Annotated in this window: 54 protein-coding genes (2 of these 54 running past the window's edge); 12 read left to right on the top strand and 42 right to left on the bottom strand. The window is 66.1% G+C overall.

The window, feature by feature from the left end; all coding sequences use genetic code 11:
* The 12 genes from EJ903_RS10035 to EJ903_RS10090 all read right to left on the bottom strand — a co-directional run.
* Positions 1–132, bottom strand: partial view of a methyl-accepting chemotaxis protein gene (locus EJ903_RS10035; RefSeq protein ID WP_126614685.1) — the start only. 1,902 nt of this gene lie to the left of the window's left edge; only the first 132 of its 2,034 coding nucleotides appear in the window; the start codon lies at positions 130–132; its stop codon lies off the left edge, out of view.
* Positions 133–289: 157 nt separating this feature from the next.
* Positions 290–1,228, bottom strand: a complete 939-nt coding sequence (locus EJ903_RS10040) for a TRAP transporter substrate-binding protein (RefSeq protein ID WP_246015418.1) — start codon at positions 1,226–1,228, stop codon at positions 290–292.
* Between the two features lie 428 nt (positions 1,229–1,656).
* Entirely contained in the window at positions 1,657–1,956 is a 300-nt protein-coding gene (locus tag EJ903_RS27335) for a DDE-type integrase/transposase/recombinase (protein ID WP_210211414.1), read from the bottom strand.
* Positions 1,957–2,054: 98 nt separating this feature from the next.
* Positions 2,055–2,774, bottom strand: coding sequence for an SDR family NAD(P)-dependent oxidoreductase (locus EJ903_RS10050; protein WP_126614689.1), 720 nt, complete (start codon positions 2,772–2,774; stop codon positions 2,055–2,057).
* Positions 2,767–3,852, bottom strand: a complete 1,086-nt coding sequence (locus tag EJ903_RS10055; protein WP_126614691.1) for an ABC transporter substrate-binding protein — start codon at positions 3,850–3,852, stop codon at positions 2,767–2,769. Before EJ903_RS10055 ends, EJ903_RS10050 begins: the two co-directional genes overlap by 8 nt.
* A gap of 71 nt (positions 3,853–3,923) precedes the next feature.
* Entirely contained in the window at positions 3,924–4,796 is an 873-nt protein-coding gene (locus tag EJ903_RS10060; RefSeq protein WP_126614693.1) for an ABC transporter permease, read from the bottom strand.
* On the bottom strand, positions 4,793–5,614 hold the full coding sequence (locus tag EJ903_RS10065) for an ABC transporter ATP-binding protein (protein ID WP_246015420.1): 822 nt from the start codon (positions 5,612–5,614) through the stop codon (positions 4,793–4,795). The genes EJ903_RS10060 and EJ903_RS10065 overlap by 4 nt, the downstream gene beginning before the upstream one ends.
* A 14-nt stretch (positions 5,615–5,628) precedes the next feature.
* Entirely contained in the window at positions 5,629–6,885 is a 1,257-nt protein-coding gene (locus EJ903_RS10070; RefSeq protein ID WP_126614695.1) for a sialidase family protein, read from the bottom strand.
* A 5-nt stretch (positions 6,886–6,890) separates the two neighbouring features.
* Positions 6,891–7,799, bottom strand: coding sequence for a dihydrodipicolinate synthase family protein (locus EJ903_RS10075; RefSeq protein ID WP_126614697.1), 909 nt, complete (start codon positions 7,797–7,799; stop codon positions 6,891–6,893).
* A 62-nt stretch (positions 7,800–7,861) separates the two neighbouring features.
* A complete protein-coding gene (locus tag EJ903_RS10080) occupies positions 7,862–8,998 on the bottom strand; it encodes an iron-containing alcohol dehydrogenase (protein WP_126614699.1) in 1,137 nt (378 codons plus the stop codon).
* Between the two features lie 39 nt (positions 8,999–9,037).
* Positions 9,038–10,069 (bottom strand): 4-hydroxythreonine-4-phosphate dehydrogenase PdxA, encoded by a 1,032-nt coding sequence (gene pdxA, locus EJ903_RS10085; RefSeq protein WP_126614701.1) that lies wholly within the window; start codon positions 10,067–10,069, stop codon positions 9,038–9,040.
* A gap of 85 nt (positions 10,070–10,154) precedes the next feature.
* On the bottom strand, positions 10,155–11,279 hold the full coding sequence (locus EJ903_RS10090; protein ID WP_126614703.1) for a four-carbon acid sugar kinase family protein: 1,125 nt from the start codon (positions 11,277–11,279) through the stop codon (positions 10,155–10,157).
* A gap of 159 nt (positions 11,280–11,438) precedes the next feature.
* Between EJ903_RS10090 and EJ903_RS10095 the strand changes: the two genes are divergently transcribed.
* Positions 11,439–12,224 (top strand): FadR/GntR family transcriptional regulator, encoded by a 786-nt coding sequence (locus tag EJ903_RS10095; protein WP_126614705.1) that lies wholly within the window; start codon positions 11,439–11,441, stop codon positions 12,222–12,224.
* Between the two features lie 21 nt (positions 12,225–12,245).
* Here the strand turns inward: EJ903_RS10095 and EJ903_RS10100 are convergent, their stop codons facing one another.
* Positions 12,246–13,133, bottom strand: coding sequence for a LysR substrate-binding domain-containing protein (locus EJ903_RS10100; RefSeq protein ID WP_126614707.1), 888 nt, complete (start codon positions 13,131–13,133; stop codon positions 12,246–12,248).
* A 160-nt stretch (positions 13,134–13,293) separates the two neighbouring features.
* Between EJ903_RS10100 and EJ903_RS10105 the strand changes: the two genes are divergently transcribed.
* Both EJ903_RS10105 and EJ903_RS10110 read left to right on the top strand, forming a co-directional pair.
* Positions 13,294–14,046 carry a TSUP family transporter gene (locus tag EJ903_RS10105; RefSeq protein WP_126614709.1) on the top strand — a complete coding sequence of 251 codons (753 nt, stop codon included), beginning with the start codon at positions 13,294–13,296 and terminating at the stop codon, positions 14,044–14,046.
* Positions 14,047–14,748: 702 nt separating this feature from the next.
* Complete coding sequence (locus EJ903_RS10110) at positions 14,749–16,125, top strand: replication initiation protein (RefSeq protein ID WP_126614711.1); 1,377 nt, start codon at positions 14,749–14,751, stop codon at positions 16,123–16,125.
* A gap of 158 nt (positions 16,126–16,283) precedes the next feature.
* Here EJ903_RS10110 and EJ903_RS10115 read toward each other — a convergent pair whose 3' ends face one another.
* The 5 genes from EJ903_RS10115 to EJ903_RS10135 form a co-directional block, all read right to left on the bottom strand.
* Positions 16,284–16,805 carry a hypothetical protein gene (locus tag EJ903_RS10115; protein WP_210211415.1) on the bottom strand — a complete coding sequence of 174 codons (522 nt, stop codon included), beginning with the start codon at positions 16,803–16,805 and terminating at the stop codon, positions 16,284–16,286.
* Positions 16,806–17,139: 334 nt separating this feature from the next.
* Entirely contained in the window at positions 17,140–17,907 is a 768-nt protein-coding gene (locus tag EJ903_RS10120) for a hypothetical protein (RefSeq protein WP_126614715.1), read from the bottom strand.
* 187 nt (positions 17,908–18,094) lie between these two features.
* Positions 18,095–18,520, bottom strand: a complete 426-nt coding sequence (locus EJ903_RS10125) for a DUF350 domain-containing protein (RefSeq protein WP_126614717.1) — start codon at positions 18,518–18,520, stop codon at positions 18,095–18,097.
* Positions 18,521–18,587: 67 nt separating this feature from the next.
* Complete coding sequence (locus tag EJ903_RS10130) at positions 18,588–20,363, bottom strand: DUF2491 family protein (RefSeq protein ID WP_246015422.1); 1,776 nt, start codon at positions 20,361–20,363, stop codon at positions 18,588–18,590.
* Positions 20,364–20,576: 213 nt separating this feature from the next.
* Positions 20,577–22,685: an NAD(+) synthase gene (locus tag EJ903_RS10135; RefSeq protein ID WP_417281848.1), complete on the bottom strand. Its 2,109-nt coding sequence runs from the start codon at positions 22,683–22,685 to the stop codon at positions 20,577–20,579.
* Positions 22,686–23,050: 365 nt separating this feature from the next.
* On the opposite strand from EJ903_RS10135, the gene EJ903_RS10140 reads away from it, so the two are divergent.
* The 3 genes from EJ903_RS10140 to EJ903_RS10150 are packed head-to-tail and all read left to right on the top strand — an operon-like array spanning position 23,051 to position 25,781.
* A complete protein-coding gene (locus EJ903_RS10140) occupies positions 23,051–23,716 on the top strand; it encodes a putative antibiotic biosynthesis monooxygenase (protein WP_126614719.1) in 666 nt (221 codons plus the stop codon).
* A 43-nt stretch (positions 23,717–23,759) separates the two neighbouring features.
* Positions 23,760–24,362 (top strand): LysE family translocator, encoded by a 603-nt coding sequence (locus tag EJ903_RS10145; protein WP_126614721.1) that lies wholly within the window; start codon positions 23,760–23,762, stop codon positions 24,360–24,362.
* A 54-nt stretch (positions 24,363–24,416) separates the two neighbouring features.
* Positions 24,417–25,781, top strand: coding sequence for a TrpB-like pyridoxal phosphate-dependent enzyme (locus EJ903_RS10150; protein WP_126614723.1), 1,365 nt, complete (start codon positions 24,417–24,419; stop codon positions 25,779–25,781).
* Between the two features lie 92 nt (positions 25,782–25,873).
* Here EJ903_RS10150 and EJ903_RS10155 read toward each other — a convergent pair whose 3' ends face one another.
* The 22 genes from EJ903_RS10155 to EJ903_RS10260 all read right to left on the bottom strand — a co-directional run bounded on the left by EJ903_RS10155 (position 25,874) and on the right by EJ903_RS10260 (position 48,526).
* Positions 25,874–26,569, bottom strand: a complete 696-nt coding sequence (locus tag EJ903_RS10155) for a transglutaminase-like domain-containing protein (protein WP_126614725.1) — start codon at positions 26,567–26,569, stop codon at positions 25,874–25,876.
* Between the two features lie 13 nt (positions 26,570–26,582).
* A complete protein-coding gene (locus EJ903_RS10160) occupies positions 26,583–27,863 on the bottom strand; it encodes a HAMP domain-containing sensor histidine kinase (protein WP_158627911.1) in 1,281 nt (426 codons plus the stop codon).
* 26 nt (positions 27,864–27,889) lie between these two features.
* A complete protein-coding gene (locus EJ903_RS10165; protein ID WP_126614729.1) occupies positions 27,890–28,654 on the bottom strand; it encodes a response regulator transcription factor in 765 nt (254 codons plus the stop codon).
* An 81-nt stretch (positions 28,655–28,735) separates the two neighbouring features.
* A complete protein-coding gene (locus EJ903_RS10170) occupies positions 28,736–30,271 on the bottom strand; it encodes a hypothetical protein (RefSeq protein WP_126614731.1) in 1,536 nt (511 codons plus the stop codon).
* Position 30,272: 1 nt separating this feature from the next.
* Complete coding sequence (locus EJ903_RS10175; protein ID WP_126614733.1) at positions 30,273–31,085, bottom strand: outer membrane lipoprotein-sorting protein; 813 nt, start codon at positions 31,083–31,085, stop codon at positions 30,273–30,275.
* Between the two features lie 13 nt (positions 31,086–31,098).
* Positions 31,099–32,475, bottom strand: a complete 1,377-nt coding sequence (locus tag EJ903_RS10180) for an ABC transporter permease (protein ID WP_126614735.1) — start codon at positions 32,473–32,475, stop codon at positions 31,099–31,101.
* The gene (locus EJ903_RS10185; RefSeq protein ID WP_210211416.1) at positions 32,472–33,182 is read right to left on the bottom strand and encodes an ABC transporter ATP-binding protein; all 711 of its coding nucleotides are present in this window, start codon (positions 33,180–33,182) and stop codon (positions 32,472–32,474) included. The genes EJ903_RS10180 and EJ903_RS10185 overlap by 4 nt, the downstream gene beginning before the upstream one ends.
* A 235-nt stretch (positions 33,183–33,417) precedes the next feature.
* Positions 33,418–34,557, bottom strand: a complete 1,140-nt coding sequence (locus tag EJ903_RS10190) for an acyl-CoA dehydrogenase family protein (protein WP_126614737.1) — start codon at positions 34,555–34,557, stop codon at positions 33,418–33,420.
* A gap of 123 nt (positions 34,558–34,680) precedes the next feature.
* Positions 34,681–35,055 carry an ectoine synthase gene (locus EJ903_RS10195; RefSeq protein WP_126614739.1) on the bottom strand — a complete coding sequence of 125 codons (375 nt, stop codon included), beginning with the start codon at positions 35,053–35,055 and terminating at the stop codon, positions 34,681–34,683.
* A 21-nt stretch (positions 35,056–35,076) separates the two neighbouring features.
* The gene (locus EJ903_RS10200) at positions 35,077–35,919 is read right to left on the bottom strand and encodes an AfsA-related hotdog domain-containing protein (RefSeq protein ID WP_126614741.1); all 843 of its coding nucleotides are present in this window, start codon (positions 35,917–35,919) and stop codon (positions 35,077–35,079) included.
* Entirely contained in the window at positions 35,916–36,734 is an 819-nt protein-coding gene (trpA, locus tag EJ903_RS10205) for a tryptophan synthase subunit alpha (RefSeq protein ID WP_126614743.1), read from the bottom strand. Before trpA ends, EJ903_RS10200 begins: the two co-directional genes overlap by 4 nt.
* On the bottom strand, positions 36,731–38,101 hold the full coding sequence (locus EJ903_RS10210) for an FAD-dependent oxidoreductase (protein ID WP_158627912.1): 1,371 nt from the start codon (positions 38,099–38,101) through the stop codon (positions 36,731–36,733). Before EJ903_RS10210 ends, trpA begins: the two co-directional genes overlap by 4 nt.
* Complete coding sequence (locus EJ903_RS10215; RefSeq protein WP_126614746.1) at positions 38,094–39,173, bottom strand: anthranilate phosphoribosyltransferase; 1,080 nt, start codon at positions 39,171–39,173, stop codon at positions 38,094–38,096. Before EJ903_RS10215 ends, EJ903_RS10210 begins: the two co-directional genes overlap by 8 nt.
* A gap of 3 nt (positions 39,174–39,176) precedes the next feature.
* Positions 39,177–39,437, bottom strand: a complete 261-nt coding sequence (locus EJ903_RS10220) for an acyl carrier protein (protein ID WP_210211417.1) — start codon at positions 39,435–39,437, stop codon at positions 39,177–39,179.
* The gene (locus tag EJ903_RS10225; protein ID WP_126614747.1) at positions 39,412–40,980 is read right to left on the bottom strand and encodes a class I adenylate-forming enzyme family protein; all 1,569 of its coding nucleotides are present in this window, start codon (positions 40,978–40,980) and stop codon (positions 39,412–39,414) included. Before EJ903_RS10225 ends, EJ903_RS10220 begins: the two co-directional genes overlap by 26 nt.
* A 13-nt stretch (positions 40,981–40,993) precedes the next feature.
* Positions 40,994–41,248 carry an acyl carrier protein gene (locus EJ903_RS10230; protein ID WP_126614748.1) on the bottom strand — a complete coding sequence of 85 codons (255 nt, stop codon included), beginning with the start codon at positions 41,246–41,248 and terminating at the stop codon, positions 40,994–40,996.
* Between the two features lie 5 nt (positions 41,249–41,253).
* A complete protein-coding gene (locus tag EJ903_RS10235; RefSeq protein WP_158627913.1) occupies positions 41,254–42,393 on the bottom strand; it encodes a beta-ketoacyl synthase N-terminal-like domain-containing protein in 1,140 nt (379 codons plus the stop codon).
* The gene (locus EJ903_RS10240; protein ID WP_126614750.1) at positions 42,390–43,298 is read right to left on the bottom strand and encodes a beta-ketoacyl-[acyl-carrier-protein] synthase family protein; all 909 of its coding nucleotides are present in this window, start codon (positions 43,296–43,298) and stop codon (positions 42,390–42,392) included. Before EJ903_RS10240 ends, EJ903_RS10235 begins: the two co-directional genes overlap by 4 nt.
* A 4-nt stretch (positions 43,299–43,302) precedes the next feature.
* Complete coding sequence (locus EJ903_RS10245; RefSeq protein WP_126614751.1) at positions 43,303–44,778, bottom strand: UbiD family decarboxylase; 1,476 nt, start codon at positions 44,776–44,778, stop codon at positions 43,303–43,305.
* Positions 44,775–45,494 (bottom strand): beta/alpha barrel domain-containing protein, encoded by a 720-nt coding sequence (locus EJ903_RS10250; protein WP_126614752.1) that lies wholly within the window; start codon positions 45,492–45,494, stop codon positions 44,775–44,777. The genes EJ903_RS10245 and EJ903_RS10250 overlap by 4 nt, the downstream gene beginning before the upstream one ends.
* On the bottom strand, positions 45,475–46,236 hold the full coding sequence (locus tag EJ903_RS10255; protein WP_126614754.1) for a phosphoribosylanthranilate isomerase: 762 nt from the start codon (positions 46,234–46,236) through the stop codon (positions 45,475–45,477). The genes EJ903_RS10250 and EJ903_RS10255 overlap by 20 nt, the downstream gene beginning before the upstream one ends.
* The gene (locus EJ903_RS10260; RefSeq protein ID WP_158627914.1) at positions 46,226–48,526 is read right to left on the bottom strand and encodes an efflux RND transporter permease subunit; all 2,301 of its coding nucleotides are present in this window, start codon (positions 48,524–48,526) and stop codon (positions 46,226–46,228) included. The genes EJ903_RS10255 and EJ903_RS10260 overlap by 11 nt, the downstream gene beginning before the upstream one ends.
* Between EJ903_RS10260 and EJ903_RS26960 the strand changes: the two genes are divergently transcribed.
* Positions 48,521–48,736: a hypothetical protein gene (locus tag EJ903_RS26960; protein ID WP_158627915.1), complete on the top strand. Its 216-nt coding sequence runs from the start codon at positions 48,521–48,523 to the stop codon at positions 48,734–48,736. The two genes, EJ903_RS10260 and EJ903_RS26960, sit on opposite strands and share 6 nt — an antisense overlap.
* A 111-nt stretch (positions 48,737–48,847) precedes the next feature.
* On the opposite strand, the gene EJ903_RS10265 is transcribed toward EJ903_RS26960, so the two are convergent.
* Positions 48,848–49,717, bottom strand: a complete 870-nt coding sequence (locus EJ903_RS10265; RefSeq protein WP_126614758.1) for an outer membrane lipoprotein-sorting protein — start codon at positions 49,715–49,717, stop codon at positions 48,848–48,850.
* A gap of 729 nt (positions 49,718–50,446) precedes the next feature.
* Here EJ903_RS10265 and EJ903_RS10270 point away from each other — a divergent pair.
* The 5 genes from EJ903_RS10270 to EJ903_RS10290 all read left to right on the top strand — a co-directional run bounded on the left by EJ903_RS10270 (position 50,447) and on the right by EJ903_RS10290 (position 56,101).
* Positions 50,447–51,946: a CoA-acylating methylmalonate-semialdehyde dehydrogenase gene (locus EJ903_RS10270; RefSeq protein WP_126614760.1), complete on the top strand. Its 1,500-nt coding sequence runs from the start codon at positions 50,447–50,449 to the stop codon at positions 51,944–51,946.
* 83 nt (positions 51,947–52,029) lie between these two features.
* Positions 52,030–53,175, top strand: coding sequence for an acyl-CoA dehydrogenase family protein (locus EJ903_RS10275; protein WP_126614762.1), 1,146 nt, complete (start codon positions 52,030–52,032; stop codon positions 53,173–53,175).
* Between the two features lie 57 nt (positions 53,176–53,232).
* Positions 53,233–54,123, top strand: coding sequence for a 3-hydroxyisobutyrate dehydrogenase (gene mmsB, locus EJ903_RS10280; RefSeq protein ID WP_126614764.1), 891 nt, complete (start codon positions 53,233–53,235; stop codon positions 54,121–54,123).
* Between the two features lie 105 nt (positions 54,124–54,228).
* Entirely contained in the window at positions 54,229–55,254 is a 1,026-nt protein-coding gene (locus EJ903_RS10285; RefSeq protein ID WP_158627916.1) for an AAA family ATPase, read from the top strand.
* Positions 55,244–56,101 carry a ParB/RepB/Spo0J family partition protein gene (locus tag EJ903_RS10290; RefSeq protein ID WP_126614768.1) on the top strand — a complete coding sequence of 286 codons (858 nt, stop codon included), beginning with the start codon at positions 55,244–55,246 and terminating at the stop codon, positions 56,099–56,101. Before EJ903_RS10285 ends, EJ903_RS10290 begins: the two co-directional genes overlap by 11 nt.
* Before the next feature lie 106 nt (positions 56,102–56,207).
* Here EJ903_RS10290 and EJ903_RS10295 read toward each other — a convergent pair whose 3' ends face one another.
* Positions 56,208–56,765, bottom strand: the 3' portion of a protein-coding gene (locus EJ903_RS10295) for a LysR family transcriptional regulator (protein WP_126614770.1). Its footprint extends 369 nt past the window's final position; only the last 558 of its 927 coding nucleotides appear in the window; its start codon lies off the right edge, out of view; it ends in the stop codon at positions 56,208–56,210.

The raw sequence follows: 56,765 nt of genomic DNA on the forward strand, positions 1-56,765 counted from the left end.
CTTGCGGACGCTGCTGACATACTGCACGCCCAGAAACACGATCAGGCAGATCATGGCCAGGAAGCCGATGAATATCCTGTGCGAAATCTTGAGGCGCGACGCCAGTCTGCTTTTCCCGCCAGGGCTGTTCATGGTCAGTGTCCTGTGTCTTGCACGCCGTGCGGACGCGTGGATTCAAGAAAGTGTCAAAACAAAAAGGGAGAGGTCTTTCGTCTGGAGCCACCCGTTCGAAATCACCCCTCCCTCCCGTCATACGGTCCTGTTGGGCGGCCCACACCGGGCCGTCGGGTCACTTGGCGTTTTTGATGGCGTTGATCTGGTCCATCGGAAACACCTTCGACGATTCAGCGTAGAAGGGGGCCAACGCCTTTTCGAAACCGGCGCGGTCGAACTCCGCCGTCGGGGTGATGGTGATCCCTGACGCCTTCAACGCCTCCAGCCCCTTGGCGTCGCGCTCGCGCACGAACTTGCGCGAAGCCTTGCCGCCCAGCTTCGCCGCCTCTTGCAGCGCCTTCTGATCGTCCGGCGACATGTCGCCCATCGCGTCGGCGTTGATGAGGATCACCGCCGGGGCGTAGGTGTGGTAGCTGAGGGTGATGTGGCTCTGCACCTCGTTCAGCTTGGCCCCGACAATGGTGGTGATCGGGTTTTCCTGGCCTTCGGCCTGGCCGTTCTTCAGCGCCGGATAAACCTGCGCGAAGGGCAGCGTGAAGGGTTTGGCCCCCAGGCTTTCGAACGCCTTCTTGTAGATCTCGCTCTCGGCGATGCGGATCTTCATGCCGGAGATGTCCGCCGGGGTCTTGATCGGCCGCACGGAATTGGTGAGCTGGCGGAAACCGTTCTCGCCCCAGGCCAGACCAACCACGCCCAGCGGCTTGAAGCTCTCCAGCAGCTTGTCGCCGATCGGCCCGTCCAGCACCAGATCGACGTGCGCCTCGTCCCGGAACAGCAGCATCAGGTCGAGGATGCCCATGGTGGTGTTGAACTGCGCCAGCGCCCCGCCGGAGGAGGACATGACCATGTCGATGGTCCCCAGCTTGACGCCGTCGAGCATCGCCTTGCCGTCGCCGAGCGCGCTGGCGGGGAATTCCTCAATGCTGTAGCGACCGGCGGTCCGGCGCTCCAGCTCCTCGTTCATCACACGAACGGCTTCGCTGAATTGGGAGCCTTTCGCCAGAACATGGCCGATCTTGAACTTCTGCCCAGCATCAGCACCGGTCGCAGCCATCGCGAGACCCAGGCCAACGGCCACGCCCAAAATCGCTTTCACATGCGCCCCCATTGATTATAGAGAGTATCCAAAAGGCAGAGTAGTACCTCTTTTAGCAGAAAAACCCTTGGCCGCGCAACAAGCTGAGTTCCAATCATCCGCGATGATGCACGCGTTCGAGACAGCAGACGCAGCCTTTTAAGAGTCATCGAGACAAAGGTGAGTGAATTTTTGTTGAAAAACACAAAAATTCATATTCCCAACGATTGTTATCGTGGCTTCCCAAGGTCCTTATGGCGCGCGTGAAGAGGCATGGCGGCAAAGGCGGAGGACGGTGATTGGGAAAGATTGACCGTCAAGGAGGCAAAAATGGTGCTGCTCCCGGCACCGTCAACTTGCTGGCACTGGCGGTTAGCGATGGCGCGGTTTGCCCCTGGGCTGGTTGATCAGGCGGCCAACGGCGCGCCGACGACCTCGGCCCAGGTGGCGAAAGCCTGGGCGCGGTAGTCGGAGGCGGAGCGGCTGTCTCGGCGCAGATGGAAAAGGGTCTTGATCGGGGCGTGGATGGAGAGGAAACGCTGGACCTGGTGGGGCGACTGGAAACGCTTCATCTGGCGCTCCCGCCGCCGGGTGGGTTGGTGATGATTCTCGGATCGGTTGTTCAGCCCCTTGTGCTGGTGGTGTTCCACCCCCGGCATGATCGCCCGCTTGGCGGCGGCGTAGGACTTCAGGGTGGCGGGGATCAAGGCGCATCGTCATGCCGTTCCATACCCCGCACGCACCGCCTCGGCAACTGCGGGGCAACAAGTTGACGATGCCCCCCTGATGCGGCCACCCGGCGCCGCTACACCAGCGAGGCCCCACCGCAAACAACGATGCGTTGCCCGGTGAGGCTCCCCGCCGCGTGCGACAGCAGGAAGGCGGTCAGCCCCGCCACCTCCTCCGGTTTCACGAAACGGCCGATGGGCGGGCGTTTGGGCTGGACCCCGGCGCGGTTGGGGTCGGCCAGCATCGGCGTGTCGGTGGCACCGGGGGCCACGACGTTCACCATGATCCCGCGTTCGGCCAGTTCGATGGCCCAGGACCGCGCCATGCCGACCAGTGCGGCCTTGCTCGCCGCGTATTGGCTGCGCCCCGCCGACCCGTCGGACGTGCGGCTGCCGATCAGCACCACCCGACCGCCGTCGGGCATGGTCGGGACGGTGTGTTCCACCAGTTGGGTCGCCGCCTCCACATGCAGCCGCCACATCGCCCGCGCGTCGTCGGCGGGCAATCCGCCCAACCGCCCGACGCGCAGGATGCCGGCGGCGTGCACCAGCGCCCCGACCGGCGGCAGGGCGGCCAGCGCCGCCCCCAGCGCCGCCGCGTCCATCAGATCGACCGGGATCCAGCGCAAGCCCGGATGGTCGCCCAGCGGGGCCGCCGGGGCGCTGCGGCTGAGGCCCCACACCGACCAGCCATCGGCCAGCAGCCGCGCGGCGATGGCCGCGCCAATGCCGGAGCTGACGCCCGTCACCAGGGCGCGGCGTTCCACCGCGCCCGCATCTACCACCACCTCAGCCATTGTAGGCCATGGCCTGCGCCTTGATCGCCGCGACGTCGAAGGCGTTGATGTCGGCGATCAGGTCGTTGGTGTAGAAGCGCGACAGATCCTTCGCCTCCATCCCGTTCAGCGCCATTTCGGTGGTGAACTCGTCCGGGTTGATCTGGCCGAACTTGTAGCCGTCGTAGGGCGCTTGATAGAGCTTGACCCGGCGGCTGATGGCGACCAGCACGGCCTTGACCGCCTCCTCCTCGCTGCTGCCGCGCGGGGCGGTTTCGGGGTAGAGCTTCAGGAAGGCCTTGGCCCCGGCGGTGGGGTTGGCCAGCAGGAAGGCCGAGGATTTGGCCGCCGCCCGCCCGAAGCCGACCATCAACGCCCGCTCGTTCTTCACCCGGTCGCGCAGCGCCATCAGGAATTGGCCGCCGATCATCGGCAGACCGGTCGGGCGGGTCAGGATGTCGAAGGGAATCCCCGCCCCTTCGATCAGGCCAAAGCCGGTGTCGTAATAGGCCAGCGCGTCGATCGCCCCGCGTTGCAGGGCCACGCCCGCCGGAACGCCGCTGCCCACCGCCGTCCACTTCACGTCGCGGTCGGGATCGATGCCCATGTTTTTCAGCACGTTGCGGGTGACGGGGTATTCGGTTCCGCCGAAATCCGACACGCCGATGTTCTTGCCCTTCAGGTCGGTGTAGGCCTTGATCGCCGCCCCCGGCTTCACCGCCACATCCCATTTGTAGGGGTAGGTGTATTGGTAGAAGTTGATGGCCTCGCCCCATTCGCCCTTGGCCAGGATCGGCAGGGCGTAGGACGGCACGCCGATGCCGATGTCCACATCGCCCCGGTCCACCGCGACCTGCACGTTGGCGTTGCCGCCCACCGCCATGCCCTTGACCGTGAAGCCTTCGGCGGCGTTGTAGCCCAGCGCCTCGCCGATCAGCAGATTGATGACGCTGGCGTTCAGCGATTTCAGCCCGACGCCCAGCTTGACCGTGCGCGCGGCGGTCTGCGCCGACAGCGACCGTGGGCCGAGCGCCAGGGCAGCGGCGAAAACGCCCGCCGCTTGCAGGCAGTGACGGCGGGTGAGGCGAAGCGTGGTCATGTCGGTGTCCTCCCTCTTCGATGTTTTGCTTGTCGGTGTTTGATACGGGTGATGATGACGGGCCGCCGCCCTCACTTGCGACCCCGGCCCCAATGGACGATGCGTTGCTCCAGCCCGCGCACGATGCCATGCAACAGAATGCCAAAGGCACCGAGAATGACCAGCGCGGCGAACACGCCCGCCACGTCCGTCACCGCCTGGGCCTGGGTGATGACAACGCCCATGCCCTGCTGCGCGCCGAGGAATTCGGCGACAATGGTCCCAAGCAGGGCGTACACCACCGCCATGTCCAGACCGGCGAAGATGTAGGGGGCCGCACTGGGCAGCTTGACGATGCGGTAGGTCTCCAACCGCGAGGCGGAGAGCGAGCGCATCAGGTCGATCTTTTCCGGCTCCACCGCGCGCAGGCCGGTGAAGCTGTTGATGAGGATCGGGAAAAAGGCCAGCAACCCGGCAATCGCGATCTTCGATCCGTCGCCAAAGCCGAACCAGATCACCACCAGCGGCGCGATGGCGACCTTGGGCAGGCTTTGCAGCGCAAAGGCGTAGGGCATCAGCAGCTTTTCGATGGTCCGGCTTTCCGCCATCAGCGACCCCAGGACCAGCCCCAGCCCGCCGCCCGCCGCCAACCCGATGGCGGCGTTCTTCAGCGTGCCCCACAGCGGCAGGTAATAGCCCAGCGGATCGGTGGGCGACACCGCCAGCCCGGACCACAGCGCCTTCCACACCGCCGTCGGCGACGGCAGGATGTAGGACGGGATGTTGAGGTAGCGCACGGCCAGCGCCCAGCCGCCGAACAGAACCACCAGCCCCACGGCGGCGATCAGGGTCCCGTTGACCGGCTCCTTGCTGCGGCGGTGGGCGGTGGACGGGGTGGATTCAACGCTGGCATCGGTCACGGCCGCATCGGCCACGGCCAGGGTGATGTCCGGCTTGCTCATCATTCCTCTCCCTGCCCGGTCAGAAGCCCACGGATGTCCTTGGCCAGCGCCGGGTAATCCGGGTGGCTGATGATGGTGTCGTTGCTGCGCGGGCGCGGGATGTTCACCGCCAGATCGCGCAGCACGCGGCCTGGCCGCGCCGACATCACGATCACCCGGTCGGCCAGGAAGATGGCTTCCGAAATCGAATGGGTGATGAGCAGCACCGTCTTGCCGGTGGCCTGCCAGATGCGTTGCAGCTCCAGATTCATCCGCTCGCGCGTCAGGGCGTCGAGCGCGCCAAAGGGTTCGTCCATCAGCAGGATGCGCGGGTTGCGCACCAGGGCGCGGCAGATGCCCGCGCGCTGCTGCATGCCGCCCGACAGCTCATAGGGATAGCGCCCGCCGAAATCCTTCAGCCCGGCGACGTCGAGCAGACGGTCCACATCGTCCGCCCCCTCGCGCCGCCCGCCGCCGACGCGCAGCGGCAGCGCCACATTCTCGCGCACCGTCAGCCAGGGCAGCAGATTGGCCTGCTGGAACACGACGCCGACGTCGCGCGACGGGCCGGTGACGGGGGTTCCGCCCAACGTCACCTGTCCGCTGTCGTAATCGTCCAGGCCCGCCAGGATGCGCAGCAGCGTGCTCTTGCCGCAGCCCGACGGGCCGACGACGCAGACGAACTCGCCGTCGGCGATGTCCAGATGGATGCCGGACAGCGCCTGCACCCGCCCGCCCGCAAAGGATTTCTTCAGGTTGCGGATCTGGATCAGCGCCGGACGCTGACCGGCCCGTGGGGCGGGCGTCAGGGTCGGGGCTGTCTGTGTCGCGTTCAGGGCCATGCCGGTGTCCTCCCTTACCGTTTGGAACCGGCGGCGACCCAGCCAACCGGTACGTCGGTGTGTTTGATCGCCTGCCGGAAATAGGTGTAGGCGATGCGCAACCGCCCGTCGGGCGCTTGCAGGATGACCGGGTATGAGAATTCCCGGTTCAGCTTGTCCTTGGAATTGTTGGTCATGCAGAAACCGTCGCCAACCTCCAGGTCGCGGCGTTCCGGCCAGGTCAGCCCGCCGTCGGACGACAGCGCCAGCGCCAGCGGCGCGCGCGGCGCGCCCCAGAAGGCGGTCCGCCCCGCCGGTTCCGCCTCGGCAGAGGTTGCAGGCGTTGCCGGAGCCGCCGTTTCGGCCCCGTCTTCCTCCTCCAGATCATCGTAAAGACCCAAACGGCGGTCGGTGGCGTCGGCGGCACTGGCGTGGTTGTAGACGATGGCGAGCCGCCCGTCGGCCAGCGCCGTCACCTGGATCGAGGAGTTGTTGTTCGGCAGTTCGGTCGGCTGCGGCGCGCTCCAGCTCCGCCCGCCATCCTCCGACACGCTGCGATAGACGTGATCGGCCCACCGGCTGCGGTAGAAGGCAGCAAGCCGTCCGTCGGCCAGCGGCACGATGTTCATGTGGACACAGCCCACGCTGTCGGGAACCGGGTGTTCGGTCCAGCTTTGGCCGCCATCGCTCGACCGGCGCACCGCGCTGGTGTCGTGATCACCGACCCAGGCGCGGCCCGGCGTGCCGTGGCACAGGAAGGTCGGCAGCAGCCAATCGCCGTTGGGCAAAACCACCACCGGCTGCCGGATGAACACACCGGTGTCGCCCTCCCCCTCGAACAGGGTGCGCACCGGCCCCCAGCTCTGCCCCTGGTCGTGGGAGACGCGGCAGCGGACGATGGCCGTGTTCTGATGGCCGGAGATCTGGGCGGTGTAGAACAGCCACAGCGCGCCGTCGGGGGCGGGGAACAGGACCGGGTTCTGCTCCGACCGGGTGGGATCGTCCGACAGCTTGACCGGGGCCTGCCAGCGGTCCGCCCCGGCGGGCAGGCGGGCGGCGTGGATCGACACGTCGGGAATCCCCTCCTGCGTGCCGCCGAACCAGGCGCACAGCAGATCGCCGTTGGGCAACTGGGCCAGATTGGCCGCGTGGTTCTGCACGCAGGGCGAGGGCAGAAAGGCGTCCACCCGCTGGGGATCGTCGGGACGGGTCCGCAGCGGGCCGCGCTGGTCCGACGGCGGCGGCGGGGCAGGGTTGACGATGGGGGGCCGGGGGGTCGTCAGGGCGGTCATCGGCGTCACTCCGGCGATCCGTTGAGCGCGCCGTCCGTCGCCTCGGCGAAGCGGGCGGCGATGGCGGCGATGGCGCGGTCGGTGTCCGCCCCGATCAGCACCGGGCCACGGCTGTGGCCGACCGCCGGCATGGCGTGGAACAGCGCCCGCTTGACCATGGAAGGCGGGAAGCCCAGCGCGTAGAGGTCCTTGCGCAATTGGCCGAAATAGGCCTGCGCGGCGTCCGCCGCGTCGCCGTCGCGCCACGCCGTCCAGATCCGGTTCAGCGTCACCGGGGCAACGTTGCCCAGGCCCGACACGCAACCCGCCGCGCCGTGGCGCAGGCCGTGCAGGATCAGGGAATCCGGCCCGACCATCACATCGAAATCCGCGCGCGCGCGGGCGATCGCCAGGAAGCCGTCCAAGCTCTCCTGCGATCCGGCGCTGTCCTTGATGCCGACGATGTTCGGATGATCGGCCAGGATGGCGGCGGCCTCCGGGGTCAGCGTGTTCCCGGTGCGCGCCGGGATGTTGTAGAGATAGAGCGGGACCGTCAGCGCGTCCGCCACCCGCCGGTAATAGCCGATCAGCTCGTCGGACGAACAGGCGATGAAAGACGGGGTGATGGCCGACACCGCCGCCACGCCCAACCCGGCGATGGCGCGGCCCAGCGCGATGGTCTGGTGGGTGGAAATCTCGCCGATGTGGGCCAGCACCGGAACCCGCCCGTTGGCGGCTTCCACGCACAGGGCGGCGGCGCGCTGCTTTTCCTCAAAGGACAGGGCGTAGAACTCGCCGTTGGTTCCGGCGCAGAACACGCCGTTGCCGACGGCGGCCTGCCGCGCGACCTGCGCGCGCAACGCCGCCTCGTCCATCCGCTCCTCCGCGTCGAAGGGCGTGACGACGGCCACGAAAGGACCCGTGATCTTGCTCATTGGGGGCACCTGACAAAGAGAACGGTCGGAACAATGGGGAACGGTCGGAAGAGAAAGGGCGATCAGAGCGCGGCGCGGTACATGTTCAGGATGTCGTCGCGGCTCAGGTCACGCGGGTTGTTGTCCAACAGGCGGCGGATGGCGTGGGCGTCCTCCGCCATGCGGGGCAGATCGGCCTCCGGCACACCGAATTCCGACAGGCGCATGGTGCAGCCCAGCGCCACGCACCAGCCATGGGCGGCGCGCAGCACCGTGCCCGGATCCGCCGACGGCTCCAGCCCCAGCGCGGCCAGCACCGCCGCCGTCTTCTCCGGGACCGCCGGGGCGTTGAAGGCCAGCACATGCGGGAAGATCAGCGCGTTGGCGGCCCCGTGCGGGATGTGGTGGCGGGTCCCCAGCGGATAGGCCACCGCGTGGCCCGCCGCCGTGTTGACCGGCCCCAGACACACCCCGCCATAGAAGGAGGCGAGCGCCAGCCCGGCCCGCGCCTCGCGGTCCTGGCCGTTGGCGATGGCGCGCGGCAGGAAACGCCCGACCAGCCGGATGCCCTCCAGCGCGTACAGGTCGATCAGCGGATGCGCCTTGCGGTTGGTGTAGGCCTCCACGCAATGGGCCAGCGCGTCCACCCCGGTGGCGGCGGTGACGGCGGGCGGCACCGTCAGGGTCAGATCCGGGTCGATCACCGCCAGATCGGCCAGCGTGTGGCGGCTTTGCACCGCCAGCTTGCTTTGGCTGGCCGGGTCCGTCACCAGCGACCGGGTGCCGACCTCGCTGCCGGTCCCCGAGGTGGTCGGCACCTGCACCAGGGCGGCGCGCTTGCCCGCCACTTTCTCCGGCCCGACCACGTCGCGGATGGTCTGGCCGCTGCCCGGCAGCACCGCCGCCAGCTTGGCCAGATCCATGGCGCTGCCGCCGCCAAAGCCGATCACCGCCTGCGCCTGGCAGGATTCGGCCACCGCCAGCACAGCGTCCAGATTGGGGATGTCCGGTTCCGGCTTGATGTCGGCGAAGACGGTGACGTCGCCGGACAGGCCCAGCCGCTCCACCCGGGCGGCGTTGAAGGCGTCGGCCACCACCAGCAGGCGGGTCAGCCCCTGCTCGGCCAGCCAACGCCCCACCTCCGGCGCGGTTCCGCCGCCAAAGACGACGCGGGGCGGGCGCAGCAGCTCAATTGGTGTGGTCAGATCAATCGGGGTCATGGCGGATCCTTGGGGTGTGCCCTTCCAAGCGGCGGCGGCTCACGCTGTCTGGCGGTGGCGGGCGGCGGCCAGTTTTTCGGCGTATTCAATGGCTTCGATCAGGCTCAGCTCGTTGGCGATGCCCTTGCCCGCGATGTCGAAGGCGGTCCCGTGATCGACCGAGGTGCGGATGATCGGCAGGCCGAGCGTGATGTTGACTCCGCTCAGCGCGTCCCACGTGCCGGTGTCGGGGTTGACGTGGAAACCCAGCAGCTTCACCGGGATGTGGCCCTGGTCGTGGTACATGGCGACCACGGCGTCGAACTGTCCGGCGCGCAGCTTGACGAACACGGTGTCGCCCGGGACCGGGCCGACCACGTCCAGCCCGTCGGCGACGCAACGCTCGATCACCGGGGCGGTGATGTCGATGTCCTGCCGCCCGAACAGCCCCCCTTCGCCCGCGTGGGGGTTGAGCGCGGCCACCGCGATGCGGCGGCGGTCCAGCCCCAGCCCGGCCAGCGTCTCGTCGGTGCGGTCGATGACGTAGCGCAGACGCTCCGGCGTCAGCTTCTTCGGCACGTCGTGCAGGGCGATGTGGGTGGTGACGTGGCTGACCCGCATGTTGCCGTGGGCCAGCATCATCACCGACCCGCGCGCGCCGGTCAGTTCCGCCAGCAGATCGGTGTGACCGGCGTAGTGATAGCCCGCCTTGTTCATCGCCTCCTTGTTCAGCGGGGCCGTGACCAGCCCCTGGATGCGCCCGGCTTCGGCCAGCCGCACCGCGCGTTCCACCGCCAGATAGGCAAAGCGCCCGCCATCGACCGACAGCACGCCGGGGTGGATCGGCTCGCCCTCCGGCCCGGCCTGCAGGCAGGCCAGAGCGGGCCAGTCCTGATCCGCCGTCACCTCGGGAAAGGCCAGATCGCTGCCCAGCGCGTCGCGCGCGGCGAGCAGCGCCGGGTTGCTGCCGATCACCAGCAGGCGCAGCGAGCCATCGGCCAACCGGTCTTTCAGCCGGGCGCAGGCCTTGACGATGATTTCAGGGCCGACGCCCGCCGGATCACCCATGGTGATGGCCAGATGGGGGGTCATGCGCGCGTTCTCCTCAAAACCGCCCGGAAGGGTCCGGGCCTGTGGGTCAAATCCATGAGTCGCACCAACGGGTCGCACCAACGGGTCACACGGGCGCGGACGGGTCGGCGTCCAGCAATCGGCGCAACAGGCCAGGGTCGCCGAAGGCCCCCGACTTGGACAGCACCCGCACCCCGTCCCAACGCCCGCCGCGCAGGGTCGAGGTGGGCGCGCCCGGCAACAGCGCCCCGTCCAGAGCCAGATGATCGGCCCCCAACGCCCGGCACAGCCCGCGCAGGGTCTCCCCGCCCGCCACCAGCAGCGTGCCCGGCGGCGGCAGGCTTCGGGCCAAGGCCCCCAACTCCTGGTCGATGCGCGCGGCGGCCACGTCGCGGGCCAGCCCGGCGGGCAGATCCAGCCGGACCAGGGCCGCGCCCGAACCGTCCATCCGCGCCCGCACCGCTGCGGCGGACTCCGCCCCACCGTCCGGGACCGTCACCACCGCCGCGCCGCAGGCGGCGAGCTGCCGCCGCGTCACCGGATGGTCGGTGCCGAACAGGCCGAGCCAGGGGCGCGGCAACACCGGTGGCGCAACGGGGGTGGAGTCCCCCCGCAACGCGCCCGCCAACGCCAGCGCCAAGCCACCGCTGCCGCACCACAGCACCCGGCCCGTCAGGGCCAGACCGGCGGCGGCGAGGACCGCCAGATCCGCGTCACTCTCCGCATCCCACAGGCTGACGCCGGGCGGAACCGGGTCGCCGGGGCGGCACAACCGCACCGTCTCGCCCAACGCCGCCAGATCCGCCGCCAGATCCGCCCGCGTGGCTTCCCACCCGTCGCCCACCCGCAGCCGTTGGCGACCATCGCGCGTCACCCGCCCCTGAAAGGGAAAGGCCGGGGCGATGATGCAATGGTCGGGGCGGTCCACCGCCATCCAGGCGGCGATCTCCGCCGCGCCATGGCCGCGCAGCAGGCTGTCCAGCTTGGCAAAGCGCAGGGCCGCCGGATCGGCGGGCAAGGCCGCCGCCAGATCCGCCACCACCCGCCCCGCCGCGTCCGCGCCGCCCACGATCTCCCGCGTGCCGCTGTCAAGCGCCAGCGATTGGCCGGGCCGGGCGTCCACCGGAACGCCGGTCCAGCGCACCGCGATGGGCGTGGCGGCGGAGGCAAAAGCCACCGCGCTGTCCAGCGCGCCGGTCAGATCATCGGCGATCAGATGCAGCGGCGGCATGGGTTCCGGCTCCGTTGTTCCATCACCGGATCATTGAGCCACACAGCGGATAACATGTCAACATGTTGTAATGTTGCTCATGCGGATTTCCGCTTGAAATGCCGCGATCTGTCGGTTTACATCTTTACAAGTCACGCAGGTTGGCAAGGAATGCGACGGATGGACGGGCAAGGGCAGAACCGCGACGACGACGGGATGCTGGCCCTGGGCGATGGGCAATCCGGCGACACGGGCGCGCGCGGACGGCAGACGCCGTTGGTGCAGCGGGTCTATCAGCTTCTGTTGGCCCAGATCAGCGCCGGGGATTACCAACCCGACGAGCGGCTGCCGGGCGAAAACGATCTCGCCACCCGCTTTGCGGTGTCACGCCCCATCGTGCGCGAGGCGCTGCGCCGCTTGCGGGCGGAGGGGTTGATCTACTCCCGCCAGGGGGCGGGCAGCTTCGTCCGCGCGGCGGTGGAGGACAGCCGTCCGTTGCTGGGCTACGCCCCGGTCGAAACCATCGCCGACATCCAGCGCTGTTACGAATTCCGCCTGACCATCGAACCCGACCACGCCTTTCACGCCGCCCGGCGCTGGAACGACGCCGCCCTTGCCAACATCGCGGCGGCTTTGGATCTGATGGGCGACGCCACCCGCGCCCAACGCCACCGTGACGACGCCGATTTCGCCTTTCACGTCGCCATCGCCGAGGCGACGAACAACCATTACTACGCGTCGTCGATGCAGGCGCTGAAGGACCACATCGCCGTCGGCATGAAGTTTCACGGCGTTTCGCTGATGGGGCCAAGCCCAGGGCTGGACGGCGTGTTCGACGAGCATCGCGGCATCTTCGAGGCCATCCGCGCCCGCGACGGCGACACCGCGCGCGCGCGCATGCGCCGCCACCTGGAAGGCTCCCGCGACCGCGTGTTCGAAGGGCGGACGCTGGATCTGTCGCTGTAAAGCGGCGGTTCGCCGCCGCCTTCACCCGCCCCGCCCGCGCTCTCCTGCGGCCAGGGCGAACAGCCAGTCCCGGAAGGCGGCGAAGCCCGCCGCCTCGCGCCGTGATGCGCGGTAGACCAGATACCACGCGTAACGCATCGGCACCGCCAGCGGGACGGGAACCGCGAGCCGCCCGGCGGCGATGTCGTCCATGATGTAAGGCTGCGGGGCGAGCGCCACCCCGACCCCGTCGATGGCCGCCTGTAAGGTCATGGCGTAGCTGCCAAAGGACAAGCCGTTGCTGTCGGGTGGCTCCACCCCGGCCACGCTCAGCCAATAAGGCCAATCGTCCGGCCAATGGCTGACGTGCAGCAGGGTCGCCGCCCGCAGATCCGCCGGGTGGTGCAGATGCTGCGCCAGTGCCGGGGCGCAGACCGGCTGCATGGTCGAGGAAAACAGATGCTCGGCCTCGTGCCCCGGCCAATGGCCATCGCCCAGCAGCACCGCGCAGGTCCATTCCTCGCTCATCGGTGCGCCACCGCCGCCGGTGGCGATCCGCACCTCGATCTCCGGGTGGGCCATGTGGAAGCGCGACAGGCGCGGAATGAGCCAACGCACGGCAAAGCTCGCCCCCAGCCCGACGGTCAGCACCGGCCCGGCCCGCATCGCCGTCACCTGATCGACCTTAAGGGCGATGCGGTCAAAGACCTCAGTCAGGGTGGGGTGCAACGCCCGCCCGCGTTCGGTCAGGTGCAGGGCGTTGGCCCGCCGCTCGAACAGGGCAAAGCCGAATCGTTCCTCCAACAGCTTGACCATCCGGCTGATCGCCGCTTGCGAGACATGCAGTTCGGCAGCGGCGGCGGTGAAGCTGCCATGGCGGGCCGCCGCTTCGAACGCGCGCAAACCGTTCAGCGAGGGCAATTTGCGCATCGGCGCATCCTTGCTTGACCCCAATTTTTCCTGAGGCTGAGCATCGAACAATGCCGTTTGTGGCGCAAGCCCATCCCATGCGATGACTGGGGTGGACACGCGGTGATCGACACCGGCTTTCCATCCTTACATCACCATCCTGATCCGTTGAGGGCTGTTCATGCTGACGCTTCCCATGATGGCGGGGCTTGGCCTCACCGTGCTTGCCACCTCGTTTTTGTCAGGGCTGTTCGGCATGGCGGGCGGCATGGTGCTGATGGGGCTGCTGTTGATGCTGCTGCCGGTTCCCGCCGCCATGCTGCTGCACGGCATCACCCAATTCACCTCCAACGGCTGGCGCGCGTGGCTGTGGCGTGACCGGGTCGATTGGCGCATCGTTGGCCGTTTTTGCGGTGGTGGGGCGGTGGCCGCCGGGTTGTTTGCCCTGTTCGGCGCGGTCCCGGATCGTGGCGTGTCGTTGCTGATCCTGGGTTTGACCCCTTACTTGGCCCTGGCGGTTCCCCAGCGCTGGGCGCTCGACGCGCAAAAACCGTTGCATGGTTGGTTGGCCGGGCTGTTGTGCATGGGGGTGCAGTTGGTGGCGGGCATTTCCGGCCCCTTGCTGGATGTGTTTTACGTCCGCTCCGACATGCCTCGGCAAAATGTGGTCGCGACCAAGGCCACCACTCAAGTCTTTGGCCACGCGGTCAAGGTCGCGTACTTCGCCCCGATGATGGGCGGCGGATCCGGCCAGACGGTGGAGGCGGTGGTCATCCTGCTGTCGATCGTCATGGCCCTGCTGGGAACCAACCTGTCGCGCTGCGCCCTGGACCGCATGAGCGACGCGCAGTTCCGCCGCTGGAGCCGCTATCTGGTGATGGGGACCGCCAGCGTCTATCTCAGCCAGGGTGTGTTTTTGCTGGCCTTTCCGTAACTTAACCTGACGTGCCCGCTTTTATCCTTACCGCTTGGGGGATGAGTCGGGACGTTTGGTCAAAGCTTGCTGTGCGCCCCCAAGCGGTAAGGGATGGCCATCCGGCATCCTTACCGCTTGGGGGCTTTCTGTGCCTTGCTGACGCTGGAACGGCCCATGCTGCGACTCGGAAACGCGTCGGGTTGCGCATCCTTACCGCTTGGGGGCCATTGGTCTGCTTCTGGCCGTGGCAGTGAACGCCCCCAAGCGGTAAGGATGGGGTGGAGAAGTCACCTTCCCCCGGTGTTGCCCTTACGCGACATCCAAAACCGCCCCCAAGCGGTAAGGAATTGGCTGGATCGGCTGTTCCGAGTCGTGGCGATTCTGTTTGGCCTGTGCTTTTCCACCCTTTTGGCCCGGCTGTGAACGGTGCAAACCTCACACAGGGATCCGCTCCACCGACTCTGTTCCCTTTCAGTAAGGATTCGTCGTCGCAAAACCCGAGAGGACTCCACGAGTCGGGGCGAATCTTCCTTACCCCTCGGGGGAACGGTCCTTACCGGCTGGGGGCAGCACCCTCACGCCCCAGGGCGTAAGGCTTGCGCCGCCAAACGGCCCCCAAGCGGTAAGGGTTCGCCCGTGTCATGCGGCAAAACCTTTCCTTACTTGTTTTTGAGGTAAGGATTGATCTAGCCTCCGACGGTTGCGGGGCAGGAGGTCGCGATGGCGGGAACGGGACGCAGGAAGGCGCGGGGGGCGGAGGACACGCCGCCGACGGGCGCGCTTGCCGTTTTGGCACCCGGCGATCTGGCGGGCGGTGGTGCCATTCTGGATGGGGGTGGCGACGCCGCCGGTTTGCCGGTTCCGGCCCTGGCGGTTCCCTCCATGGCGGTTTTGCCGCCGGACGACACGGGCACGGCGGTCGGCCCCGCCGCCGTTGGCCTGACGGCGCGGGTGGCCAGCGCCACCTTTGAGCGCGATGGCTACAAGCATCTGATCAAGGCGGCGGAGGCGGTCTACAGCTACCCGGCCAACGGGACCCGCCTGTCGCTGCCCGCGCAGAAGATGCTGAATTTCATGATCCATCTGGCGGGCAGCCAGAATTTCGCCAACAAGCTCTACCGGCTGCCCAAGCGGGTGGTGCGCGGCAACCACAAGGGCAACGAGCGGATTTTTGACGCGCTGAAGGAGATTTTCGACTCCAGCCTCGTCGTCATCGGCCCCTTTCGCGGGCGGCGGTCGCGCGCCGAACTGCGCATCCTCAGCAGCTACGTCCGGCCTGAAGAGGAGGAGGACAGCGACGCCGCCGACATCCATTTCCAGTTCACCGACGCCTTTCTGGAAATCCAACGCTCCTCCCAGCTCTGGGCCAAGCTGTCGGGTCCGGCGATGGTCAAAGTCACCAGCACCTACGCGCTGAAGCTCTACGAGATCGGGATGCAGCGCTACCAGATGGATTTCCCGTCGCTGGAACTCGACATCGACACGCTGCGCAAGCTGCTGAACGTGCCGGAGGGGGCCTACAAGGATTTCGGCATCCTGCGCACCCGCACCATCGACCGCGCCATCGCCGAAGTCAACCAGCTCGCCCCCTTCCGCGTGACGATGCCGGACGACAAGATGAAGCGGAAGGGCCGCAAGGTGGAGGCGGTGACGCTCGATTTCCTCGCCAAGGACGAGGAGGAGGCCGCCGAAACCTATCTGGAGCGCGAACGCCACAGCGCCGGACGCCGCGCCCGCCGCATCGGCAGCGTCGATCAGGTTGCCCCCGCCAGCCCGGTGGACGCCGGTCTGGCCGATCTCGGCCCGCTGCCCGACGCCGACGACGTCACCGCCCTGTGGGCGGCGGTCCTGCACGCATTGAAGGGCAAGGTTCCCGCCCCGCTGCTGGCCGAACTGGCCCCGGAACGGGTGGAGGACACCCCCCAGGGCGGCCGCCGGCTGATCCTGTCGGTGCGCAAGGCGGCGGTGGCCGACACCGCGCGCATGAACCATTGGCCGACCTTCAAATCGGCCCTGTCGTCGCTGACCAGCGGCCTGATCGAGGACGTCGATTTCACCGTCCCCGCGCGGCGCACGGCCAAGGAGCGGTCTGAGTAGAAATGGAGCAGAAAGTCAGATCGTAGTAGGCTTTTGCCTTCAAAATCTAGTCGTAGTCGCATAAACGCCGAATATGGCAATGTTACCAGCGCTTCAGAATTAAAATTTACATAAAATATAATTTATCGCTGCATTTGAAAATTTTAAAGCGATGTGCATCAGTTTCCGACGTGAGTGTTGTGTCTATACAATCTAAATTCCTCGCTGGTCATCTCTCTGTATTTATGAACAATTTTGCCCGCGCTGCTTTGAAATTTGTGGCGATTGAATTTCATGTCGCCCCAGAATAGGCATCCTTTTTCATCAAAAGTATAATTATATAGGGTGGAATTACTAACCGTTCTATGCCTGCCGCTGTTTATTATATATTCATCAATGTGATCTAGGATGTTTCGCATCACAACTGCATCAGAAATTTCATTTCTAAAAATTTCAAAATATAAACCAAATCGAATCCAGAAATTTGGTACCCTCTTGCTTGAAATAAGGGCCTGCTGAAGTCTTTTAAGTGCAACTAAGTAAAAATGAGCATCAGCGACATAGTTAAAGAATTTATTTTCATCTTCTAAAAGATTATTTTCTAGTCGGATCATCTGTAAATTTAATGCCTCGACAGACCTATTAACAAAATACAGAGAATCCTCAAGGACGGAAATTTCATTGACATTCAACGCTATCATCCTACTCCCCTGTCCATCTCCCAGTTTAAGGGATGTCCTTTCAGCACGATTTTAGATTTTGGACTCATTGACCGTAGAGTACAGGCATCAAGGATGTAACGGTACATAAAACCGACTCAAAAATTGGGAGAGTTGGAAAACACGTGTATTTCGACACCCTGCGGGTTCGTCTGCTTGACAGTCCGGAAGCCTCGGAGTCGTGTACGGAATCCCCTGTCGGAATGATCGGCTATTCGGAAGCTGCCCCCAAAGAGTAAGGATAGGGCGCAAAAAAGGGGGCACCAGCGTGCCCCCCTTCTTTACCCTCCTCTGTCGACGCAGGAGACAGGTCCACTCAGCCCTTGGACTTCAGCGCGGCCAGACGGTCCGACAGGCTGGAGGCGGCGGGTTTGCCGGACGCGGCGGCCATGGCGGCGGCGATGTTGGGGTCTTCCTTTTCCGGGGCGGTCGGGGTCAGCAGCTTGGCCTTGGCGTTGGCGGCTTCGGCGGACGCCAGATCCTTGGCGGCGCTGTCCTGCATCGCCTTCAGCGCCACGGTCAGGCCGCTGGTGGTGCTGGCCAGACCGGCGGCGCGGCGGGCGGCTTCGGCCTGGCGTTCGGCCATCTCACGCTGCTGTTCGGCGCGGCCCATGTCGCGTTGGGCGCGCACCAGCTCCGCCCGGGCGGATTTCAGCTTGGCCCCGGCGTCGGCGTAGCTCTTTTCCAGCATCTCCAGGAATTGTTGGGCGTCCACCGCGTCCTTGGTTTCGCGCTCGATCTCGGGGGCCATCTCTTCCAGCATGGCGACGATGGTTTCCAGGCTCTTGGTCAGCGCGGCCTGACGGGCCGGGTCGCTTTCGCCCGCCAGTTGGGCTTGCAGATGCTCGGCGGCGGCCATGCGCTGGGCCGACAGGGCCTTGATCGCGTCGGCCTCGCGCTGTTCGCGGTCATAGACGGCGCGCGCCTCGGCCACCTGGCGGCCCAGATCGTCCAGATGCTGCTCCATGGTCCGCAATTCCGCCTCGGTGGCGGATTTGGGGTCCCAACGCACCAGCGCCTCCACGGCGCCCTGAACGGCTTGATCGGTCTTCACGCCAAGAAGGTTGCGGATGAAGGAGAGCATGCGGAATTTTCCTGTTCAACGGGGTTGGTTGGCTTGGGGTTGGTTGGTTCAGACAAAGAACAATTCGTTGGCGACGCGCGGCCACGCGCCCGATGCCGGACCGCGCCAGCCTACAGATGGGGGGCCGTCACCCTCCGGTGCAAGCCCCTATCCTTACCGTTTGGGGGGCTTTTTTTTGAGCCGGGCCTCACCCGGCCATGGCGGCGGCGTTGATCAGGGCGACGCCGATCTGGATGCCGACCAGCGTGGTGGCCGAGGCGACGTTGCCGCCCTCGATCTGGCCGCGCAGGTCGCGGATCAGCAGGGTGGCGACGGCGAAGGCGACCAGTTGCAGGATCACCGCCACCACCCCCCACAGGATGATGTCGAGGATCACCGTGCTGGTCGCCAGCGTCGCCGCCAGCGGGATGGCCAGCGCGACGATGGAGCCGCCCAGCGTCAGCCCGCCCGCCGGGTTGCCATCGGCCACCAGCCGGGCTTCGTCGAAGGGGGTGATGCGGGTGTAAACCGCGACACCGGCGGCCAGCAGCACCAGCGTCACCGCCATTTGCAGCAGCAGCACCGGCAGACCGGCACCCAGCGCGGAGAGGATCGAACCGAACACAGTTTCCATGATGCCGCCACTCGACTCAAAAGAACGGGAAAAGACAGGACGCCAACACCCTTATGCCAGATACAGCCTATGCCAGAGACAGCGACGCCGGGTTCACATCGATCCCCGCCGCGATCTCGACAGAGGCCGCGCCGTTGCGCTCCACCACCGCCACCAGGATGTATTCCCGTTCCGGTGCCGGGGCTTTCGCGTTGGTGGGCGCGCCGTACAGCATGGCGTGGCTGGTCACAGCCTCCGTCCCGCGCAGGCTCTGGCGCGATTCCGCCAGCACGAAGGGAGCGATGCGGGCCAAGCCGGGCGACCAGACGCGGGGGTACAGGGTGCCGTCCTTGGTCTGGAACTCCGGCCAGCCGACCATCCCCTCGCTTTCGTCCAGCCAGAACGCCCACTCGCCTTCATCCGCCGGGGTGACGCTGTCGATGGGGGTGAAGTAGCGGCACTCGTCCGGCTGCCCGTCGGCGTCCAGATGGATTTGGAAGAAACCGCCGCCGGGCAGATAGAGCCGGTGCACGGTCGCCGATCCCGAGGTGATGGTCCCCACCGCCTCGATCGACACCAGACGGTCGCCGCCGGTGTGCGGGGCCTTCACCTTGGTGGTGCCCTCCGCCAGCAGGAAGGGGGCGGGGTCGATGGTGACGGTCATGCCCAGCCGGAACAGCGAGGGGCTGTAACGCTGGCCGGACAGCTTCTGATTCACGTAATTGCCGAGCGTTCCGAACAGGCGCACCTCAGTGCCTCCCTTGTTGGCGGTGGTGTTGGCGGTGGTCGGTGGGGTCGTGGTGTGGCCGGTTGCCTTGGCGTCCATCCGGCGGCGCGCGCGCCACAGCAGGAACAGGACCGCCACCCCCAGCAGCAGGATCGCCCACCAGGCAAAGGCCGACAGGCCGGAAGAGCTTTTGGCGCTGCCGCCCTCCCCGGCCTGACCGGTTCCACTGCCGCTGTCGGCGCGGGCGAGGCTGAGCGGCACATCGGGCGGCAGGCGTCCGGCCTCGCGCGGGGTTCCGTCCTGCGCCTTCAGGCTTTGGTCGAGCGTGGCGAGCTTGGCGCGCAGCTCCGCGTTGTCCTTGGCCAGCCGGTCGGCCTCCGCCCGCCATTCGCGATAGCCGGGATCGTTGGCCTGATCGTGGAAGAAGGTGGAATGGCCGGGCCGCGTCAGCGTGTCGAGCATGAACCACAGGAACAGCCCGTCCCACACGCCAAAGCGCCGGGGGGCCGCCACGCTGTAGGGCGGCGGTGCCCAGCCATAGGAGGCGTAGGGGTTGGGCGGTGGCGCTTGGGTGGTGGGCGTGCGCGATCCGCCGCCGCCGCCGCTGGTCCAGCCCCAACCGCTCCAGCTCGACCCGCTGCTGCTGGTTCCGCTGCGGGTGCTGTTGGATCCGCTGGCGGGCGCGGCGGCGGTGGGGGCGCTGGGCGGTGGGGCCTTTTTTGCCTCCTCCTGCGCCTTGAACCGTTTCAGCGCGTCGGCCGATCCCTGTTGGCTCAACGCGCGGTCGCCCGCCGAACTGGGCGCTGGCGCCGGGGCCGCCACGCTGGGTGTCGGGCGGCTGTAGCCGCCACTGGATGACTCGCTGGTGCTGGTCGACGGGGTGCGCGCCGCCGACGGCTTGCTGTACCCGCCCGACGAGGAACCGCTGGTGGACGGCGTCCGCACCGACGACGAGGATGACGGTCGCGAATAGCCCCCCGACGACCGCGAGGAGGAGCGCGCCCAGGCGTCCTCCGGTGCGGCGACGGTGACGGCGACCGCCGCCGATCCGATCAGCAGGGCGGGCGGCGGCAGGTTGGCCGGGTTGAAGGCCAGCAAGGCCGCCAGGGCCAGCGCGCGCCAGCGGCGTCCGCTCATGCCACGTCCCATTGTCCGCAGGCCCAACGCCCCCACACCCAACGCCGAATCATGACCGACCTTTGCCCCGTTCATCGCCGGAATGCTGACGCCACCATGCCAGACTCCCGCCCGGTTGGCGAGCCTTTCACCCGATTCTGTCCGATTTGTCATCAGGTTGCGCCGCTGAAACGGGCAATGGGGCGACATGGGTGATGGGGCTGACCGTGGCCGTCATTCCCCCGGAACCTCGCGCTCCAGCTCCTCCAGCCACACCCGCGCGTTGCCGTCGGACGGGGCGCGCCAGTCGCCGCGTGGCGACAGGGACCCGCCCGCCGACACCTTCGGCCCGTTCGGCATGGCCGAGCGTTTGAACTGGCTGAAGCCGAAGAAGCGGCGCAGGAACACGCGCAGCCAGTCGCGGATCTCCGCCGGGGAGTAGCCGCGCCGCTTGTCGGTGGGGTAGCCGACCGGCCAATCCCCCACCGCCGGGTCGCCCCAGGCGTGGCGGGCCAGAAACGCGATCTTGGACGGGCGGAAGCCATGGCGCAGGACGTAAAACAGGGTGAAATCCTGCAAATCATACGGCCCGACCACGGATTCGGAGCTTTGGATCGCCTGCCCGGCCTCCACCGGGACCAGTTCGGGCGAAATTTCCGTCTTCAGGATCGAATCCAGCGTGTCCAGCACCGGATCGGGGAACTGACACCCACCGATCACCCAGCGGATCAGATGCTGGATCAGCGTCTTCGGCACCCCGGAATTGACGTTGTAATGCGCCATCTGGTCGCCGACGCCGTAGGTGCACCAGCCCAGCGCCAGTTCCGACAGGTCGCCGGTTCCCAGCACGATGGCGTTGTGGTGGTTGGCCAGCCGGAACAGGTAATCGGTGCGCAGCCCCGCCTGCACATTTTCAAACGTCACGTCATACACCGCCTCGCCGCGCGCGAAGGGATGCTCCATGTCGGCCAGCATCTGGCGGGCGGCGGGGCGGATGTCCAGCTCCCGCGCGGTGACGCCCAGGGCGGCCATCAGCCGGTGCGCGTTGGTCTTGGTCCCCTCGCTGGTTCCGAATCCCGGCATGGTGTAGGCGAGGATCCCGGTGCGCGGCAGGCCCAACCGGTCCATGGCGCGGGCGGCGACGATCAGGGCGTGGGTGGAATCCAGCCCGCCCGACACGCCGATGACCAGCCGTTCCGTCCGCGTCGCCCGCAGGCGCTGGACCAGCCCGGCGACCTGGATGTTGTAGGCCTCGTAGCAATCCTGCTCCAGCCGGGCCGGATCGGCGGGCACGAAGGGAAAGCGGGCGACCACCCGGCGCAGGCCGATGTCGCCGTCCGGCGGTTCCAGCCGGAAACCGACGCGGCGGAATCCGCCGGTCGCGGCGGCGTGCAGGCGGCGGTTGTCGTCAAAGCTGCCCTGGCGCAGCCGCTCCTGCCGCAGCAGGTCGAGATCGACGTCGGCGACGGCCATCTGGTCGCCGTCGGGGAAACGCGGGCTTTCGGTCAGCACCGCGCCGTTTTCAAAGATCGACGCCTGCCCGTCCCAGGCCAGATCCGTGGTCGATTCCCCCACCCCGGCGGAGGTGTAGAGATAGGCGGCCAGACAGCGCGCCGATTGCGATTGCGCCAGCAGCCGCCGGGTGTCGGCCTTGCCGATGGTGATGTCGCTGGCCGACAGGTTGGTCAGCACCGTGGCCCCGGCCAACGCCGCCACGCCGCTGGGCGGCATCGCCACCCACACATCCTCGCAAATCTCGGCGTGGACGACCAGACCGGGCACATCGTCCGCCGCGAACAGCAGGTCGGGGCCAAAGGGGGCGGTCAGGGTGCCGACGCGGATGGTTCCGCCGCCGGTTCCCTCGCCCGAGGCGAAGTGACGGCGTTCGTAGAATTCCCGGTAATTGGGCAGGTGGATTTTCGGCACGACGCCCAGCAGCCGCCCGCGATGGACGACGACCGCCGTGTTGTAGAGCCGCCCCTCGTGCAGCAACGGCGCGCCGACCAGGATCACCGGCAGCAGATCCGCCGACGCCGTGACCAGCCGCTCGACCGCGCCGACCACGGCGTCGATCAGGGGATCCTGCATCAGCAGATCGTCGATGGCGTAACCCGACAGCGACAGTTCGGGGAACAGGGCGACCGCCACCCCCTGGTCGTGGCAGGCGCGCACCGACGCCAGGATGGCGTCGGCGTTGGCCTGCGGATCGGCGGGGGTGCAGCGCGTGGTGCAGGCGGCCACCCGCGCGAACCCGTGCCGGTAGATGGAGGAGAAGCTCATGACCTTGGCCCCGGTGACAATCGGTCCCACATCCCCTGGTGGGCGTTCCTGGTGGGCCAGCATAGCAGCATTCCCCCCCGCCGGGGCCAGCCCAACCTTGCGCGGCATAGCCCTATTGCGCGCGCCTGCCGCCCCCCAACTGGCAAACCATCACCCCAATCGCAGGGTTCGGCTGTTGTTATGGGGGGGTGCGCTCGCGTCGTGGACTGCGGATTGTGAAGCGGTTTGAAATTTGTCACCTATCGTGACCGGAAATAACAATCAAAAATAAATTGATGGGGCATAATCGGTCCCAGGTAAATCGGAATTTCCATTTTGCTTTGGATAATAATCATTTTGTGAACATTGCCTCTGAATTCAAGTGATTTTGGCGCGTCCTTCAATTGCTTCTGTGAGCACCCGCCTTTTGGCGGGACAAAGGAAACACCGTGATCCAGTCCGAAACCGTGCCGTCACCGACCAGCGATGGTTCAGACCATCCGGTCAGCGTCCTGCTGCGCTTCCACTCGGCCTCAAACCGGGGCGCGCCGTTCCAAGTCGAACGGTCGCGGGTTCTTGCGTCCCTCCGCGACGCGCCCGGCTGCCGGGCCGTGGTCGAGCTTGGACCGCCGCCGGAAACACCCGGCGACGTCTGTGTGGTGGCCCAGTTCGACGGAGCCGCATCCTGGAGACTCTGGCGCGACGGTTCGCAGTGGGCAGGCTGGTTCGGCGACCCGTCGGAACGGGTTGGATCGCCCACCGTGCAGGAATGCTACGGTTCAGCCGCCAGACTCGTCTTGCCCGCGCTCCACCCCGGGGGACCGCCGCCGCGTCGCAAGATGGCGGTGGTGATGTGGATCAGCGTGTATCCCACCATCACGGCGCTGCTGTGGCTGTTGTGGCCGCTGGTCCAAGGGTTCCCCCTGCCGTTGCGCACCCTGGCGCTGTCCGTTGTGATGGTTCCCCTGATGGTCTGGGTCATCGTGCCCTGGGTGACGGCGCGGCTTGCCCCTTGGCTGAGGGCAACGGGGCACCGGAGCGGATCGCGTCAAGCCGGAAGCGATTTGGCCCGTGAATCCGCACAACGAATCAAAGCGGAGAGCACCGCTGCCTGATGCCCAATTCAGGCGCGCCGCTCGAACGGAAGGAGGGCTGGGGATGGGATTCGATCAGGTGCTGCTGCTGGCCAGCGCATGCTTTGTCGCGATGGCAAGCCCCGGACCCGGGGTTTTTGCCGTGGTGTCGCGGTCGCTGGCCATCGGATACCGGCGGAACATGCCGTTCATCGGCGGCATGGTTCTGGGCGACCTCGTGCTGCTGGGCCTCGCCATGTCCGGTTTGGCGGCGGTCGCATCGGTCCTGGGCGACGCCTTCAGGATCCTGACCTACCTTGCAGCCGGGTATCTGGTCTATCTGGGCATCGGGTGCTGGCGTCATGCGGCCGACCCGGCCGTGCTGCCATCGTCATCGAACGCGCGCGGGTTTGCCAGCGGCGTCGCCATCACCCTGTCCAATCCAAAGACCATCCTGTTCTACATGGCTTTCCTGCCCGCCTTTGTCGATCTGTTCCACCTGACATTGCCGGACACGATGCTGGTGGCTCTGGTTGTCGGCGCTGTCCTGTTCGGCGTGATGACAAGCTATTCGATCGCGTCAGCGTCGGCGCGGGCGCTGTTCCGCAGCCCACGGGCGCTGTTGATCCTGAACCGCTGCGCCGCGTGCCTGATGGTCGGGACCGGGCTTCTCATCGCCCTGCGCTGATCCCCTGATCCGACGACCAGTCGAAACCCTGTCCCTGAGAATGGAAGACCGACCATGACCGAGCGGACCAAATATGTTCTCGATGAGACGCGGATTCCCAAGAGCTGGTACAACCCGGCGGCGGATCTGCCTGCGGCCGCTCCGGCGCGCCACCCCGTGACGGGACGACCGATCACGCCGGATGATCTGGGCGCGATCATGCCAAGGGACCTCATCGCCCAAGAGTTGAGCACAGAGCGCGAGATCGAGATTCCCGGCCCGGTGCGCCGGGCGTACGCACGGTGGCGGCCTTCGCCGCTGTTCCGCGCGTGGGGGTTGGAGCGGGCGCTGGGGACACCGGCGCGGATCTACTACAAGTATGAAGGGGTCAGCCCCACGGGGAGCCACAAGCCGAACACCGCCATCGCGCAGGCCTTCTACAACAAGGAGGCGGGCGTCGCGCGGCTGGTCACGGAAACCGGGGCGGGCCAATGGGGATCGTCGCTGGCCTTCGCGGGCGCGATGTTCGGCCTGGACGTCAAGGTCTACATGGTCAAGATCACCTACCATCAGAAGCCTTACCCGAAGTCCCTGATGGAGACGTACGGGGCCGTCTGCGTGCCCAGCCCAAGCCAGGAGACCGCCGCCGGGCGCGCCATCCTCGCCGAGGATCCCGAATGCAGCGGCAGCCTCGGCATTGCGACGTCGGAGGCCGTCGAGGTGGCCATCGGCGACTCCCGGACCAACTACGCCGGCGGCAGCGTGTTGAACCACGTTGTCACGCACCAGACGGTCATCGGGCAGGAGGCCATGCTGCAGATGGACATGGCCAACGATTGGCCTGATGTCGTGATTGGATGCGCCGGTGGAGGCAGCAACCTGGGCGGTCTGGCCTTTCCCTTCATCGGCGAACGGCTGCGGACGGGCCGCAAGGTGCGCGTCATCGCGGCGGAGCCAACATCCTGCCCAACGCTGACCCAAGGCCGCCGGGTTTACGATTACGGCGACACCGTTGGCCTGACGCCCTGCCTGATGATGCACACGCTCGGCCACAGCTTCGTGCCGCCGCCGCTGCATGCTGGCGGGTTGCGCTATCACGGCATCGCCCCGTTGGTCAGCCAGGCTCTGGCGCTTGGGCTGATGGAGGCGGTTGCCGTCCCCCAGACCGATTGTTTTGCCGCCGGTGTTCTGTTCGCCCGGTCGGAAGGCATCGTGCCGGCACCGGAATCAACGCACGCCATCCGGGTTGCCATCGACGAGGCCAAGCGTTGCCGCGAGGAGGGCCGCGCACAAACAATTCTGTTCGCCCTGTCCGGGCATGGTCTGTTCGATCTGCCAGCCTATACGCGCTATCTCACCGGACAATTGCGCGATGAACCCTGCGATCAGGATCGGTTGGACCGCTCCCTCGCCAAGCTCCCGGTCTTCGCGGAGCAATAGGGGCCACACCCGCTTTTGCTGCCGATCAGCGGGGCCGCAACCATCGGTTTGCGGCCCTGTTCCATGCGCCGGGCAGCCGATCCGGAGGCTGGCTACGAGATCGCGCAGCCATCCGCCCGTTCCGCCACGGTGGCGTCGGCGATCAGCGAGCCGCTGCGGAACCGGTTGCGTGTTCCGAACAGATTCGGGTGCGCCGCGCGCAGGCCGTCGATGACGGCGTCATAGGGAAAGTCATCAAAATCGCCGTGGATGCGGATGAATTCCATGAACTTATGTCCATTGTCGTCGTAGGGGTGATGCAGGCTGTCGGATTTCCCGTCAAACTCCAAAGGCTTCATGCCATAGAGCTGGCACAGCTTTCTGTTGAACACGGGTGTCGCCTTCACCCATCGCCCGCCGATGAACACCGACACGAGACAATGATAATGGAAAACATCACCACCGACGAACTGACGCAGTCGGTCAGAGGTGAGGTGGTTGCGCACGTCCGTCAGGACAAGTCGGCTTGGGATGCCAACGGAACGGACGGCGGCGGCGTAAACGATGGATTTGTGGATGCACAGGCCGCTGCCCGCCGCGATGATGGCGCTGGCCCGCAGGCCCGCCCGTGACATGTCCGCACCGTAAATCTCGTACAGGATATCGTCGCGCACCGCATAATAGAGTCGGATCGCTTTTTCTTCCGCCGTCAGGTCGTCCTGACGCAGGGCCTGTTCCACGAAACGGCGCACCACCGGTGACTGGTGGTCAAGAAAGCCGGTCGGACGGATCGTGTCTTCGAACACCATACCCTTCTCCCTGTCAGCGCAGCGTCGCGAAGGCGGTCGGCAAGGCGACCGTCACGGTCGTTCCCTGGTCCACCGTGCTGCGAATGGTGAGTTTGCCGTCATGGCTTTTTGTGATCGTGTCGCACAGATAGAGTCCCAGCCCGTACCCGCCCGATTTGCGTTGGCGTGATTCGTCCAGCCGCCAGAAAGGTTCGGTCATGTAGGGGATCTGCGAGTCCGGGATGCCGACCCCCTCGTCGGCGACCGAGAGGACCAGCGTGTCCGGGCTGCTCGTCGGCTGGGTCACTGTGACCGTGATCGGTCGGTCCCGCCCATAGCGGATCGCGTTTGAAATCAGGTTCTTCAGGAGAAGGCCGACGCTGAATCCATCGGCGTGGAAGGTGTCGTCCGCAGTGTCCAGCACCAGCGTCAGCTTGTCGTAATACTCCCGGAATTCATCGACGATCTCGCAGAAGAAGGCCTCGACGTCGATCTCCTCCCGCTTGATCTTTCCCTCGTGGGACTGCAGGCGTTCGGTCTGGAGAATGGTGTCGAGGATTTCCTCCAGATTGTTGATGTCGCGGGAGATTTCCCGGCGCAGATCATGATCGGCAATCAGATCCTTGCGCACCTTCAACCGGGCCAGGGGCGTGCGGACCTCGTGCGGGATGGCCAGCAGCATGTGCCGACGGGCCGCGTTCACATGCTCGAGGCGCTGGAGCATGCCGTTGAAGCTGTTGGCGAGATCGCGGAACTCGCCGTAGGTCTTGTCCAGGGGCACCCGGAAGGACAGGTTTCCATCATCCACGTTCTTGACCACCCGCTTGAAGACCGAAAAGGGCGAGGTCAGGTAACGGATGGCGACGACGTTGACGAGCAGGACCGTCAGAACCGTGGCGACGACCAGCCCAACCAGCGCCATCGCCTGGGTGGACAGCGAGCGGCCGAACTGGGGCAGCACGACCAGCGTGTTGCCATGGATCGCGGCAGCCATGTAGCGGTCGTGGAAAACGGTGATGGCGACACCATCGGGATCCCGGTGAATGCCGTCCAGAAGCGTTTCGAACGGCAGTTCGGTGTCGGTCGGAAGACGATCCAGGGGAAAGACCTCGAACCGCGCCCCGTCCAACCGGACCCGGCTCAACTCTTCCGGTTGGAAGCTGTTGACGACATAGCTGAACAATGTTTTCGACAGATACCGCCGTGGATGCTCGTCGGCGACCCGCTGCAGGGACGAAACCGAAACGAGCGCAACAACGATCGTCGACACCAGCGTGTTCAGCAGCAGCAGCGCGAACACGGAATAGGAGGTCATTTTACGAAACACGTCGCGCTCCAGGGTCATTCCGCCTGCGGTGTCTGGTCGGGCGGGGGGCTGGCCATCCTCATGCCGATCAGGCTGTAACCACGCCCGCGCACGGTTCGGATGAAGTCGGCCTTTGGGTTGACGGTGCGCAGCTTGTGCCGCAACCGGTAGACGATGGCGTCGATGCTGCGGGTGCAGATGCGGCTGATGCCCTGGAGCGAATAGATCAGATCGTCGCGGCTGAAGACCTGCCCCGGCTCCCGTGACAGGAACAGCAGAAGCTCATACTCCATGGAGGTCAGCACGACGTTCCGTCGGCCGACATGAACCCGCGCCTTCACCGGGTCGATGATCAGGTAGCTGTCGTCGAGTTGGAAGCAGATCAGCTCCTCGCTCTCGGGTTCGGCCACCGGAATCGGCTGGCTGCGTTCCCAAAAGCGCCGCCGCACCGCGTGGATGCGGGCAACCAGCTCGCGCGGTTCGAACGGTTTGGTGACGTAGTCGTCCGCCCCGGTCTCCAACCCGACCACGAGATCGGTGAGATCGGTGCGCGCGGTCAGCATGATGATGGGGATGCCCTTGTAGGCATCGGACGACATCCGAATCTGCCGACACAGCTCGAAGCCGTTGGTGTTGGGGAGCATCACGTCAAGCAGAAGCAGGTCGTAGTTTTCCTGCCGCAAACGCTGAAGCCCATCTTCGGGCGTGTGCGCCGCGTCGATGTCGATGCTGTAGGTCCTGAGCACCGGTTGCATCGCACACGCCAATTCGCTGTCGTCGTCGATCACCAGCACTTTCATGTGTGTTTCCCTTTCCGCCTGCCGATGCAGGGTTCACAAACCATGCGCAACGGCAGGTTAACCATGTCCAGACATCCAAACCTAGAATGTATAGGAAAGAGAAACCCTGCAACCGTAATCACTTGGAAGGCTTCCGTACACGCTCCTGTCCCGGCCCGTCGCGGTGAAGGCGGTGAACTTCAGCCGACCATCGACCAGGACCTTCACATCCACGTCGGCCTGGACCAGGGCGCTGCCGTCCTGGGGCGACACGAAGGCGATCGCGCCAAGATCCACGTCCGTCACCACGTCCTTGTAGGCGAAGCGGAAAAACAACTCGTGCTGGGACAGCGGCTCCTGAAGCCGCGACGCGGTGCCGCGCACGGCCCAAAGCGGCCCCGGGCGGGCGGCCCCCGACAGGCCGGCGTCGAACCACGCGTCCATCGCGCCCTTCGACAGGCCGGATTGGTTGTAATGGTATTCCGCTGTCAGGCTGACATCCTTGTTGCCGACGATTTCGGCGGGAAGGGACCAATTGGCCCCCACAGAGACCTGATGCAGAAGCCGACGTCGCCCCTTTGCGCCCAGGCGATCGGCAACGGACAGAGGCAACGGGACGAGCCGATGACTCTCGTCAACCAGCGAACGGCGGTGTTGGGCGAACCATTCAGCGAAAAGGACCAGGGTTTCCGACACGGCCCCGCTCACCTCGGCCCCCACCCCCGGCTGGCCCGGTTCATAGAAAGCGTTCACCGTGGTGGACAGATTCTGCGATCCCAGCGGCGTCAGCTTGGCGTACAGTGCGCTGCGCCCGTTCGTGCGGTTGAAACCCTGCCCGAAAACGCTGCGGTCGGACAGCCATGTGCCGGTGCTGCCGGCCATCGGCACGCGATAGCCCGTCACCAGAACGGCGTCCTCGTTGTGCCACACCCCTTGCAGCACGGCGGTTCCCAGCCGGTCCTCCCGCCGATCCGCCGTGTCAAAGCTGTCGGCAACGATTAGGCTGTCGGCCTTGAACCAGTCGGTCGGGTTGAATCCGGTCGCAACCCCGTTGCGCACGTTGATGCGCCCCGCCTCCACCGTCAGCCAGTCCGTCGCCTTCACGTCCACCGCGAGTTCCTGCAGATCAATGTGGCTGGCGGATCCAAAGCGGTAATCCTCGCCATCCTTGGCCTGCGTGCGCAGGCGCAGGTTCGCCAAAAGCCCGACGCGCTCGCTGACCGAATGGTGCCCGACCATCCGGAGGTCGAAGCGCTGGGTCCAGTCCGGCCCCTGTTCGCCGGTCGGCACCTGCGGATCGCGGTGGCCGTTCAACGACAGGATGGTGCCGGTCTGAAGCTGGAACGGCACCAGTGACCGGACGGAACCGGCCGATTGGGCCGGTTCCCTGCCCCCGGATCGCTCCCCCGCTCCAGTCGCACCTGTTCCTGTTGCGCCGGGGGGCAGGCTCGGCTCGGCGGTCGGGGCGGACCGCCGGGTGGGGGGAAAGGCATCCAGCGACGGCAAATCGGGCGGCACATCCGGTGGCAGGTCAGGGGCACCCGTCTGGGCACCCACCCCTTGCGTGGACCAGATCAGCGCCACCGCCAGGACGGACGCCGCCGCGAAACGGCGCAGACTGTTGCAGGAGCCAGGCATGTCACTGTTTCCGGAAGTGCGGCAGCCAGCTGTTGGAAAACCAGGATGGCGGCAGATCCTGCGGGCGGTAGTTGGACATCTTCATGACCGTGACCTTTTTCGGGTCGAAACCGTCGGCGATGATCACCTCGGTCGGCCGGGTTTCGCCCAGCACCGGTTCCCAGCCCCGATACCAGGCCACCTTCAGCAGGCGTCCGCTCTGCGCAAAGAACTGGCCCTTGAGCGGGCGGTGGTTGTTGCGGTCAACCCACAGGGTGATCGCGTGATACGGCGTGATCTCGCTTTGTGAGGCCAAGGTCAGGCGGTAGGCGGGACGGCTTTTGCGGTCCCCGTCGACAACCTCCTCCTCGCCCGCCAGTTCCACCGCGTAGTCCAGCGCGAAGTTGGCGGTGACAACATCGCCGTTGGACGCGTTGCCCAGCAGACGCTGGCGCGGGGACAGCCGCACGCTGGCCTTCGATGCGGGGTCGTAGAACCACAGGATGTTGCCGTTGCGCAGCAACAGCTTGCCTTCGTCGCGCACCGGTTGGTCGATGTGCACCAGCGACAGGAACTGCCCGTTCTCCGTCTCCTTGCGGGAATGGGTCGTGACCAGGGTGCTGTCGGTCTGTTGGTTGTTCTCATAGGCGGTCAGCGCGACATCGACGACGAAGGATGTCTGCGGGTTGCGGATGGCGTCGGCCTTGGCGAGGATGTCCACAGCCTTGAGGGGCGCGGCCATGGCGTTCCGGGCGAGCGGGAGACCGGCCACGCCGGCCACGCCGGCCAGAAGCGCCAGCGCCAGCCCGACGCGCGTCAGATTGGTGAGCGTCATGCGGTGCACTCCTTCAGGCATGATGCAGGGCCTGGACGATCGGGATGCGGACCGCCTTGGAGGCGGGCAGGATCGACGCCACAACCGTGACCAGCGCCAGGAACCCGACCGTTCCGCCCAGCAGAAGCAGGTTGTCCGCCACCATCAGTTCGATGGTCAGGGGGGCGGCGTTGCTGGGTGGGGTCCACTGGATGCCGACGCTGTTCAACAGCTTGGACACCACCACACCCAGCACCAGCGCCAACGTTGCCCCGAAAAGACCCAGCAGAAAGCTTTCGGCAAGGAACTGGCGGAACACGGCGGCGCGGTGGAAGCCGAGTGCCCGCACGGTGCCAACCTCGTTGATGCGCTCCATCACGTTCATGGTGACTGTGTTGATGATCGTGAAAACGATCACCACCGCCAGGACCAGCGACACCACGGCAAAAATGAACGAGAACATGGCGAAGACACGGTTGAAGGTGGGATCGACCTCGTTGAAGGTCAGGACCTCCATGTCCAGCCCTTTGGCCGCGAGCGTCTGGGCGATCAGCGCCTTGACGGCCTGGTTTTCGTTCGGCTCGCGCAACTGCACCAGCACAACGGTGGCCCGCTGGGCATCGCCGTACAGCAGTTTGCGCGCCTGCTCGAAGGGCAGCATGATCATGGCGTTGTCGACAGCCCGCGTCGCCTGGGTCTGGGCGGCGTTCACGAAGACGCTGACGATGTTGGGCGCTCCGCCCGAACCGGCGGCCAGCAGATCAAGGCGCGGGCGGGTGTCCCGGTTCTGCGAGGCTGGAAGATCGGCGGCGATCAGGTCGGAGAAGTCCGCCCCCTTTCCGGAGGGTGGAAGAACGCGCGCCGGGGGATCCTTGCATTCGGTCATGCGCAGCTCGTCGCACAGGCCGAGCATCCGGGCCATGCCGATGCCGACGATGGCGCCTTCCGGATCGTCGTCGCGCAGCGGCAGGTCGCCTTGGCGGATGCCCAGATTCCAACTGTCCCACCGACGCATGCGGCTGTAGTCCGACGGAACGACGCCTTTGCCGATGAAGGTCTTGCTGTTGTCCTCGCGCTGGTTGCCAGCGATGCCGCCCAGCATCACCTGCGGCGTGATGACCGCGACTTTGCTCCGCAGCTCTGGCACGGACAGGATGGTGTCAATCACCGTCGGGTAATGATCGATGGTGTAAGCGTTCGGATCGGCGGCGCCATAATCCTGGTAGCCGCGCTTGAAAATCTGGATGTGGCCCTGCTCCTGCACGATGGAGGTTTGCAGGCCGAACCAGATCGACGTGACGAAACCGCCGAACAGCAGGATGGCCAGGCCGCTGATGCCGATGGCGAAGACCGTCATCAGCGAGCGCCGGGCGTTCCGGAACAGGTTGCGGGTGGCGATTTGCCAGATCATGACAGCCTCTCCGTATGGTCGATCTGCCCGTCCACGATGCGCAGGAGACTGCCGGAGCCGTTGATCAGGTCGATGTCGTGGGTGCACAGAACAAAGGTTGTCTTCATCTCGTCCTGCATGCGCTGCATCAGGTCCACGATCTCGCCGGTTGTTCGGCTGTCCAGGTTGGCCGTCGGCTCGTCGGCGACGATGATCGACGGTTCACCGGCCAGCGCGCGGGCGATGGCCACACGCTGGCGCTGACCGCCGCTCAACTCGCCGGGGCGACGCTGCAGGAAGTCCTTGAGTCCAACCGCGTGCAGGTACTTTTCAGCGCGCTCGCGGCGGTCGCGCGGCGACAGGCCCCGGCGCAGCAGGATGTATTCGACATTTTCCAGCGCGTTCAACACCGGGATCAGGTTGAAGTTCTGGAAGATGTAACCGATGTGCCGCAACCGGAAGTCGGCGGCGGCGGAGTCCGACAGGTCGCCGACGCGGGTCCCGAGGATCGTGACCGAACCGTTGTCGGCCCGATCGATCACCCCCAGAAGATTCAGGAAGGTGGTTTTGCCGCTGCCGGACGGGCCGAAGATGTAACTGGTCTGCCCCTTGGGAATGCGGCAGCTTATGTTGCGCAGCGCCTGGAACTGGACCCGTCCGGTTGTGTAGGATTTCGACACGCCCGAGAACTCGGCAATGCACTCCTCCGGATTCGGTGTTTCGGCCAAGCCAACATCTTGCCCTGTTCGGCTGATCCGCTCCCGCACTGGGCTGTATGGTCCTATTTTCTCAAGGGAAGTCTTGCGTGGCATGGCGATGACCCGCATTCAATGTTTCGGATTTTCTCTGAGATCCATTAAATCACCGAAGCATGTATTATGGTGTTTTGTTGTGTGATGATTTGTTATTTTAAGTGCGCGCGCAGGGGCGGTGCCTATCACAGACCCGACAGACCCGACAGAGTCACAGGCCGAGCATCTTCGCGATGCGGTTTCGTTGAACCTCCGAGGTGCCGGAGTAGATCGTTCCCGCCGTGGCGTTGCGCAGATCCTTCTCCAGGCCGTATTCCGTCATGTAGCCATTGCCGCCGAAAATCTGCACGGCGTTCACCGCCGAAGCGAAATTGCTTTCGCTGGCCAGCAGCTTGGCGATGGCGATGTCCACCGTGACGTTTCCGTTGGCCAGGAAGCGCCGGGCCGTGCTGTACAGCCAATTGCGGGCGGTTTCCGTCCCGATCTTCATGTCCACGATCTTGTTGGCGACCGATTGGAACGACCCGATGGGCTGATTGAACTGACGGCGCGACCGGGCGTAGTCGACACAGCGTTCCATTCGATGCTGCATCTCGCCCACGTTTATGACAAACGAACACAGGATTTCCCACTTCATGACGTAATCGAGGATGGAAAAACCCAGGCCCGGCTTGCCGATCACGTTGCCCGCCGGAACCCGGCAATCGTCGAAGAACAGCTCGCACAGCGGCGAATTCCGCAGCCCCATCTTGTCGATCGGTTGCCCCACGGTGAGGCCGGGGGTCCCGCGCTCCACCACGAACGCGGTGACGCCCCAGGCACCAAGCGCGGGGTTGGTCCGCGCGTAGACGACAAACTGTTCCGCCACGGGACCGTTGCTGACGAAGGTCTTGCTGCCGTTCAGCCGGTAATGGTCGCCATCCGCCACGGCCTTGGTCTGCATGCTCATGGCGTCGGAACCGCTTCCGGACTCGGTGATGGCGTGCGCGCCGATCGCGGAACCGTCGCAGATGCGCGGCAGGAAGCGTTCCTTCAGCGGGCGCGAGCCGAAGCGCTGGATGGGAACGCCCGCGCTGACGATGTGCGTGGAGACCGAAAAATTGATCCCGCCGTTGCGGCAGCCATAGCCCAACGTTTCCAGCACGCCCATGGTGGTCAGCAAATCCTGCCCCATGCCGCCCCATTCCTCGTCAAAGGGCAGGCGCAGGATGCCGGACTGCCGGATCATCTCCCACTTTTCCCAGGAGAAGCCGCCCTGGCGGTCGAGGTCGATGTGATCGGCGCTGAGATCGGCGTGCCAGCGGGCAAAGGCTTCCTGCAGGCTGCGCTGCTCGTCATTCCATTCGATCATGGTTGTGTTCCGCATGCTGCCCCGGCTGACCGGTCGGCCGGACCGAAGGGGATTTGGCCGAAGGGGTTTGGCCGGGGCATGAAGTGCTGTGGCAATCGCCGGTGAGCAACCACCGGCGGGCGGTCAGTAGTGGGATGACTGGCCGTCGCCGAGGGTGTGCCGCTCGTCGCCCTTGAGCGCCGGTGTGAACATGCACACCAGACGCATGTCCACGTCCGGGTCGCCGATGAGATAGTGCGCATCGTGCTTGTCCAGCGCGTACATCACGCCTGGCTCAATGGGGTGGAGCGTTCCATCCATCGTCTCGACCGCGCCCCGGCCCTCGATGCAGTAGCAGGCCTCGAGGTGGTGCTTGTACTCCAGCAGCGACCGGGTTCCGGCGCGCACGATCGTGTCGGTCAGCGAATAGCCCATGCCATCGGATTGCAGCAGAAAGCGACGGCTGAGACCGGCCCCCCACTCGACCGTCTTGACATCGGAAAGATGGCGCAGAATCATGATGAATCCCTTTATTCGTTGTCAGATCACAATGGCGTCACAGAAAAAGTGACAAATGGAATCATCGTCTGACAGTATCGATGCCGTTCTTCTTAAGGATCGGTGATTGCGCGGGAAGAACCCTCCCTGATCGTGATCATCGAAGGTCACGGAAAGCGCGTTAGTGTCCGGCAGCGGATGCGGCAGAAACCCGCCGAGCTGCACCAGGATCTCGCGCGACGCCGGAATCACACCGGGCTTTGCACCGGCTTCCGCACGACTGACCCGGCAGAGCTGCAGAAAACACTCGGCCAGATAAACCGGGCGATACACCCCGTTGCGCGCGGCCGCCAGCGACGACGCGCTCCGCCCGGCGGCGGCCAGGGGCCAACACTCCCGCTCCCGCCGGTTGCCCAGAAACACATTCTCGGGGCGCAGCTTGCGCACGGCGGCCGGTGGCACCGGCGTGAAGGGCCGCAAGACCGCCGGGCTTTCGCGCGCATCCCCCGGATGAGCGGCCCGGTGGACAGCGCCATGGCCCACGAATTCGGCGCAGATCCGGCCCCGTTGCGACAGGGTGCAGCGGTGGGCACCGTCCGGTCCATCGTCCGTCACCTGGATGTCGAGCGGCAGATTGAGCGCCGCCAGAGCGCGGAACGCCACCTCGAAGCGGTTGAACCAAAAGCCGTTCCCGCCGTCCGGATCCGCCGCGCGCTCCACAGCGCCGAGGGCCATGTCCAGCAGCAGCAGTCCCGGCAGATGGCCGAGTGGGTGGTCAAAGTAAAACGGGTGGCTGGTGTCGGGAACGGCGCGGAAGCCGCCCGCACCGTCCAGGGATTCCAGCCGAAAGGCCGGAAGGGAGGCATGGTCGATCAGGGTGGTCATGGGATCGCTTCTCTGGGAAGGGCGGGGACGGAAGGCCGCAGCGCCTCGACACAGGCGAGCGCCTCGTCCACCGGATCGCGCCCATTGGCCTGAGCCTCCTCCATCCGGGCGACGAAGGCGCTGCCCACGATGGCGGCGTCCGCACCGACCGCGCGCAGCGCCTCCAGATGCGCGCGCTCCTTCACGCCGAATCCGACCGCGACGGGCGCGTTGCCAACCGCGCGCAACCGTTCAATCACTGGTGCCAGAGCCGCGAACCCCTGCGGCGGTGTGGTGCCCGTCCGCCCGTACTGCGCAACGAGATAGAGATAGGCGGTGGCGCGCCGCGCCGCCTCGTCCATCACAGCGGGGTCGGAAGAGGCGTAACAGGAGGTCACGACCGCCAGACCGGTCCGTTCCGCCGTCTCGCATAGGGTCGGGCCGAGCCGGGGCGGAAGCCCATGCACCAGAAGCGCGTCGGCCCCCGCGCCGGAAACCCGGTCGAGAAAGTCCGGCAACGGTCGGCTGCGGACCGTGTGGCCCCAGTCGGCGAACAGCGCGATCTTCAGGTGCCGCAATTGCGGGCGCAGCCGCGCCACAAAGGACAGAACCCCGTCGGGATCGGTGCCGTTGGCCAGCGCGCGGTCGGCGGAACGGCGGATCACCGGACCGTCGCTGACCGAGTCGGGAAAGGGGATTGCCAGCTCCAGGCAATCCACCCGCGCCGCGTCCAGCGCCAGCAGCAGCGGTTCCAGGATCTCCAGGGGCGGATCACCGGCGTTCAGGAACAGGGCAAGCCCGATGTCGCCCGCTGGTGACGCGAAGAAACCGGTCATGACGGCACCGCCAGCAGCGTGCGCATCGCCGCATCGTGCCCGCATGCGGATTCGGGATAAGCGTGGAGGCGGTGATAGCTGCCGATCTCCCCGGTCAGATGCCGGACCGCCGCCATGGCGGATTGCAGGCAACCTTCCATGTTGTGGCCGAACAGATAGTCCCCGGCGAACGCCAGGCCCCGGGTTCCGTCCAGCACCGACAGCAGACGCCGCCGCGATTCCGAGTAGTGGAAGCCGTAGGCGCACAGCCCGCCAAGATGCCGTTGCACATGCGCGTAACGCAGCCGCCCACGGATGGGGTGGATCCGGCGGAAGGCGTCCTGGGCGATGGACAGCAGCCGGTCGTCGTCCAACGTCAACAAGGGACGCGCCCGCCGCCCGGACAGGGTGAAGCGGACCGAATGGCGCTTGTGCATCCGGTTGGCCGAACAATGGCCCAGCGGACTCCCCGGATCGAACATGATCGAGTTCATCTCCGGCGTGAAAACATCCTCGTCATAGTCCGCATTGATCAGCGCCAGCGGGTGGTAGGGAATCGACGCCACGGCGTGCGCCGCCGCCGCCCCCAGTTCGAGAAAGACCGGCACGCGATGCAGCGGCGTGGCGACGACGACCCGCCCGGTGGGAATATGGAAGGGGGTGCCCCCGCAACGCCCTTCCACCCCGGTGACGCGACCGTTGTCGACGGCAATGCGGGTCACACGGTGCCCGGTGCGGACGTCGGTTCCCTGCGCCAGATGCTTGAACAGGACCGCCGTCGTTTCCGGCAGCGAATGGTGGCTTCCCTTGCCGAAAGAAGACAGCAGCAGCAGCAACGTGGCGAAGGAGAATTCGTCGGGTTCGGCCGCGCCCATGATGATGGTGAACATCCGCAACGGGCCTTCGGCGAGGATCGCCGGAACATGCGCGTTGACCGGGCGGGGGTCGTAACGCAGCTCATGGCGGCGGATGGCGTCGCCGAAATAGGTCAGCTCATCCCGCTCCCGCGCGGCGCGCTTCAACAGGCCGTTGAACCGCAGGACACCGCGCAGGCCGACGCTGCGGATCATGTTCAGACCATTGGTCAGTGTGGCCTTCTTGTCGAACGCGTGCAGCCGGTCCCGGATGACGATGTGGAAATTCGGATGCTGCCGGTCGAATGTCTGCGAATGGAAGCCGCGCAGAATGCCGTTGAACAGGGTCCAGTCCGACGCGAAGTTTTTTCCGCCGGTCTCAAACCATTCGCCGTTGTGGCAGACCGCGCCCGCCCGCCCGCCCAGACTTCCGGACTCCTCCAGCACGATGGGGGTCAGGCCCTGCAGCCGCGCGAAATGCGCGGCCCCCAGCCCGGCGATGCCGCCCCCGACGATGCAGACCACCTCATCCATGAACGGTTCTCCTTGACCACGGGGCCGCCGCCGCGCCGCGCGCCTGCGCGCGGATGTTCTCGACAAGGCGCAAAGCGTCGCCACGCGCCACGGCTGCGCGGGCGAGACGGATGCCCTCCTCCCAGCCATTGGCAACACCGGCGGCCAGCGCCAGGACGGCGGCGTTCAGACACACGGTGTCCACCGCCGCCGTTGGGGCATCCCCGGCAAGGACGGCCAGCGTGTGCGGCACGATGCCGGCGTCGTCTTGCGGCGGTCGCAGATCCTCCAGCGTGCCGCCCGCAAGTCCGAGCGCAGCGGGATCCAGCTCGACCGGATCCTGTCCTGCCCTGCCCGTCTCCGCGCCGTCCCGCAGGACGGTGTTGGGGGCGATGGCGACCAGCTCGTCCACGCCGAGGCCGTTCGTGCAGAACCAGAACCGGCGTTGCGGAGCATCCCCCGCCAATGCCCGGAACAGGGGAAGCAGCGCCGGATCGGACAGGCCGGTGACTTGGACCGCCACCGGCACGTCGGCCAGGAAGGGACCAAGCCGGTTGAAGCAGCGCCCCAGACGCTTCATGTCCAACGGCATCACGGCCTTGGCAAGCAGGGTCAACTCCGGTGGGTAGACGTAGGAACCGGCGAAGGCGATGCCGAACCGGTCCAGCATCTCCGCCGTCATGGCGGGCGATGTTGTCAGCGGAATTCCCAGCCGGTTCAGCAGGTCGATGGAGCCGCACCGGCTGGTGTAGGCGCGTGAACCGGTCTTGATGACCGTCACGCCCAGAGCGGCGGCGACGAAGGCCGCCGCCGTCGAAATGTTGAAGGTGGAAGGGCCGCCGCCGGTGCCGACGATGTTGACCGCGCGGACGGATGCCGGGGCTGGTGCCGCAGCGCACCGGCGTTCCGACAACGAGGCGAGCAAGGCCGCCAGCGTGCCAACGTCCGGCAGATGCGTTGACAGGGAGGCCAGGACGGCGGCGGCCTCCGCCGCCGACACGGTGCGCGCGTGCAGCCGGTCCCACAGGTCCCGCCACGCGGTGACGGACACCGGCCGGTCCCGAAGCAGCAGGGTGCCGACGAGGTCGCTCATCGTTCAGGCCGCCGTCAGCTGTTTTGCCCGGTTCAGATAGGCGTTGATCGCGCCGACGGAGCTGAAATTCTCGGGCACCATGTCCATCACATCGATGGACAGTTCGTGACGGCTTTCCAGCCAGGCGATGACCTTCAGCAGGCCCAGGCTGTCGATCACGCCGTTGGCGATCAGGTCGAAGTCGTCCTCGATCTGGCCCATCGACACGTCGGGCATGAACTCTTCGACCAGGAACTGCTTAATAGAAGCGCGGAACGCCATCATGGTCTCCTTTGAGGTGGCATTGCAGAAGTTGGCGACGATCCACCTTTCCGGTGGAGGTCTTGGGCAGAACCGTCTCGACGAATTCGATGCCGGACGGAATGGCGGTGCGCGGCAGGCAACCGGCGCAGTGTCGGCGCAATTCCAAACTGTCGACCCCCGCCTGGGGCCTGCGCCGGACGATGGCGTGCAGGCGGTGCCCCGCCATGTCGTCCGGCACGGCGATGACCGCCGCCTCCTGCACACCACCGTGCTCTTGGAGGACGCGCTCGACCTCCTGCATGTTGACCCGCACGCCACGGACCTTGACGTGGAAGTCCTTGCGCCCCTGGAGCGTGATGCTGCCGTCATCGTGGCGGCGCACAAGATCGCCGCTGTGGAAGTAGGTGATCTCCACGCCATCGCAGCGGCGACGCGAGAATTTGCCCTCGTTCGCCGCCGGGTCGAGATAGCTGGCGGTCTGGAACGGGGTGGACACCAGCAACTCGCCGACGCCAGCCCGCTCGATCACCGCGCCGTCTTCGCCGACGATCAGGGCACGCACGCCGGGCAGCGGCGCGCCGATGGGCAGGGGGCCGAGCGGCGGCCCGTTCGCCAGATCAACCTCGTGCAGGAAGCTGTCGTTGGTCTCGGTGCAGCCGTAAATGTTGCTGAACCGCGCCTTTGGAAACAGGCGCGGCAGAGCGGCCAGACTGGACGGCGGCATGCTGTCCCCGGTGAAGACGACGTGGCGGACGGCCTCGAAGGCACGACCGTCCAGGCGCGTCGCGTCGAGCAGCAACCGATACAGCATCGGCACGGCCTGGATCATGTGGATCGGGGTCGATTCCAGAAGCGTCAGCAGATGGACCGGGTTCGTCGCCTGGTCCTCCTCCACCAGCGCCACACAGCCGCCGCCCTTCAGCGTCGCCCAGATGTCGAGAAGACACAGGTCGAAGTTCAGCGGGGCATAGTTCAGCACCGTCCGACCGGGTTCGATTCCGAATTGCGCGCAACCCCAGTCGGTGAAGGCGTCCACCGCCGACGCCGGAAGCGGAACGACCTTTGGCAGGCCGGTCGAACCGGAGGTGGTCAGCATGAAGCCGCATTCGTCCGGCGGCGGTCCTTCGGGCAGCCCGCCGTCCAGACCGGTGCCCGGCTGGGTCGGCGACAGGGGCGGAGGCGCGCCATCCCACACGACCGTCGTCTCCAGCCCGGGAACACGCCCGGCCACGGAGGTGTCCGGGGCCAGGACGCGGGCGCAATCGGCGCGGTTGAACAGGGTGCGCAACGCGGTTTCGCCCAGCTCGACCGATGGCAGGACAAAGCTTTGCCGCACCATGAGGCAGCCGAGGATCAGCGCCACGGCCTGGGGCGTTTTCCGGGCGACGATGCCAACCGGACGCCGGTCGGGAAGGCCGAACGCGCGGAGCTGGTCGGCCGCCGCCGATGCCAGACGGTGCAACGCGCCGTAACTGGTCTGTTCTTGCCGGAACAGCAGGGCCGGCGCGTCCGGATGCTGCGCCATCCGGTGCAGGATGGCGTGCAGGAGAGGGGTGGATGCCATGGTGACAGCTCCCTCAGAGAACCGGCGATTTCAGGGCGTCCGCGACGCAGGCGACCACGTCGTTCCCGGTCGCCAGACGGTCGCCGAAGTCATCGGGCAGACCGACGCCGAAGGTCTTTTCCAGGATCAGCTTCAGCCTGAGAAAGGCGAGGGAGTCGACGCCCAGTTGATCGAGCGTGCCGGACAGATTGACGCCGGTTTCCGGCGCATCGGTGGTCCGGGCCAGCGCGGTGACGACGCCTGTGCGAATGTCCTGCAATGGGAGCATGGATATCACCCTTGTTCTGAAGCGTGACGGGAGAAGCGGGAAAAGATCAGGCTGGCGTTGTTGCCGCCGAACCCGAGTGAATTGGACATGACGTGCCGGAAGCCGCGCGCCTCCTCCATTCCGGCGGTGTGGGACGCCAGGATGCTGTCCGGTCCGGACAGCCAGGGCATCCCGGGTGCCCGTTGCCGATGCAGAACCGACAGAAGCACGGCCGCCTCGATGGCCCCGGCGCTGCCCAGCCAGTGGCCCGTGAAACCCTTTGTGGAGCCGACGCACACCGCGCGCAGATGCGGGCCGAACACCGCCTGCAGGGCTTTCAGCTCTTCGCGGTCGTTGGCGGGCGTGCCGGTCCCATGGCAGTTGACGTACTGGATGTCCGCCGGTGTGAGTCCGGCGGCGGCCAACGCCCTACGGCTGGCCGCGACCAGCCCGTCGTGACGCGGCGCTGTCGCGTGGTGGCCGTCGCTGCTCAACCCGCCGCCCGAAAAGACCGCATGGATGTCGGCCCCCCGCGCCAACGCATGGGACATCCGCTCCAGCACCAGGATGCAGGCCCCTTCGCCCATGGTGATGCCCCGGCGTTCGGTATGAAAAGGGCGGGTGCCCTCCGGGTCCATCGCGCGCAGGATGTTGAAACCGGCGAAATCGACGGCCCGGATGCGGTCAGCGCCACCGGCCAGCATCACATCGGCGTCGTCGTTTTCCAGAATCGACTTCGCCCAGAACAGGGCGGCGGCGCTGCTGGTGCAGGCCGATGTGACATGGACGAGCGGCCCGAACAGCCCCAGCCGGTCAAAGCAGTGGCGGCCCAGCGCGTTGACGCCGTCGTCCGCCCGTCGCGGCCCGGTCGCGTCGAAATCCATGCCGCTGATGCTGCCCAGCGCCAGCCCGATGCGGTGGCCCGTGGCCAGCCGGGCCGCGTCCAGGGCCGCAAGCGCGGTTTCCGTGGTCCCGTCGATGAGCGCCTCGATGTCCTGCACCGGCCAATGCAGATGCGCGCTCCCGGCCTTGGCACCGCCGACCGGAAAGCGGTCCACCGGCTTTGGTCGGCGGATGCCGCCGTCCAGCAGAGACCCCAAATCCTCCAGGGTGCGCCCGAACGGTGCGTTGATGGCGACGCCGGTGATGACGATGCGGTCCGTCACGCGCGCCCCTCCCTGTGCGGTTCGTCCCAACGGCAGCACACCGTCAGGACGTTTCCCCGACCGGGGGGCAGGACATGGATGCGCGTCTCCCCTGCGGTCCATTCCGTCCAGCCGCGCAGCCTGTCCACCAGTTGCGGCAACGGGTCCCGCGCGGCGTCCAACCGCTCCACGGCAAAGCCGGATCCCAGCCGCTGGGCGGTGTCGGCATCATCGGTGCTCGCCAGCAGATGCTGGTTGCCGCACCACGCCGTCTGACGGTCGAGGAAGACGGCAAGCGCGGCGGCGCGCCCGTCCTGCACCGGCAGATGCGGACCAAGCCGACAGGCGGTGATCACCGGACCGGCGGCGCGGTCTTGCGGTCGGTCGTTCTGCGGGCCGCCGTCCGGCCCCAGCAACAGGGCGCGCACCTGCCCTGCGACCCGTGTGGTTCCGGTTGGTGTGTTTTCGTCGTAGTCGAGCGCCAGCACATGGGTGGCGTCCCCGCGACGCAGCAGCCGGTCGGCGAAATAGAGCACCTCTGCCGAGCCGCCTTCGGACGTGAACAGGGCCGAGGCCGGACCGAGGCAGCGGAAGCGGCGGGCGATGGCGAAGAGCGGGTAGAATTGGTTGGCCTTCGAAAAGACCACCGGGTCGATGCCGTAGAGTCCCTCCTCCTGGTACCTGCGGGTCACGCAATCCAGCGTGTCCAGTTCCCCGAAGCGGGAGGTACCGACCACGCCGACCGTGGTTCCGTCCGCCGGTGCGGCCAGGCCCGATTGGGCGAAGAGCTGGTCGACCGCGTCGTGAAGGCCGCGCGACAGGGCGGTGTGGTCGCCGTGCTTGAGAAGATGCTCCGGTCGGTCGCAAACGAAATGCCGGTCCGTGGCCGCGAGGATGCGGATACCGGCCTCAACGCAATGGGTCATGCGCTCAATCCTCCCAACAGGACGAAGGGGGCGAGGGGAAACTGCGGGCGGTCTCCGTTTTCAATCGGAAGGGGGTGGTGGCGTCGATGACGCTGCGACCGGCCCGCCCGTCGCCAGCGCCGCGCGCGTCCAGCCACGCCGCACCTTGCGAAGGGTCCATGGGCAGATTCGCAAAATCCGCGAAGCTGGTGCAATCCGTGCGCAGGTTGGACCGCGTCACCACGGCCCACAGCAATTCCTCCTCGTTGGCGATGTCGATGTCGTCGTCGGTGAAGACGACCAGCTTCACGAAGGGGTGCCGCGCGAAGATGCGACGGGCCAACGGGGCGAGGCGGCCATCGTCGTCGGGGCTGGTCTTGGCGATCCGGACAGCCAGCAGGAGCATGCCGCCGCCCGCCGCCGCGAAATGCAGGTCGCGCACCAGGGTGGCCAGTTCGGGTTCATCGGCGGCCAGCGACAGACCGACGGACACGGCACCCGCAATGCCCAGGATGACCGACTGCTCCCGGCCCGGCCCGATCACCGCCTGATAACAGGCGTCGCGCCGCGACGTTACGGCACGGACGGTCAACACCGGCACGTCCGGCTTTGTCCGGCCATCATAGCCCAGGAATTCCGGCAGCGAGATGCCGGACACCGGGCCGCGCCCATCGACCGCCTCGTCCGCCACGGTTCCGTCGAAATGGCCCTCCAGCACGATTTCCGACGCGGCCAGCGCAACAGCGGGTTGGGTCAGGGCCGGGGCCAGCGCGATCGGTTGCCCGGCGAGCGCGCCCGCCGCCGTCAGCTTGCCCACCCCGGGAGGGAGGAAGGCCGTCCCCAGCGCCGACGCCACCACCGCAGCGGGCGGCGCACCGATGTTGACGGTGACGGGCAACCGGTCGCCACGCGCCGCTGCGGCGTCGAACAGCGCGCGCAGACGACGGCCCGGCACCATCCAGACCGTCAGCCGGTCGCGCCCGATCACCAGCATCCGGTGCACGGACAGCGCGTCCTCGCCCCCTTCAGGGTCGCGCGCATGGACCAGCCCCATGGTCACATAGGGACCGGCGTCGCGCGGGGTGGCCGTCAGGATCGGCAGACGGCCCAGATCGACAGGTCCTGGCCAGATCTCCTGCCGACAGGGCGGGAGAGCGGTCCACACGGGGGGCGGCCCCATGGCCAGCCACCCCTGCAGGCGGTCCGGGCGCACGCGCCGGGGCAGGCCGGGCAACCAGCCGCGCACCCGCGCCTCATCGCCGTACAGCCCCAACAGCACGGGGAGACTCGCCGCGTCGACACCGCTGTCGACGCCGCTGTAGATGGCCACATCCTCCGCGCCCCTTCGATCGGTTGCGGGAACGCCCGCATGGCGCTCCGCGAAGTGTCGGGCGACATCCGTCCGCGCCATGGCCTGGGTGTATTGGTGGCAGCGCGTCGGGGCGTGAGTCCGCAGGGCGGCCAGGGCGGCGCGCACCGAGCAGGCGGGATGATCCATCATGCCGCTTCTCCCGCCATCGCCCGGCGGTCGGCGGTCCGCTCCGCCAAGCGGGAGAACCAGCCCGCGATGTCGCCGGACAGCAGCAGCCCGGTGCCGATCAGCAAGCCCCGGTACCCCGCTCCGATCAGGCGCGCGGCGTCCTCCGTCGTGCCGATGCCGCTGGCGCTGACCGGGCAACGCGTGCCCGTCCGTTTCGCCAACGGCAGCAGGGACAGGCTGTGTCCGATGTCCCCGGCGTCCCGCTCGCGGCGGGCGATGTCCTTGTTGTTGACGGCGACCACGCAACCGGGGTCAAGGCGCAGCCCGTCCAGCTCCTTTTCCGATGACGCTTCGATGAACGGTGTCAGGCCATGGCGCTGCGCGGCGTCCGCCAAATGGCACAGCGCCGAACGCGGCAGCAGGCGGGCTGTCAGCAGAACGGCCGCCGCCCCCATCCCGGCCGCCTGCCGAATCTGGACCTCCCGCGTGATGAAGTCCTTTTTCAGCACGGGAATGCCCGCATGGCGGACCGCTTCCTCCAGCATGGCATTGCTGCCGCCAAACCATGACCCCGTCACCACCGAAAGGCAGGGCGCGCCGACCGCCCGGTAGGCCGCCGCGATCTCCGCCACGGAACGCCCGCGCAGCAGATCGGTGCCGTCGGAGGCGCGGGCCTTGATCTCCGCAACAACGGGGATCGGCGCGGCGAGCAGGGCATCAACGAACGCGCTGGCCATGATCCCCTCCCCTCTGTTCGATGGTCTTGGCTCCGGCGGTCGTTGGCCTGGCGGTCGTTGGCCCGCAAGACGTCCAGCGGCGGCTGATCGCGGCGATGCGGGCCGGGCACAGCCGACGGTCGGCGTCACGCGCGTTGCTGTCCACGTCGATGCCGAAAAAGCGTTCGTCCAGGATCGCCGCCTGATGAACCGCGTGGTTGTCGGCGGAGATGCCCCCCGCCAGAAAGAAGGGTCGGTTCACCTCCTGCACCAGCGACAGCGTGGTCGCCGCATCCAGCGGCTGGCCGGTGCTGCCGACCCGGCCATCGGCAGCGACCGTGTCCATCAGGAAACAATCAACCCCGGCTGTTTCGTAGGCCCGGATCACCGGGCGTTCGACGCAACGCTCGCCGCGCACATGCAAAACCTTGACGATGCGGGTTCCGGCCGGCAGCGCCCCGCGCAGCGCGTGGACCAGCGCCGGCGTCTGGAAGCCGTGCAGTTGCACCCACCGCACGCCCGATTCATCAACCGCCCGGCACAGGGGAGCCACGGTGTTGAGGAAGGTGACGAGCACCGGTTCCAGCCGACCCGCCGGTTCGCGCGCCGCGCGGGCCGCTGCGGCCAGACGGCTCAGTTCGGCCAGCGACAGATTCGCGTGCCCCCCGTCGATGCCATGCCACAGGCCGACGAAGTCGACCGGCAGCCCGCGCAGGATTTCGATGTCGCCGGTTTGTGTGAGTCCGCAAATCTTAAGTCGCATGGCGCACCTCCATCGTGGCGTCCGCGCCGTCGGGGCGGGGAGCGTCTCCGGCCTTCACCGGCGCATGGTTGAACGTGACCAGCAGCGCCGGTGAGATGAGCAGGTCGGCGAGCAGCGCCAGGAACGCCCCGAGCGTCATCAGCAGGCCGAAGGACTGAAGGTTGTTGAGGGAGGAGATGATGAAGACGCTGAAGCTGGACATCACGACGACCGTGGTCGTGAAGATCGGCACGCCCATATCCTCGATGGTCGCGCGGATCGCGGCCTCGACGTCGCACAGAGTTTCGAGATTCCGTTTGTACTGAAAGAAATAGTGGGTCGTGTCGTCCACGATCAGGCCGGTGATGATGCCGCCGATCAACACCGTGAAGGTGTCGAGCGGAATGCCCATCGCCCCCATGAAGCCCAGCAGCAGGAGGAACGGCACGATGTTCGGCAGCATGCTGAGCACACCAAGCCGCACCCGCCCCAGGCTGATGCACATCAGCACCATGATCTGGACAAGCGCCACGATGTAGCTGGAGGTCATGCTGTCCAGCACCGCCGTGGACGTCATGGCGAGCAAGGCGATCAGGCCGGTGGTGCGCACCTCCGCCATCGGGCCGAGCGCGTCCTCGAACATCGATTGAACGGTGTGGATGAAGGCGGTGAAGCGTTTGGCCTCAAGCCAGGGCGTCAGGAAGGACACCCGCCCGGCATCGTAGGACAAGGTGGTGTAGCGCAGCATGTCGTCGTTGCCCTGCCCTTCCAGCAGCAGCAGTTCGTCCCAAATTTCCCGTTGGGTGGGAATCCGATGCGCCGCCGGGTTGCCATCATGCAGCGCCTGGTTGGTTTCCTTGAGAAAGTCGATGATGCTGGTGTGGCGGCCGATGGGAATGTCGGTGGCGCCGTGGACACGGTTCGCCACCTCATCCACCCGGCGCAGCAGCTCTTCGTTGCGGAAATCGCGACCGCCCTGCGGCTTGATCACCACCTCGAGGTTGACGGTCCCGTTGAAGGTTTGGTCGATGTGGGCGGTGCTCTGCCGGATGGCGTTGTCCTCGGGCAGCCAGAGCAGGGAATTGTGGGAGTATTCCAGGGTCCGGATGCCGAGCAGCGAGGCCACGCCCACCATGGCCGCCACCGCCAGAACGCGTTTCGGTCGACGCACGGCGAACAGGGACATGGCGGTCATCACCGCGATGATGGTCGGATAATCCTCGTACCGCCGCTCAAAGAAACGGGTCGGCAGCGTGCGGAACACCAGGATGGTGCAGAGCATCCCCATGGCGTAGGCGACCATCGTTCCCACCGCGCCGAAAAGACCCAGAACGGTGATCGGCGCCAGGGTGGAGGTGATGAAGCCGATGAGACCGGCGGCCGTGGTCAGGGCGGAGAACAGGATGGGCGCGTGGCCTTGCGTCATCGCCACCGCCACAGCGGCCGCCTTGTCACCCGTCTCGCGATGGGCGCGGAACAGGCCGCTGATGAAATGGATGAAGGTGCACAGGCTGCTGACGAGCAGAAGCGGGATCAGAAGCTGCGTCGGCGGCGTCACCGGTTCGCCCAGCGCGGCCATCAGCCCGAAGGTGATGATGATGCTGGACAGGAAGGCGAACAACGCCGCCAGCGACACCAGAAGGCTGCGGTAGATCACCATGATGACCACGACGGCCACGGCAAAGCACAGAAGCGTGAAGCGCGGCATGTCCTTGGACATCAGCCGGACGATCTCGGTGCTGACGATGGGCGCACCGGAGACGTGGATGTCGAAGCCCGCCGGGTCGTGGTGACGGGCTGCGATCTCGCCGATCTTTCTGGACATCTCGGCGTAATGTTGGGGGCCGAGGAGCTGGCGCTTGACACCGTCCGGCTCACCGCCGCCGCAGGAGAACCCGTCTTCCGGCCGGGCGACGCAGTCGTCGGCGTGCGGCGCGTACCGGAAAGGCTCCACCACGATCGACGCGGTCTTGCCGTCCCTGGAAATGATGAAATTCCGGTACAGCGGTGTTGCCATGATGCGGTCGCGCATCTCGCGAGGGTCCTGGTCCCGCACAATCATGTTGTGGACCAGTTCCTCCAGATAAATGCCGCCATCCTCGTACTGGATGAACGGAATGTTGTAGAGGCTGAAGATTTCCGCGATGTAGGGAACTTCACGCTCGACATCGCGGTGCAGTTGCGTGAATTTTTGCAGGAAAGGCTTGGAAAACAGATCCGGCGACCCGACGGTCACGACGATTCGGTTGTCCTGACCGAAGGAACGGCGCATGTCGTAGTAGGCGACCAGCGCCGGATCGGTGTTGTGCATGAAGGCTTCGATCCGACCGTCGGACCTCAACTGTGGCAGGGCTGCCAAGCCGACGCCGGTGAGCATCAGGGCCGCGAGCGCACTTTTGGCCGGATGGAGAAGGATGGTCCGCGCGGCCGCCTGGAAATAACGATCCGCCGTTCGGACGAACTGGCCGATGATCCGCAACATACCGTTCCCCGCAGGAAAAAGGGATTGACGCGCGCGTGACCGCGAGCGTGTGCCCGCGCCGGAACGATCCGGACAGGCGTGTGTATCGGGAGGTCAGTGGGGGCGGAGGGCGTCGGGGGCGTGTGAGCCGACACGCCCCTCACGCGCGGATCAGTTGGTGAGCGCGTTGGAGCGCCACTCGGACCAGCCGCTGGTCGTGCCGCCGAGGTCCTTGATGTCGAACCATTCGCTCGGCAGGTTGATGTTGAACCGCTCGCCCTCGACTTCGAAGACAGAGGTCGAGATCACGCGGCCTTCCTTGCGGGTGAAGACCTTGAAGTAGGCCGGCACATACACGCCATCAACCCAACGCATCTTGTCGGTGGTGAAGACGCGCTGTTCGCTGGGGGCGTCGGCGTTGAAGGTGCTCCAGACCGGCAGAAAGGTGGATTTCTCCACCCAAACCTCACCATCGCGCAAGCCGAGGCGGATGACTTCGCTCTCTTTCAGCGGGTTCACCCAGACCTTCCAAACAGGCAGACCCTTGTAGGTTTCCTCGCCCAGATATTTGCACTCATAGTCCTTGGCGCGGCGGATCAGCATCTCGCCGATGGAGAGATCGGACCCGTAGAGACGACCGCTGAGATCCTCCGACTTCACTTCATGCGTCTTCTGCTGCGACGGAAGCCATGTCCAGACCTTGTCGGATTCTTTATCGCCAAAGTAATCATACGCCATGGCCTCAAAATCTTTCAGCTCGGCAGGCTCAAGGACTTTGCTGCGCAATCGGCGATGGACGCCGGTGTTCTGATGCGCGGCCAGGATGCGGCGCATCTTCTTGCCGCCGTTGCTGTCCGTAATCTCCATGTTCATGATGCGCCAGCTGTCATAGCCGTTGTAGCGCTTTTCAATTCCAACGATCACATCACGGCAGTTGGTTGCGCCAGATTCGGCGCGCGACTCGCCAATGCCTGACAGCATCGACAGAACGCCAAGAGAGAAAACAACCAGATTTTTGATACAAAAAAGCTTTTCCATCATCTCACCCCTCGGAAAATCATAGTGTTTTGCCAAAATATTAAAGTTATTGGCAATAACACTATAAATCTGAACATCTCAGATATTATTCGTGACATAGAGTAATATTATAGTCAATATCGCATTAATGATGTTACATGATAAGAAATTTGTGTATGTTACTTAATATTTTTAATATTCGATTTTCTTCGTGAACATGTTGCCATATCCGCAAAGACATCATACTTGAGTGATATGGATGGAATCCTTAGGTCCTGTTGACAAAGGGTGCCATCCAGATTTTGGCATAGGCCCGTGATCGGTGATCGGAAGGTGATGTGGCGTTGGTGCGGAACGCCGTTCCTGTCTGGTCGTGGCGCGGATTCGGATTTTCCCCCGGCCCTTGTCCGCCCCGCCCTGTGGGGGTAGGACGGAGGATCGTTTGGCCATCAGGAGCGCCTCCCATGCACCCGCTCGCGCAACCGTCACGACAGCGTCCTGCGGGGATGGTTCCGGTCCCCTCCATGAAACAGTGGAACACAGCCCCAAAACCTGTTTCACAATGTTTCAAACGTTCCATTCATCCCGTCCAACCACCGGCACACCCCACCGGTGACGGCCAGTTGTTCAGTCTCTAAATTGTTTGATGGCGCTGGTGCATTCTTGCACAACCGATGCGCAAAGTTTCCTGTCGATACCCGTGGGCGCTCTGGCGCACATCAACAGCAACATCATCCGGGAGGAAAACCACCAATGACGACCGAACTCCATCACCTGATCGGCGGCAAGGCCGTCGCGGGCACCTCGGGCCGCTTCGCCGACGTCTTTTCGCCGATGACCGGCGAGGTGCGGGCCAAGGTTCCGCTCGCCAGCGTGGAGGAAATGCGCGCCGCCGTGGAAAACGCCAAGGTGGCGCAGCGCGGTTGGGCCGCCCAGAACCCGCAGAAGCGCGCCCGCGTGCTGATGCGCTTCCTTGATCTGGTCCAGCGCGAGTATGACTCGTTGGCCCTGCTGCTGTCGTTGGAGCATGGCAAGACCATCGTCGACGCCAAGGGCGACATCCAGCGCGGTCTTGAGGTGGTCGAGTTCGCCTGCGGCATCCCGCATCTGCTGAAGGGCGAGTTCACCGACGGGGCCGGTCCCGGCATCGACATCTATTCGATGCGCCAGCCGCTGGGCGTCGTCGCGGGCATCACGCCCTTCAATTTCCCGGCGATGATCCCGATGTGGAAATTCGCCCCGGCCATCGCCTGCGGCAACGCCTTCATCCTCAAGCCGTCGGAGCGCACCCCGTCGGTGCCGATGCGTCTGGCCGAACTGATGCTGGAAGCCGGTCTGCCCGCTGGCGTGCTGAACGTCGTGCACGGCGACAAGGTGGCGGTGGACGCCATCCTGGACGACCGCGACATCAAGGCGGTGGGCTTCGTCGGCTCCACCCCGATCGCCGAATACATCTACACCCGTGGCACCGCCGCCGGGAAGCGCGTGCAATGCTTCGGCGGGGCGAAGAACCACGCGCTGGTCATGCCCGACGCCGACCTCGACCAGGCGACCGACGCGCTGATCGGCGCCGGGTTCGGCGCGGCGGGCGAACGCTGCATGGCGATCTCGGTGGTGGTCCCGGTTGGCCGCAAGACCGCCGACGCCCTGATGGAACGCCTGATCCCCCGCGTGGAAGCGCTGAAGATCGGCCCGTCCACCGACGGCTCCGCCGATTTCGGCCCGCTGGTCACGCGCGAGCATCTGGCCAAGGTGAAGTCCTACGTCGATCTCGGCGTGCAGGAAGGCGCGACGCTGGCCGTCGATGGCCGCGACTTCAAGATGCAGGGCTACGAGAACGGCTATTACATGGGCGGCTGCCTGTTCGACCATGTGAAGCCGGAGATGCGCATCTACAAGGAAGAGATCTTCGGCCCGGTGCTGTCGGTCGCCCGCGCGGATTCGTACGAGGAGGCGCTGAGCCTGCCGAACGAGCATGAGTATGGCAACGGCGTGGCCATCTTCACCCGCGACGGCGACGCCGCCCGCGACTTCGCCGCCCGTGTGGACGTCGGCATGGTCGGCATCAACGTGCCGATCCCGGTTCCGCTCGCCTACTACACCTTTGGCGGTTGGAAGCGGTCGGGCTTTGGCGATCTGAACCAGCACGGCCCGGATTCGGTGCGCTTCTACACCAAGACCAAGACCGTGACCTCGCGCTGGCCCTCGGGCATCAAGGAAGGGGCCAGCTTCGCCATCCCGACGATGGATTGATCGGGTCGAGCGAACGTCTGCGATGATGGAACGGGCGGTCGGCTCATCCCCGACCGCCCGGACCGACGAGGTGAGGTGCACCGATGTCCTTTGAACTGTCCGACGATCAATGCGCCATCCGCGACATGGCGCTGTCCTTCGCCCGTGACGAGCTGGCCCCGCACGCCATCGCATGGGACCAGACGAAGCATTTCCCCATCGACACCCTGCGCGCGGCGGGCGAGCTGGGGATGGGCGGCATCTATGTGGCGGAGGAGCATGGCGGTTCGGCCCTGACCCGCCGCGACGCCGTGGTGATTTTCGAGGCGCTGAGCCAGGGCTGCCCGACCATCGCCTCCTACATCTCCATTCACAACATGGTCGCGGGCATGATCGACGCCTTCGGCGCGCCGGAGCAGAAGGCCCATTGGCTGCCCCGCCTGTCGCGCATGGAATGGCTCGCCAGCTATTGCCTGACGGAGGCCAACGCCGGATCCGACGCGGCGGCCCTGCGCACCCGCGCCGTGCGCGACGGCGACGAGTATGTGCTGAACGGGGCCAAGCAGTTCATTTCCGGGGCGGGCAGCTCCGACCTGTATCTGGTGATGGCGCGCACCGGCGAGGACGGCCCCGGCGGCATCAGCGCCTTCCTGATCCCCAAGGACACGCCCGGCCTGTCCTTTGGCGCGAACGAGCACAAGATGGGCTGGAACGCCCAGCCGACCCGCGCGGTGATCCTGGAGGATGTCCGCGTTCCCGCCTCCGCCCGCTTGGGCGCGGAGGGCATGGGCTTCAAATTCGCCATGAAGGGGTTGGACGGCGGCCGCATCAACATCGCCGCCTGCTCCATCGGCGGGGCGCAGGCCGCGTTGGACGCCGCGCTGAAATACATGGGCGAGCGCAAGGCGTTCGGTCAGACCATCGACCGCTTCCAGGCCCTGCAATTCCGCATCGCCGACATGGCGACGGAGCTGGAGGCCGCCCGCACCTTCGTCCACCGCGCCGCCACGGCGCTGGACGCGAAAAGCCCGGACGCCACCCGGCTGTGCGCGATGGCCAAGCGCTTTGGCACCGACACCGGGTTCGAGGTGGCCAACAACGCCCTGCAACTGTTCGGCGGTTACGGCTATCTGTCGGACTATGGCGTGGAAAAGATCGTGCGCGACCTGCGGGTGCACCAGATCCTGGAGGGCACCAACGAGATCATGCGCCTGATCGTCGCGCGCAGCGAAATCGCCCGGATGGCCTGAGCCACGGCGCACCCCACCAAACGACACCAAACAAAAGCACACACGGGAGAAACGACCATGGCGGTCATCGGGTTCATCGGGTTGGGCAACATGGGCGGGCCGATGGCGGCCAATCTGGTCAAGGCCGGGCACAGCGTCCAGGGCTTCGACCTGTCGGCGGCGGCGATCGACGCGGCGACGGCGGCGGGTGTGACCATCGCCGACTCCCCCGCCGCCGTGGCGCGCGGGGCGGAGATCGTCATCACCATGCTGCCCAGCGGCAAGCATGTGCTGGGCGTCTATGACGGGGCCGACGGCATCGTCGCGGCGGTGTCGCCCGGCACCCTGCTGATCGACAGCTCCACCATCGATGTGGAGTCCGCCCGCAAGGCCCACGCGCTGGCGACCGCGCGCGGGGCGGTGGCGGTGGACGCGCCGGTGTCGGGCGGCGTCGGCGGCGCGGCGGCCGGAACCCTGACCTTCATGGTTGGCGGCGAGACGGCGGCGTTCGAGCGCGCCCGTCCGGTGCTGGAGGCGATGGGCAAGAAGATCGTCCATTGCGGCGGGGCCGGGGCCGGTCAGGCCGCCAAGATCTGCAACAACATGATCCTCGGCATCTCGATGATCGGCGTGTGCGAGGCCTTCGTGCTGGCCGAAAAGCTGGGGCTGTCGCACCAGTCGCTGTTCGACGTGGCGTCCACCGCGTCGGGTCAATGCTGGTCGCTGACCAGCTATTGCCCGGTCCCCGGCCCGGTCCCGACCAGCCCGGCCAACCGCGACTATCAACCGGGCTTCGCCGCCGCGCTGATGCTGAAAGACCTGAAGCTGGCGCAGGAAGCCTCGCAAAGTGCCGGCGCGCCGACCCCGCTCGGGGCCGCCGCGACCCAGCTTTACGCCATGATGACAGCGGCGGGCGAAGGCGGAACCGACTTCTCCGGCATCATCCGTCTGCTGCGCGGCGAGGGGTAAATCCAACCGGTACCGTCAACGGTGCCAATCTTGACTCTTGATGGTGTTGACCGCCTTGTATCAAGGGAATAGCATTCGCCCCATCTGATGGTGGGGGAAAACAGGATGAACGGGAGCGAGATGCGGGCCATCCGCGAAGCGCGGGGCTTGACTCAACCCGACTTCGCGGGGTGGCTGAACGACACGTTGGGCCGCCGTTACGATGGGGCGAAGATCAGCCGGTGGGAGACGGAGCGGGAGAAGATCCCCCGCGAAATCGAAGGCACCCTGCTGATCGCGTCCCTGGGCGGACGGACGCTGCGCGGTGGCGGGCGGCCGCTGGTGATGTCCACCACCCTGACCAAGGGCGGCTCGTCCAAAACCGAATCCGCCGTCAACATCGCCTACATCCTCGCCCGGGCGGGCTATCGCACGCTGTTGGTGGACGCCGACAGCCAGGCCAACGCGTCGGTCCATGTCGGGTTGGACAAGGAGCGGCTGGTCGCGCTGACCAAGGCCCGCCGCACGCTGGCCGACGTCATCCTGGATCGGATGGAGGCGGCCGAGGCCATCGTGCCGGTGGAGCAGGCTCCCAACCTGGATCTGCTGCCGTCCAGCATCGCGCTGGCCCGCGCTGAAAGCGAGCTGAACGGCCAACCCTTTGGCCGTCTGGCCCGCCTGTCCGACGTGATCCGCAGCGTTGGCGACCGTTATGATTTCGTCATCGTCGATTGCGCCCCGGCGATTGGCACGGTGACGCTGAACGCGCTGGTTGCCGCCGATTTCGTGCTGATGCCCTGCCAGACCGAAAGCTTTGCCGTGATGGCGGTGGAGGATCTGGTGCAGGAAACCATCGGCGCGCTGACCAAGCGGGAAAATCCGCGCCTGAAGGTGCTGGGCATCCTGCCCACGCTGTACAACGCGCGGCAGACGCAGGACCGTGCCTCGCTGGAGGAGATCAACAGCCTGTGGGGGCCGCGCTTCAAGGTGTATGAGCCGGTGCCGCGCAGCGCGATTTACGCCCAGGCGTCCGCCGCGCAGACGATCACCCTGGCCGCCGATCCCGGCGTGCCGGGGGTTGAAAGCTACGTCGCCATCGCGCGCGACCTGATCGACGCCGCCGAACGGATGGAGGGAACCGATGCCGCCTAAACTGGTGCGCAAACCAACCCGCGTGGGGGCCTATGACCAGGGCGGCATTGGCGTGGTGGATGGTCTGGCCGGGGTGTCCGGCAACTTCCCCCGCCTGATCGAGGTCGATGTCGAGGCCATCCGCGACAACCCGGACCAACCGCGCACGGTGTTCGAACCGGACGCGCTGCAAGCGCTGGCCGATTCCATCGCGTCGCACGGCTTGCAGCAACCGATCCTGGTGGCCGAGCTGCCCGAACGCGGGGCCTACCGGCTGGTCGCCGGGGAGCGGCGCTTGCTCGCCCATCGCATGCTGGGCCGTCCGACAATCTTCGCCATCATCACGGCGGGCAAGCCCGAAGAGATCGCGATCATCGAAAATGTCCTGCGGGAGGATCTCGACGCCGTCGATTTCGCCCGTGGGTTGGAACGTTTGATCGACATCCACGGCTACACCCACGACGCGCTCGGCGCGTTGATCGGCAAGGACGCCACCGTCGTCACCAAATCGTTGGCGGTGCTGCGCCTGCCCGCCGACATTCTGGTCGATTATCAAGCCAACCGCGCCCGGCGGGTCAGCGCCACCGTGCTGCGCGAAATCGCCGAGGTGGGCGAGGAGGCCGCGCAGCGGCGGCTGTGGCGCAAGGCGGCGGACGGGTTGACCGTCCAGCAGCTCCGCGTCGCCAAAAAGGCCGAAGCCGCCAGCGACGCGGTCGATGCCATGGCCCTGCGCGCCGCCAAAAGCCTCAAGCTGATCGCGCGCGAGGTTGAGGCGTTGAAGGCGGCCCGTGCGGGCCTGACCGACGCGCACCGCGACCGCTTGGCCGAACTGCACGCCGACCTTGGCCGCTTGCTGACGGACGGGTGATCGCATCCTGTGACGTCACAGGTCGCCTTCTGGTTGTTTTATCCAACAACTCATGCGCGATTGCGGTGAGGGCACGGGGTGGGTGTCATTCCCCCGCCCTGCCCCCTCACCGCAATCCCTGCGCTTCCTTTTGCACCCGCTGGCGCAACCAACCGTGGGAGGGGGAGCCGGTGTTGCGCCGGTGCCAGGCCATCGACACGTCGTAATCCTCCGACGGGAAGGGCAAGGGGCTGATCGCCAGCCCGACCGCCTTGGCGCAGAACTCCGCCGTCCGCGTCGGCAGCGTGGTGATCATCGCCGTGTGCTTCAGCATCATCGGGATGGCCAGGAATTGGGTGGTGGAGGCCGCGACCCGCCGTTGCGTGCCCAACGCGCTCAGATCATCGTCGATGAAACTGCTGAGGCCACCGCGCAGCGACGGCATCAGGTGCGGGTAACGGGTGTAATCCTCCAGGCTGATCGGTGCGGTCAGGGGAACAAGGTCCGGGTTGAACAGGCAGACGTGGTTGTCGGTGTAGAGATACTCGCGGTCGTGCCAGCGCCGCACCTCCGGCAGATAGCCGATGACCAGATCGATGGTTCCGTCGTCCAACCCGTTCAACATCGCGTCGGGATCCAGGCTGCGCAGGGAGATGGACACCCGCCCCGCCTCCACGCTCTGGTC

Source organism: Azospirillum griseum (assembly GCF_003966125.1).
GTDB lineage: Bacteria > Pseudomonadota > Alphaproteobacteria > Azospirillales > Azospirillaceae > Azospirillum > Azospirillum griseum.

Coding starts and splice junctions, on each gene's coding strand:
- EJ903_RS10075 (WP_126614697.1), bottom strand. CDS start 7,799: ATGAGCAAGATCACGGGTCCTTTCGTGGCCGTCGTCACGCCCTTCGAC.
- EJ903_RS10290 (WP_126614768.1), top strand. CDS start 55,244: ATGCCGCCTAAACTGGTGCGCAAACCAACCCGCGTGGGGGCCTATGAC.
- pdxA (WP_126614701.1), bottom strand. CDS start 10,069: ATGACCCCCCATCTGGCCATCACCATGGGTGATCCGGCGGGCGTCGGC.
- EJ903_RS10100 (WP_126614707.1), bottom strand. CDS start 13,133: ATGCGCAAATTGCCCTCGCTGAACGGTTTGCGCGCGTTCGAAGCGGCG.
- EJ903_RS10115 (WP_210211415.1), bottom strand. CDS start 16,805: ATGATAGCGTTGAATGTCAATGAAATTTCCGTCCTTGAGGATTCTCTG.
- EJ903_RS10285 (WP_158627916.1), top strand. CDS start 54,229: ATGAACGGGAGCGAGATGCGGGCCATCCGCGAAGCGCGGGGCTTGACT.
- EJ903_RS10270 (WP_126614760.1), top strand. CDS start 50,447: ATGACGACCGAACTCCATCACCTGATCGGCGGCAAGGCCGTCGCGGGC.
- EJ903_RS10160 (WP_158627911.1), bottom strand. CDS start 27,863: ATGACCTCCTATTCCGTGTTCGCGCTGCTGCTGCTGAACACGCTGGTG.
- EJ903_RS10200 (WP_126614741.1), bottom strand. CDS start 35,919: ATGACCACCCTGATCGACCATGCCTCCCTTCCGGCCTTTCGGCTGGAA.
- EJ903_RS10230 (WP_126614748.1), bottom strand. CDS start 41,248: ATGCTCCCATTGCAGGACATTCGCACAGGCGTCGTCACCGCGCTGGCC.
- EJ903_RS10255 (WP_126614754.1), bottom strand. CDS start 46,236: ATGCGACTTAAGATTTGCGGACTCACACAAACCGGCGACATCGAAATC.
- EJ903_RS10265 (WP_126614758.1), bottom strand. CDS start 49,717: ATGATGGAAAAGCTTTTTTGTATCAAAAATCTGGTTGTTTTCTCTCTT.
- EJ903_RS10155 (WP_126614725.1), bottom strand. CDS start 26,569: ATGGTGTTCGAAGACACGATCCGTCCGACCGGCTTTCTTGACCACCAG.
- EJ903_RS10195 (WP_126614739.1), bottom strand. CDS start 35,055: ATGATTCTGCGCCATCTTTCCGATGTCAAGACGGTCGAGTGGGGGGCC.
- EJ903_RS10125 (WP_126614717.1), bottom strand. CDS start 18,520: ATGGAAACTGTGTTCGGTTCGATCCTCTCCGCGCTGGGTGCCGGTCTG.
- EJ903_RS10135 (WP_417281848.1), bottom strand. CDS start 22,685: ATGCTGGCCCACCAGGAACGCCCACCAGGGGATGTGGGACCGATTGTC.
- EJ903_RS10175 (WP_126614733.1), bottom strand. CDS start 31,085: ATGACGCTCACCAATCTGACGCGCGTCGGGCTGGCGCTGGCGCTTCTG.
- EJ903_RS10040 (WP_246015418.1), bottom strand. CDS start 1,228: ATGGCTGCGACCGGTGCTGATGCTGGGCAGAAGTTCAAGATCGGCCAT.
- EJ903_RS10090 (WP_126614703.1), bottom strand. CDS start 11,279: ATGCCGCCGCTGCATCTGATCGCCGATGATCTGACCGGCGCGCTGGAC.
- EJ903_RS10095 (WP_126614705.1), top strand. CDS start 11,439: ATGGACGGGCAAGGGCAGAACCGCGACGACGACGGGATGCTGGCCCTG.
- EJ903_RS10130 (WP_246015422.1), bottom strand. CDS start 20,363: ATGAGCGGACGCCGCTGGCGCGCGCTGGCCCTGGCGGCCTTGCTGGCC.
- trpA (WP_126614743.1), bottom strand. CDS start 36,734: ATGACCGGTTTCTTCGCGTCACCAGCGGGCGACATCGGGCTTGCCCTG.
- EJ903_RS10120 (WP_126614715.1), bottom strand. CDS start 17,907: ATGCTCTCCTTCATCCGCAACCTTCTTGGCGTGAAGACCGATCAAGCC.
- EJ903_RS10180 (WP_126614735.1), bottom strand. CDS start 32,475: ATGATCTGGCAAATCGCCACCCGCAACCTGTTCCGGAACGCCCGGCGC.
- EJ903_RS10210 (WP_158627912.1), bottom strand. CDS start 38,101: ATGGATGAGGTGGTCTGCATCGTCGGGGGCGGCATCGCCGGGCTGGGG.
- EJ903_RS10260 (WP_158627914.1), bottom strand. CDS start 48,526: ATGCACAACACCGATCCGGCGCTGGTCGCCTACTACGACATGCGCCGT.
- EJ903_RS10250 (WP_126614752.1), bottom strand. CDS start 45,494: ATGGCCAGCGCGTTCGTTGATGCCCTGCTCGCCGCGCCGATCCCCGTT.
- EJ903_RS10060 (WP_126614693.1), bottom strand. CDS start 4,796: ATGATGAGCAAGCCGGACATCACCCTGGCCGTGGCCGATGCGGCCGTG.
- mmsB (WP_126614764.1), top strand. CDS start 53,233: ATGGCGGTCATCGGGTTCATCGGGTTGGGCAACATGGGCGGGCCGATG.
- EJ903_RS10065 (WP_246015420.1), bottom strand. CDS start 5,614: ATGGCCCTGAACGCGACACAGACAGCCCCGACCCTGACGCCCGCCCCA.
- EJ903_RS10190 (WP_126614737.1), bottom strand. CDS start 34,557: ATGATCGAATGGAATGACGAGCAGCGCAGCCTGCAGGAAGCCTTTGCC.
- EJ903_RS10170 (WP_126614731.1), bottom strand. CDS start 30,271: ATGCCTGGCTCCTGCAACAGTCTGCGCCGTTTCGCGGCGGCGTCCGTC.
- EJ903_RS10275 (WP_126614762.1), top strand. CDS start 52,030: ATGTCCTTTGAACTGTCCGACGATCAATGCGCCATCCGCGACATGGCG.
- EJ903_RS10215 (WP_126614746.1), bottom strand. CDS start 39,173: ATGAGCGACCTCGTCGGCACCCTGCTGCTTCGGGACCGGCCGGTGTCC.
- EJ903_RS10150 (WP_126614723.1), top strand. CDS start 24,417: ATGACCGAGCGGACCAAATATGTTCTCGATGAGACGCGGATTCCCAAG.
- EJ903_RS10050 (WP_126614689.1), bottom strand. CDS start 2,774: ATGGCTGAGGTGGTGGTAGATGCGGGCGCGGTGGAACGCCGCGCCCTG.
- EJ903_RS10240 (WP_126614750.1), bottom strand. CDS start 43,298: ATGACCCATTGCGTTGAGGCCGGTATCCGCATCCTCGCGGCCACGGAC.
- EJ903_RS10105 (WP_126614709.1), top strand. CDS start 13,294: ATGCTGACGCTTCCCATGATGGCGGGGCTTGGCCTCACCGTGCTTGCC.
- EJ903_RS10225 (WP_126614747.1), bottom strand. CDS start 40,980: ATGGCATCCACCCCTCTCCTGCACGCCATCCTGCACCGGATGGCGCAG.
- EJ903_RS10110 (WP_126614711.1), top strand. CDS start 14,749: ATGGCGGGAACGGGACGCAGGAAGGCGCGGGGGGCGGAGGACACGCCG.
- EJ903_RS10165 (WP_126614729.1), bottom strand. CDS start 28,654: ATGAAAGTGCTGGTGATCGACGACGACAGCGAATTGGCGTGTGCGATG.
- EJ903_RS10080 (WP_126614699.1), bottom strand. CDS start 8,998: ATGACCCCGATTGATCTGACCACACCAATTGAGCTGCTGCGCCCGCCC.
- EJ903_RS10055 (WP_126614691.1), bottom strand. CDS start 3,852: ATGACCACGCTTCGCCTCACCCGCCGTCACTGCCTGCAAGCGGCGGGC.
- EJ903_RS10220 (WP_210211417.1), bottom strand. CDS start 39,437: ATGATGGCGTTCCGCGCTTCTATTAAGCAGTTCCTGGTCGAAGAGTTC.
- EJ903_RS10070 (WP_126614695.1), bottom strand. CDS start 6,885: ATGACCGCCCTGACGACCCCCCGGCCCCCCATCGTCAACCCTGCCCCG.
- EJ903_RS10145 (WP_126614721.1), top strand. CDS start 23,760: ATGGGATTCGATCAGGTGCTGCTGCTGGCCAGCGCATGCTTTGTCGCG.
- EJ903_RS10245 (WP_126614751.1), bottom strand. CDS start 44,778: ATGATGGATCATCCCGCCTGCTCGGTGCGCGCCGCCCTGGCCGCCCTG.